Here is a 57,001-nt window from a genome sequence, read left to right as displayed (position 1 = left end):
CACGGTACGGGCCGCCAAGCGCACCGTACGGATGTGGGACCGGCTCCAGGTGCGCAAGGCCGAGGACACCCTGGCGGTGGTCAACCGGCACACCCGTACCACCGAGATCCAGCCGCCGCTGGTCGAGCGGATCGTCGGCACCCGGGTGGCCCGTACGGCCGTGCCCGCGGGCTTCAAGGAGCTGCAGCCCGCGGTCGACGCGGGCCGGCTGCACGACCTGGACGACCGGGGCCAGGTCAAGCAGGCGATGTGGGCGCTGGCCGGCGAACTGGGCCTGGGCCGGGGGCCGGAGGACGGCCCGGTGGGGCACGGCCGGAGCAGGCGCGGCAAGTACCGCAACGACCGGGGTTCGATCGGCTTCCGGCGCCGCCGCGGCGAGGGGCAGGGCCGTGGCGGCGCGGCCGCGGACAGACCAGGCGGGGAGGGCTGAGCGATGAGGCCCTGGCGGGTACGTGTCGCGCGGCGTGTGCGGGAGGACCGGGGGCAGGTCGCGGTGGAGTTCCTCGGCATGCTGCCGCTCATCGTGACCACCCTGGTGCTGCTGTGGCAGTGCGCGCTGGTCGGTTTCACGTACACGCTGGCCGGAAACGCCGCGGACCGGGCGGCCCGCGCGGGCAGCTCCGGCGGCCCGGGGGCCTGCGAGCGCGGCGGTACGGAGGACCTCGGCGCGAGCTGGCGCGCGGGCGCCGCGGTCTCCTGCACGCCCGCGCCGGGGCTCGTCAAGGCCGAGGTCGCCCTCAAGGTGCCCGTCCTCTTCCCCGGCTCGCTCGCCTTCCCCTTCCGGGTCACCGGCGAGGCCGCCGCCGTGAAGGAGGAGGACTGACCATGGTGCGGAGTGAACGGCGGGCCGACCGGGGGCAGACGGCCGTCGAGTTCGTGGGCATGCTGCCGGTGCTGATCCTGGTCGGGCTGGCGCTGGTCCAGTTCGGCATCGCCGCGTACGCGATCCAGCAGACCGGTACGGGAGCGCGCGCCGCGGCACGTACCGCGGGGCTGGACGAGCCGGAGATCAGCCCGGCCGCCGCCGGGCGGGCGGCGATGAGCGGCTGGCTCGCCAAGGGGGCCACCTTCTCGCCGGGCAGCGGCGGACCGGGCGCGGTGACGGTGACCGCCACGGTACGCATCCCCTCGATCATCCCGTTCGTCGACGACCTCGGTGCCACCGAGAAGACCGTCACCATGCCGCGTACGAAGGAGTCCGGACCATGAGCCTGAGGGCGCGCATCAACGCTCCCGAGGCCCCCAACGGGCAGCAGGAGGAGAACCACCTCGTCGCCGTCTACCGCGGCAAGCTGCTGGAGGAGATCGACCTCGCGGAGATGTCCTCGCTGGCCGCCGCCGAGCGGCGGGCGCGGCTGGAACGCGTGCTGGGCCACATCATCAGCCGCGAGGGCCCGGTCCTCTCCACGCACGAGCGCGCCATGCTCATCCGGCGTGTCGTCGACGAGGCGCTGGGCCTGGGCATCCTCGAACCGCTCCTGGAGGACGCCTCGGTCACCGAGATCATGGTGAACGGGCCCGACCAGATCTTCGTCGAGCGGGCCGGCAAGGTCGAGCTGCTGCCGCTGCGGTTCGCCTCCAACGAGCAGCTGATGCAGACCATCGAGCGCATCGTCTCCACGGTCAACCGCCGGGTGGACGAGACGAATCCGATGGTCGACGCCCGGCTGCCCTCCGGCGAGCGGGTCAACGTCATCATCCCGCCGCTGGCCCTGTCCGGCCCCGCGCTCACCATCCGCCGCTTCCCCCGCTCGTACACCCTCCAGGAGATGATCGGCCTCGGCTCGCTGGACGAGCACATGCTGATGCTGCTCTCGGGCCTGGTGCGGGCGAAGTTCAACATCGTCGTCTCCGGCGCGACCGGCTCCGGCAAGACCACGCTGCTCAACGCGCTGTCCGGGCTGATCCCCGAGGGCGAGCGCATCATCACCATCGAGGACTCCGCCGAGCTCCGGCTCCAGCAGGCGCACGTCATCACGCTGGAGGCGCGCCCCGCCAACGTCGAGGGCAAGGGCCGGATCACCATCCGCGACCTGGTGCGCAACTCCCTCCGGATGCGCCCGGACCGGATCATCGTCGGCGAGGTGCGCGGCGGCGAGACGCTGGACATGCTGCAGGCGATGTCCACGGGCCACGACGGCTCGCTGGCCACCGTGCACGCCAACAGCGCGGAGGACGCACTGATGCGGCTGCAGACCCTGGCGTCGATGTCCGAGGTCGAGATCCCGTTCGTGGCGATCAAGGACCAGATCAACAGCGCGCTGGACGTCCTCGTCCAGCTCACCCGGCACGCCGACGGCACCCGCAAGATCAGCGAGATCGCGATCGTGGACTCCTACGGCCGCGAGGACTACCGGCTCGTCTCGGTCGCCAAGTTCCTGCCCCGCCCGATGGCCGCGGACGGCACGGTGCACGGCACCTTCGAGTACTACCCGCTGCCGCGCCGCGTCGCCGACCGCCTCTACATGAAGAACGAACCGCTCCCTGCCGCCTTCGGCGTCGCCTCCGACGCCGGCCAGCTCGTCATGCGCAAGGGCGAATATTCCGCCTGAACCACCGTCCGCTCCCGCCCCCGCACGGAGGAAACCCCCGCCGCCATGGACAACCTCGCGCTCCTGACGATCGGCGCCACGCTGCTGTGCTGCGTGCTCGCGGTGCTCGGCGTGCACGCCGTCGCCTCGGGCCGGGCCCAGCACGCCGCGCTGGTCGACCGGCTCGACCGGACCGGGCAGTTCCGCGCGCCGGGCCGCCGCCGCGGCTTCGACGGCCTGGACCGCCGGCTGCGCGGGACCCGGTTCGGCAAGCGGCTGGAGCTCCGGCTCGCCGCCACCGGCCTGGACCTCACGCCCGGCGCGTTCTTCGCCGCCATGGTCGCGACGGTGCTCGGCCTGTGGCTCCTCGCCAGTGTGCTGCTCGCGCCGTTCTTCGGCCCGATCGCCGCCGCCGCGGGCCTGTGGGGGGCGTTCGCGTACCTCAACTGGCAGCGCCAGAAGCGCACCGAGCGGTTCATCAACCAGCTCCCCGAGCTCTCCCGGGTGCTCGCCAACGCCACCCAGGCGGGCCTGGCGCTCCGTACCGCGCTGGCCATGGCCGCCGAGGAGCTGGAGGCCCCGGCCGGCGAGGAGCTGGGCAAGGTCGCCGACCAGCTCGCCATCGGCCACTCCGTCGACGACGCGCTCGGCGCGCTCGCCGAACGGCTGCCCTCGCGCGAGCTGGTCGTCCTGGTCACCACGCTGGTACTCGCCAACCGTGCCGGCGGCACGGTCGTCAGCTCGCTGCGCAACCTCACCGAGACGCTGGAGGAGCGCAAGGAGACCCGCCGCGAGGTCCGTACGCAGCTGTCGCAGGTCACCGCCACCGGGTACGTCGTCCCGCTGCTGGGCCTGGGCGCGCTGCTGGTCATGAACGGCATCTGGCCCGGCGCGCTGGACAAGATCACCGGCAGCGTCCTGGGCCAGGGCACGATCCTCGTCTCGCTCTCCCTGTACGCGCTGGGCTTCTTCCTCGTCCGCCGGCTCGGCAAGATCGACGTCTGAGAGGCCGCACCATGGGACTCCTCTACGCCCTCCTCCTCGGCCTCGCCGTCCTCGGCGCGGTGTACGGCTGGCGGCTGTACCGCTCCGAGGCCAAGCTGCCCGGCGACCTCGTCGTGGCGCTGGAGGTCGGCTCCTCCCGCACCAGCGCGGCGGGCTCGGCGATCGACCGGCTCGGCATGCGGTACGCGCCGATGGTGCTGCGCATGATGGGCCCCCAGCGCGTCGACCGGCTGCGCAAGCGCATCGACATGGCGGGCAACCCCGGCGGCCTCACCGTCGACCGGTACGCGGCCCGCCGCTTCGTCTACGGCGCAACCGGCGCGGTCGGCGCCCTCGCGATGGCCGCGAACGGCCAGCCGGTACTGGCCCTCCTGATGGTCGCGTTCGGCCTCTTCTGGGTCGAGGTCGCCCTCTGGTCCGCCGTCCGGCAGCGCAAGGAGGCCATCGAGCGCACCCTCCCCGACTTCCTCGACGTGCTCGCCGTCGTGGTCTCCGCGGGCCTCGGCTTCCGGCAGGCCCTGGACCGTACCGCCGAGAAGTACCAGGGCCCCTGGTCCGACGAACTGCGCATCACGCTGCGCCAGATGGACATGGGCGTCAGCCGCCGCCAGGCGTTCGAGGAGCTGCGCCGGCGCAACGACTCCGAGCAGGTCGCGATGTTCGTCACCGCCCTCCAGCAGGGCGAGGAGCTGGGCGCGCCGATCGTGGACACGCTCATCGCGATCGCCAACGACATGCGGCGCACGGACGCCCAGAACGCCCGCCGCAAGGCGGCCAGGGCGGTGCCCAAGGCCACCACCACGATCACGATGGTCATGGTCCCGGCCACGATCCTGCTGATCGGCGCGGGGATGTTCCTGGGATCGGGGCTGCTGGGGTGAGGCGCGGCGCGGCGGACCGGCGGGACCGGCGGGGCGGGGTGCTCCGGCGGCGCGCCGCCGCGCCCATCACCGCGGGCGGTCCGCTGCCGCCGCACGGCCCCGAGGACCCGGCCGACCCCACCGCCGAGCCCACCCTCCGCCTCCAGCTCAGCGCCCTCCAGGCGCTGTGCCGGCAGGTCTTCGGCTTCCGGCTGGCGATGATCGCCCTCGCCACCCCGTTCGCCATCTACGGCACCAAGCGCGGCTGGCCCACCATCCTGGTCTGCTCCGCCGTGCTGTTCACCTTCATGGCCTCCTACCTGCTCTTCCGCGACTGGGAACGGTTCGGGCCGCTGCTGCTGCGCCACCACTGGCTGCTCGCCCTGGACGCCGCCTTCGGCGCCCTCCTCCTCTTCACGGCCTCGCCCGCCAGCCCGCTGAGCTACGTCACGATGTGCACGCCGCTGCTGGCGGGCCTGGCCTACGGCTGGCGCGGCGCGGGCGTCTTCGCCTCGCTGACCGTCTGCATCGTCCTGCTGGCGTACGTCGGCGACGCGGACCTCGACGTCACGCTCGCCGGCTCGACCCTGCTGCCCGGCGTCTGCGTCCTGGCCGGCGCGGTCGGCGTCACCCTGCGCAATCTGATGCTGCGGTTCGGCGCGGCCAGCCAGGCGCTCACCGAGACCCGCTCCCGGCTCGCCGTCAACGAGGCCGTCGAGTCCGAACGCGCCCGGCTCGCCCGCGAGATGCACGACTCGGTCGCCAAGACCCTGCACGGCCTGGCGCTGGCCGCCGACGGCCTGGCCGGCTCCGCCGACCGCACCGACCCCACGACGGTCAAGCGCCGGGCCGAACTGGTCTCCCGGGCAGCCCGCCGGGCCGCGGCCGAGTCCCGCGAACTCCTCTCCGACCTGCGGCGCGAGACCGGCCTGGACGGCGGCGTCGACGTGCTCGGCGAACTCTCCGCGCGCGTCACCGACTTCGCCCGCCGGACCGGATTCACGGCCTGCTACCGCCCGCTCGGCGACGCCCCCGCGCCCCCGGTCCCGCAGGCCATCGCCCGCCAGCTGCTCACCATCGTCACCGAGGCCATGGACAACGCCCGCCGGCACGCGGCACCCAGCCGCCTGGACGTCGCGGCGGGCGTGGTCGAGAGCAGCCTGCGCATCAGCGTGTGCGACGACGGCCGCGGCCTGCCGCCCGGCACCACCCTGGACGGCCTGCGCAGGGCCGGGCACTTCGGCCTGGTCGGCATGGTGGAACGGGCGGCCGGCATCGGCGCCCGCATCCGCATCGGCCGCGGCCGTGCCACCAAGGGGACGGAGGTCCGGGTGGAGCTCCCGCTGGCGGCCGTCCTGCCGAAGGCGCCGTTCGCGCCGCCGCCCGTACCGCCGTCCCGTCCGTCCGCCAGGCCGTGAGAGGAGGCCCCCACCATGCCGGAATTCCGTGATCCGGGCGGCGCGCCCGCCACCGACCCGTTCAGCCTCGACGACATGTTCCCCTTCGACGACGAGATGTTCGTCCTCGACGACGAGCCGTTCCCCTTCGAGGACGGGCCGTCGCGTTTCGGGGACGGCCCGTCGCCTTACGGGGAGGCCCCGGCCGTCTTCCCGGACGGCCCGCTGCCGGAGCCCTGCGCGCCCCTGCGGGTCCTCGTCGCGGACGACAACCCCGTCGTGCGCGCGGGGCTCACCGTCCTCCTCTCCGGGCGCCCGGACATCCAGGTCGTCGCGGAGGCCGCCGACGGCCGCCAGGCGTACGAAGCGGCGCGGCAGCACCGCCCCGACGTCGTCCTGCTCGACGTCCGGATGCCCGGCGTCGACGGCATCTCGGCGCTGCCCCACCTCGCCCGCCTCGCGCCCGTCATGATGCTCACGTACAGCCGGGAGAGCGAGCTCGTACGGGAGTCGCTGCGGCTGGGCGCGGGCGGCTACCTGGTGCACGGCGAGTTCACCGCGGACGAACTGGCCGACGCGGTACGCGACATCACGGCGGGCCGCGCCCGCTTCACCGCCACGGCCTGCAACGCCCTGCTGGACCACGTCCGTTCGGAGCAGCCGGCCCCGGGCGTCCCCCAACAGCCCCTCCCGGACGGGCTGGGGGAGGCGTACGGGGGCGAGCCGGCGGGCGGCGCGCCGTACGGAACCGGCCAAGGAGCCGGGGCTTCACCTTCCGGCCACCGCGACGGCGCACCGGACGAACGCGCTGCTGCTGCAAATGGCAATTCCGGTCAGAATGGCCCTGCTGCCGCTGCGAGTTCGCAGTATTGCGGGGTGTACTCGGTCTCGAATTCATCGCGTCCGGTGCAAACTACTTCGCAACCGCAAGTCGATATGGCACAGTCTGCGACTGGGCCGCACCGAGCGGCCGCTGCCGTCCCCGCACAGCGGGACGGTGCCCGGTGGGCGCAGCAGGGAAACGGCACGGACCGGTTCGGGCTGAGCCATCGCGAGGCGGAGGTGATGGAACTGATCGCGGCAGGCATGACCAACGCGCAGATCGCCGCCACCTGCTTCATCAGCGAGAAGACCGTCAAGAACCACATCAACCGGATCTTCACCAAGCTGCACGCCACCAGCCGGAGCCAGGCCATCGCGGTCTGGCTCGGTACCGCCCGAAGGGGAACGCAGAGCCATGGCTGAAGGGGGGACGGGCCGCCCGGCCCGCCGGGTGCCCGGCGCGGCCCGCACGGAAATTTGGGCCCGCGGGGAGGTTTGGGCCCGGGATTGGGCCCGGGGACCCATGTCCGGCGCGGGGGCCCGGGCGTACGTTTCCGGGGTCGCCGGCGGTACCGGCCGGGGGGAAGCAGGTGCCACGTACGGCGTGGAAGCCTGCGCGCCGGCCCGAATCCGGCCGGCCGGACCCGGAGGGGAACACCACCATCATGAACCAGCGGATGCTGAAGGCCACGACCGCCACCCAGGTGTACATCGGCTCCTGGCGGGACGCCTGCATCGAGCGGATGTACGGGCGGGAGCGCTCGAAGGGGCAGACCGCGGTGGAGTACATCGGCATGATCGTGGTGGTCGTGGCGATCATGGCGGCGATCGCGGGCTTCACGGACATCGGCGACACGATCAAGAACAAGATCAAGGCCGCGATCAACAGCGTGAAGACCGGCTGAACCTGCCCGCGCCGCGGCTTTCGCGCGCGGCGCTGCGGACGTGCCGCGATTCAGGGCAGGCCCTCCCCATCTACATCACGGTGGTGGCGGGCCTGCTCTTTCTCGCGTTCGCGTACTTTGCGGTCGGACAGGCGGCGGCCGCCCGCAACGGGGCCCAGTCCGCGGCCGACGCGGCGGCCCTGGCGGCCGCGCAGGACGCCCGCGACCAGCTGCGCGAGGCGCTGCTCGGCTCCCTCCACGAGCCCGCCGACTGGCCCGTACTGATCCAGGGTGAGCTCTACGACGCGGCCAGGGCCTGTCTGGCGGCCGGCGGCTTCGCGCAGCGCAACGGCGCCGCGGTGGCGGGCGGCGGCTGTCAGCAACTGAGCGATGACCGGCAGGGCTTCACCGTCCAGGTGCGGACCACCGGCGGCATGGGCGCCTCGGTCATCCCGGGCACCGAGAACGAGCAGGCCGAGGCGCGGGCCACCGCGGTCATCGAGCCGAAGTGCGCCCTGCGGCCGGACGAGGAGCCGGGCGGGGGCGGTACCGGCGAGGACACGCAACCGGAGCCGGGCGCGGGCGATCCGGAGCCGGAGCCCGGTGCGGACGGCCCGGAGCCCGGCGCGGGCGACAAGGACAAGGGCCGCGACCCCCGGCACCTGGACCTGATGTGCGACGGCCAGGAGTGGTCCATCGATCCCGAGGAACCGGATCCCGCGCACCCGGACTTCCCGCGCGCGGCCGATCTGTTCTCCGTAAAGCTTGCCGACTGAAGCCCTCTCACGGCTGACGGCGCGAAGACGAGTAGAGGACGAGTTCATGAGTATGTGGCAGATCACCCCGGCGCGACGGACGGTGGCCGCCGCTTCCCTCGCGGCGGCGCTCGCCTTAACGCTGTCCGCGTGCGGTGAGGACCGGCCGAAGACGGAGACGCAGATACCGTCGTCCAGCCAGCGGCACACCGGTGACCAGGGCAGCGGCGGCGAGCGGGCGAAGCAGCCCGAGCAGCCGGCCGACGACACGGTGATCGCCACGCTGCACGGCCCGCAGGGCATCACGCTGGACGTGACGTCCGCGACACGCGACTCCAGCGGATTCGTCACCGTCAACGGCAACCTGAAGAACTCCTCGGACGAGGACTTCACCGATACCTCCCAGTGGACCGGTCCCGAGCTGGCCATGAAGCGGGCCGCGGGCGACTCCCTGGGCGGCGCCACCCTCGTGGACAAGGCCGAGAAGAAGCGGTACTACACGCTGCGCGACACGGAGAACCGCCCGCTGGCCACCACCGGGCTCGGCATCGTCGCCGCCAACTCGGCGCAGAAGGTCTTCATGCAGTTCCCCGCGCCTCCCAAGAGCACGACCGACGTGGACCTGCAGATCCCGACCTTCCAGGCCGTCTCCCTCACGCTCACGGACGCGTGACCCGATGAGGACCCCTCACCGCTACCGCGTGCGCGGGCCCGTACTGCTGCTGTCCTCGGCGCTGGCGGCGGGCCTGACCCTGGCCGGCGGGCCGGCCGCGCTCGCCGACGAGGACGTACCGGCCGCGCCCTCCGTCTTCCGCGGCAAGGTCGACGTCAACGACCCCGACCTCAAACTCCCCGAGGGCAAGACCCTCGCCGCGCCCAAGGTGCTGGACATCAAGACCGTCGTCGGCGACGAGCGCGGCACGGAGCAGCGCGAGGACTCCAACTCCGACGTGAAGTTCCAGCTCCAGGCCGAGGTGCTGTTCGGCAAGGACAGCGCGGAGCTGTCGGACGTGGCGAACGACCGCATCGAGCAGATCGCCGACGAGATCGAGAAGCAGCACGCCACGACCGTGACCGTGGCCGGCTTCACCGACGACCTCGGCTCGTCCGAGCACGGCCTGAAGCTGTCCAAACGGCGCGCGGACGCCGTCCAGCGGCAGTTGAACGAGGACCTCGACGGCAGCGGGATCACCTTCGAGATCCGCGGTTACGGTGAGGACGCGCCCGTCGCGAGCAACGACACCGAGGACGGCCGCAAGAAGAACCGCCGCGTGGAGGTCTCCTTCCCGCGGGCCGAGTGAACGTCCGGCGGCCGTGAGCGTCCGGCGGCCGTGACGGGCGCCTCGATGTGAAGAGACACCACATATCCCCGTGAAGGTGGTGAAGAAGCCGCAGGCCGGACTCGACGCGGCCCGGGGGCGGATGACAGCGTGCATCCGGACCGGGCGGGCGCCGGCCTGATGGCTGCCGTACGCCTCGGCCGGCGTACCCGCGGCAGCGGCCCGCGGGTGCGGCAACGAAGGCAATGTACGGAACACCGGAGTGGGAGCTGACGTGACACTGGATCTGACGGTCGGCGGTGTCTGGGGCCCGCGGCAGGAGAGCCCGGACCAGCTCGCCGAGCGCTGGCTGCGACTCCTGCGGCGGCTGGCGAGGATCGCGCCGGAGGACTTCGCGGGCTGGCGGGCCGAGGCGGTCGGACAGGCGGAGCAGCTGCCCGAGAACGTGAACGCGGCCTGGTTCGCCTCTTACCTCTCGCGCGTCAACCCCCAGGACGACGCCGCCACGATCGGGTACTCCGCCGTCCTGGTCGCGGCCCGGCCCGGCCGGCCGATCATCACCCTGAGCGTCGGGGCCGGCGGGACCCCGGCGTTCGCGCCGCAGACCGCCGTCATCACGGTCCGCTCCGCCGACCTGAACGATTCCGCACCGCTGGTCACCCGGCTCCCCGAGGTCCTCACCGCGATCGCGGAGGAGTGGGACGCGGACTGGGGCGACATCGCCGACGACGACCTCCTCGGCGCGCTGGAGAAGGAGTACGAGCTCGACAACTCCACGCCGCGCTGCGGCCGGGCCGTGTACCTCTCCAGCGGCCGCCGGGCGCTGGTCCCGGAGGACGTACCGGGGCGCCGGTCGCACACCGAGCACGGCGGCCTGGTCATCGACCTCGGCAGGCCGGACGGCTCGGCGCCGGACGCCGACCACGTCCTCGCGGTCAACGGCCTGCTCCGCAAGGCCGGTGCGCTGGAGGAACTGCCGTACCCGATGGACCGCGCGAAGTGGTGACCGCGGTGACCGGCTAGCAGGTCTCGATCGTCAGGCGGGTGCCCGGCCGGAGCCCCCAGCCGGCCATCGTGCCCGCCTCGGCCTCCAGGACGTGGCGGGCGCGCAGCCGGGGGCGGCCGAGCCGGTTCGGCCGCATGGTGCGGACGGCCCGGACGGTCAGGTGCCGGTCCAGGTACGCGACGTCGATCGCGAAGCGCATACGGAAGGTGTGGATGCTGCTCGCGGGCGTCAGCAGCACGGCGCCCTCGACGCCGTCCCGGCCCAGCAGCCCGCGGGTCCTGGCGCGGTAGGACGCCGCGATCTCCACGGGGACGGACACGCCGCCGTCCCCGCCCCGTTCCCCGTCCGCGATCCGCAGCTGCCCCCGGCCGTCCTGCCACTTGCCCATGGTGACCCCTCGTCCCCTCCCGTGCGCCGGGCCGGGATGTTACCGCCGCGGCGGTCCGTACGAGGGCCGCGTGGCCGGTGGTTGGGCCCCAGGGCCCATGACCGGTGCGCTGCTCGCCCGTACCGTCGAGGGGTGCATCCGCTCCTGATCGCCCTCGCCGCCGTGTACGGGGCTGCCGCCGGGCTGCTCGTGCCGCGCGCCGCCTACCGGCTGGCCGTCGAGCCCGAGGAGGGCCGGCGCACGGCGTGTCCGCGGGGTCACCCGATCACCGGCGTGGCACGCGGCTGGCTGGGCCGCGCGCGCTGCCCGGCCAGGGAGCCGGCCGCACTCGTCACGGTCCCCGCGGCGGCGCCTCCGGCCTCCGTGCCGCCCGCGCCCTGTCCGGCCTACGGTCCCGCGCGCACCGCCGCGCCCCTCGTCACCGCCGCGGCCTGCGCGCTGCTGGCCGCGGGCGTCGGGGCCCGGCCCGAGCTGGCCGTCTGGCTGCTGCTCGCGCCGGTCGCGGTGCTGCTCGCGACGGTCGACGCGGCCGTGCACCGGCTGCCGGACGTGCTGACCCTGCCGGCGGCCGGTGCCGCCGCCGCGCTCCTCGGGGCCGCCGCGCTGCTGCCAGGCCACCGCGGATCGTGGACCGGCGCGCTCCTGGGCGGGCTCGCGCTGGCCGCCGCGTACTTCGTGCTCTTCCTGATCCGGCCCGACGGGCTGGGCTTCGGCGACGTCAAGCTGGCGCTGGCACTGGGGATCGCGCTGGGCTGGTACGGCTGGGCCGTGCTCTTCCTCGGCGCCTTCGCCGGCTTCGTCCTGGGGTCGGTGTACGGCATCGGGATGATGATCGTGCGGCGCGCGGACCGGAAGTCCGCGATGCCGTTCGGCCCGTTCATGGTCCTCGGCGCGCTGTTCGGCCTGCTCCTCGGGGGATACGGCGCCAGCTGACCGGTATGTGCTCTATGGTCGTTTTCGCACCGCCCGCGGCGATCAGCTGGAAGCGCATCACCCGGGCCGCCCGTCCCCGCCGCCGGGGGCGGCCCGGCCCGCGGCGACGAGCCACCAGCCGGCGCGCGGCGCGGCGGGCGCCACTGGGACCGAGGACCTGAGGATTGGGGGCCGCGGAGGACCGAGACGGAACGATCGCACGACGACCGGTGAAGTCCGCTACGAGGACCGGAAAAGTCCGGTCATTGCCTCGCGCTCCGGGTGCGCCGCGCCGCACTCGGGGCGCTTCCCCTTTTTTCCCGGGGCTTCCGCGGGTCCGTCAAGCCGGCGACCGTACGGGTGTCGCTCCTGCGGGGTATCCGTGACCGGCGGGACGAGAGGTCCGTCACGCTCGTGGCGTGACGGAGGGGGACAGGTCCGACACGGTACGGAACAAGATCATTAAGGCTACGGGCCCGCCATGAGGCGGGTGATGGCGCGCGAATACAAGATCATTAACGGAATTCGGGTACCGCCCGAACGGCCCCGCCGAGCCTTGATCGACTCCGTGACACGCGGGCTGACCGCCGCTGATGCGCGCAGCACACCCCGTCCGGGGTTATGGTGGAAACCCCCCCTCGGGCCGGTCCGTATCCCCCCCACGGACCGGCCCGCTTTTTCATTCCGGGGTCCGGGCGCCCGCTACCGCCGCGCCCAGATGTTCACGCCCTCCGTCGAGGTCGCGAATTCATCGATCTCGGCCAGCTCGGCGTCGGTCAGCTTGTCCCCGCCGAGCGCCGCCACATTCGCCTCCAGCTGCGCGACGCTGCTCGCGCCGATCAGCGCCGAGGTCATCCGCTCGTCCCGCAGCACCCACGACAGCGCGAGCTGCGCCAGCGACTGGCCGCGGCGCTGCGCGATCTCGTTCAGGCCGCGCAGCCGCCGCACGACGTCCTCGGAGAGCAGCCCCGGGTCCAGCGACTTGCCCTGGGAGGCGCGCGAGCCCTCGGGAATGCCGTGCAGGTACTTGTCGGTGAGCATCCCCTGCGCCAGCGGCGCGAAGGAGATGCAGCCCATGCCCGCCGCCTCCAGGGTGTCCAGCAGCCCGTCGTCCTCGGTCCAGCGGTTGATCATGCTGTACGAGGGCTGGTGGATCAGCGCGGGTACGCCCATTTCCCGCAGAATGCGGGCCGCTTCGCGGGTCTGCGCGGAGTTGTAGGAGGAAACGCCCACATACAGGGCCTTGCCCTGCTGTACCGCGGAAGCCAGTGCGCCCATCGTCTCCTCGAGCGGAGTCTCCGGGTCGAATCGGTGCGAGTAGAAGATGTCGACGTAATCGACGCCCATCCGGCGGAGCGACGCGTCCAGCGACGAGAGCAGGTATTTCCGGGAACCCCATTCTCCGTACGGACCGGGGTGCATCAGATATCCGGCCTTCGTGGAAAGGATCATTTCGTCCCGGTAGGACCGGAAGTCCTGCGCGAAGATCTTGCCGAAGTTCAGCTCCGCGGAGCCGGGCGGCGGGCCGTAGTTGTTCGCCAGGTCGAAGTGGGTGACGCCCAGGTCGAAGGCGCGTCGCAGGATCGCGCGCTGCGACTCCAGCGTGCGGTCGTCGCCGAAGTTGTGCCACAGTCCGAGAGAGATCGCCGGGAGTTTCAGGCCGCTGCGGCCGGTGCGGCGGTACTCCATGGAGTCGTAGCGCGAATCGGCTGCGCGGTAGTCAGAGGTGCCAGTCATGAGCATCTCCTTATCACGGAGTTGTGACAGACCTGATTGGGTCATTGCCACTCCCGAGAAGTAAAGTTGCGGACTTGAGGCGACGGGGGCGACCGCCAAATAGGCACGGAGGGGCTGGACCACACATGCTGCGATCTTCCGGGATGGGTATCCCGTATCCCCCTGTTGTGCGGGAGTTCGTGTACAAGCTGTACGAGCGCCGGGTGGAGCGCCGGCTGGACCACTCCCAGGTGCCCAAGCACATCGGCGTCATCCTGGACGGCAACCGCCGCTGGGCCCGCGCCGACGGTCTGACCACCGAGCAGGGGCACCAGGCGGGCGCGGCGAAGATCGAAGAGCTGCTGGGCTGGTGCGAGGAGACCGACGTCGAGGTCGTCACCCTGTGGATGCTCTCCACGGACAACCTCGACCGGCCGGAGAAGGAGCTGAAGCCGCTCCTCGGCATCATCGAGAACACCGTGCGGCGGCTGGCGGCCGACGGCCGCTGGCGGGTGCACCACGTCGGCAACCGCGACCTCCTCCCCGCGGGCACCCAGCGCGTGCTCAAGGAGGCCGAGGAGGCCACGGACCACATCGGCGGCGTCGTCGTCAACGTGGCGGTCGGCTACGGCGGCCGGCAGGAGATCGCGGACGCGGTCCGCTCGCTGCTGCTGGACGAGGCCGGGCGCGGCGCCTCCGTCGAGGAGATCGCCGACGGCGTCGACGTCGAGAAGATCTCCGAGCACCTGTACACCCGCGGCCAGCCCGACCCGGACCTGGTGATCCGCACGAGCGGCGAGCAGCGGCTGTCCGGCTTCATGCTGTGGCAGAGCGCCCACTCGGAGTACTACTTCTGCGAGGTCTTCTGGCCCGCCTTCCGCAAGGTCGACTTCCTGCGAGCACTCCGTGACTATGCCTACCGGCACCGGCGGTACGGAGTCTGACGCGCGGCACTGCCGGGGGTCCGGGGGTTGTCCCCCGGGAGAGCACAGCCTGCGCGCGCTGCGGGACTACGCCTACCGGCACCGGCGGTACGGGGTCTGATCCGCCTGCGCCACGGGGTGGCGACGGCCTGTCAGGGCCGGGGCGTGACACGTCACATGGGGCCTGCCGTTCACCGGTAACCACGAATTCACTGGTTGTGCGTCATATGCCGGGGCATGGCTGCAGGTGTTCGCGGGAATATCCCTTCCAGGACGGCACCCGAAAAGCCAGGTCCAGTGGGTGCCGCTCTGCAGCGGACGGCATGCCGCCGTCCGCCCGGGAGGCCCTTTGCGCATCACGGACGATCGTGCGGACCGCACGGCCGACGCGGAGGGCCGGCGCACGGCCCGCGCATCGCGGCCCGAGCCCGGCTCCATCCCCCGCGACGCCGTCGCACCCCGACCTCATCCGAGGGGGTTCGTCCACCCGTGGTGAACAGCAAGCAGCGCCGTGAGGCCGACCGGCGCACCTACGTCCTCGACACCAGCGTCCTGCTGGCGGATCCAGGCGCCATGGCCCGCTTCGAGGAGCACGAAGTCGTGCTGCCGGTAGTGGTGGTCACGGAGCTGGAAGCCAAGAGGCACCATCCCGAGCTCGGTTACTTCGCCCGGCAGGCGCTGCGCCTGCTGGACGAGTACCGCGTGCGGCACGGCCGCCTGGACGCCCCCATCCCGATCGGCGAGGTCGGGGGGACACTGCGGGTCGAGCTGAACCACTCCGATCCCGGCGTCCTCCCCGTCGGCTATCAGATGGGGGACAACGACTCGCGGATCCTCGCGGTGGCCCGCAACCTCCAGGCCGAGGGGTACGACGTCACGGTCGTCTCCAAGGACCTGCCGCTGCGGATCAAGGCGTCCTCGGTGGGCCTGCTGGCGGAGGAGTACCGCGCCGAGCTGGCGATCACCGACTCCGGCTGGACCGGCATGGCGGAGCTGACGGTCGACGCCGAGCAGGTCGACGACCTCTTCGCCGTGGAGAGCGCCTACGTCCCCGAGGCGGCGGAGCTGCCCGTGCACACGGGGCTCGTGCTCCAGTCCGAGCGCGGCAAGGCGCTCGGCCGGGTCACGGCCGACGGCCGGGTGCGGCTGGTGCGCGGCGACCGCGAGGCGTTCGGCATCCACGGCCGCAGCGCCGAGCAGCGGATCGCGCTGGACCTGCTGCTCGACCAGGAGGTCGGCATCGTCTCGATGGGCGGCCGGGCCGGCACGGGCAAGTCGGCGCTGGCGCTCTGCGCGGGCCTGGAGGCCGTGCTGGAGCGCCGGCAGCACAGAAAGGTGATGGTCTTCCGGCCGCTGTACGCCGTCGGCGGGCAGGACCTGGGATATCTCCCGGGCACCGAGGCCGAGAAGATGGGCCCGTGGGCGCAGGCCGTCTTCGACACCCTCACGTCGGTGACATCGTCCGATGTCATCGAGGAGGTGGTGGGGCGCGGGATGCTGGAAGTGCTGCCGCTCACCCACATCCGCGGCCGGTCACTGCACGACGCCTTCGTGATCGTCGACGAGGCCCAGTCCCTGGAGCGGAACGTCCTGCTGACCGTTCTGTCCCGAATCGGGGCAAATAGCCGCGTAGTGCTGACTCATGACGTCGCGCAGCGCGACAACCTGCGGGTCGGGCGGTACGACGGCGTGGTCGCGGTCGTGGAGAAGCTGAAGGGCCATCCGCTCTTCGCGCACATCACACTGAACCGCTCGGAGCGGTCGCCGATCGCGGCCCTGGTGACCGAAATGCTGGAGGACGGACGTATCTGATCCTGTATAGGGGACGCGCCCCGAATGAGGGGTTCGCACGGCCCCTACCCCTTGTGTGACCTGCGCCGTCCGGCGAAGCCAGAGAGCCTAGCCGGGCGGCGTCGTCGCGCGCGGAGATATCCGGAAACTCAGAGGCGTAAACGAGGTGTGAGCTTTCACACCCGGCTCAGAATTGATTCCGCGCGTCCGCTTCGGGCAGAGTCTGGGACCTGTCAGGCCCCGCATACGGCACATTGGCACCCCCAGCGGTGTAGAACCACAGAACTGAAAAGCGTTCGCCGTATGCCGCCCGAGCACCACGCGGACCCCTGAGGGGTACGTACCGGGCCAGTGCCTCCTGTGACCAGCCGGCCCCACCCGCACTTCGGGGACGGAGCAATACGGAGGACAGCGCCAGGGGCACGATTGCGTCCGCGATGGTCACCTACGCGGACGACGCTGGAAGGAAAACGTGTGAGCCGGATTTCGGTCCGGGGATTCGCCGTGGCCTCCGCCACCGCGGTCACCACAGTCGGCGCCGTTGTCGGCGTCGCGTCGGGCGCTCAGCCGGGCTCGGTCGCCAACACCGAGGCAACGGCTGCCGACGCGTCGATCGCGGACATCCCCGCGGGTCAGCAGGCCCAGGTGGAGACGGCGTCCCTCGTGCAGCAGGCGGATGACCAGTCCACCCAGGCGGACGCCGCCGCCCTGAAGACCGCCCAGGAGGCGGCCCGCAAGGCGGCAGCGGAGAGCGCACAGGCCAAGAAGGACGCGGCCGAGAAGCAGCTCGCGGCAGAGAAGCAGGCTGCCAAGGACCGTGCCGAGGCCAAGGAGCAGGCAGCCAGCCGCTCCGCCGAGCGCGGCGCCCTGGGTGACATCGCCGTCAAGTCGTCGTACACGATCGCAGAGACCCAGGCGATGGCCCGGCAGATGATGCCGGCCGACCAGTTCCAGTGCTTCAGCAACATCGTGGACCACGAGTCCGGCTGGAACTACCGTGCCACCAACGCCTCCTCGGGCGCCTACGGCCTCGTCCAGGCGCTGCCGGGCTCCAAGATGGCCTCGGCGGGCTCCGACTGGCAGACCAACCCGGCCACCCAGATCAAGTGGGGCCTGGGCTACATGAACGACCGCTACGGCAGCCCCTGCGGCGCCTGGTCGTTCTGGCAGGCCAACAGCTGGTACTAGACCGGCTCGCCGTACAGCGACGCGAAACCCCCGACCGTACAAGGGTCGGGGGTTTCGCGCTTTCCACACAGGTAACGTCGTCCCGACAGTGAGAGCCAGGGTGTCGGCACCGGTTCTGAAGGGGACCGAGGGGGGAAGAGGAAGCGAGATGTCCAGACTGCCTCAGTGGGTCGGCGGCGCGGGGGCCGGCCTGACGCGGCTCGCCGCGCGCCTGGAGGAACGGCGCCGGCGTACGGAGGCCGCGGCAGCCGACGGCGACGGCCGGCTGGGGCACGGCACGGTGCACGGCCACGCGGTGCCGCCCAAGCCGCTGGAACCGCCCGTCGTGCCCGGTGGCGCTCCCCCGGAGGACGCGGGGCCCGCCGGTACCGCTTCGGAGGACGGGGGCGCCACGCGCACCACGGACGCCTCTGCCGCCTCTGACGCCACAGAAGCCGCTGCCGCCGCTCCGGTGCCCCCGAAGCCGTCGACGCCCCCTCAGGAGGCCGCCACGGCCGCTGTACCGGCGTCCGTGCCCGCGCCGCCCGCGTACGCGCCCGCCGTGCCGCACCGGCCCGAGCCCGTGGACGCGGTGCCGTGGGGGATACGGGTCGCCGCCGAGGCGGCCTGGCGGCTCCTCGTCCTGGCCGCGACCGTGTACGTCCTCGCGCGGGCCATCACCAGCATCCAGCTGGTGGTGCTGGCGTTCGTCGCGGCACTGCTGATCACCGCGCTGCTGCAGCCGACCGTGGCCTGGCTCAAGCACCGCGGCCTGCCCAGGGGCCCGGCGACGGCCATCACGTTCATCACCGGCTTCGTCATCATGGGCCTGGTCGGCTGGTTCGTGGTCTGGCAGGTCATGGACAACATCGACTCGGTCTCCAGCCGGGTCCAGGACGGCATCAGCGAGCTGAAGGACTGGCTGCTGAAGAGCCCGTTCCATGTGACCGAGGGCCAGATCAACGACATCGCGAAGAACCTCCAGGACGCGATCGGCTCGAACACCGAGGAGATCACCAGCGCGGGCCTGGAAGGCGTCACGGTCGTCATCGAGATGCTCACCGGCATCCTGCTGGCGATGTTCACCACGCTCTTCCTGCTCTACGACGGGCGGCGCATCTGGGAGTGGCTGCTCAAGCTCGTGCCGAGCGCGGCGCGCGAGGGCGTGGCGGGGGCCGGGCCGCGGGCCTGGCGGACGCTGACCGCCTATGTGCGCGGCACGGTGATCGTGGCGCTGATCGACGCGATCTTCATCGGCATCGGGCTGTACTTCCTGAACGTGCCGCTCGCCGTGCCGCTCGCGGTGTTCATCTTCCTCTTCGCGTTCATCCCGCTGGTGGGCGCGGTGGTCTCGGGCGCGCTGGCGTGCGTGGTCGCGCTGGTGACCCAGGGCGTGTTCACGGCGCTGATGGTGCTGGTGGTCGTGCTGGCCGTGCAGCAGATCGAGGGCCACATCCTGCAGCCCTTCATCCTGGGCCGCGCGGTGCGGGTGCACCCGCTCGCCGTGATCCTCTCGGTGGCCGCGGGCGGCCTGGTCGCGGACATCGGCGGAGCGGTGGTGGCGGTGCCACTGGTAGCCGTCACCAACACCGTGGTGTCGTACCTGCGCGCGTACGCGCACGAACAGGCCCTCCGGAGAGCGCCGGTGCCGGCTCGGGGCGCGGACGGCTAGCCCGCTGGCTGAAACGCGCAGGTCCCCGCGCCCCTTCAGGGGCGCGGGGACCTGCGCGATCAGCCACGACGTGGCAGCACCCGGCCGACGGCCGGCACTCCCGCGGCGCGAAGCCGGTGTTACTCGGCCAGCGACGCCTCGGCGTCCAGCGTGGCGCCAACGGCCTGCAGGACGGCCGCGATCTTGACGGCCTCCTGGATCGTGTCGCGCTCGACACCCGCCTTGCGCAGCACCTGCTCGTGCGAGTCCAGGCACATGCCGCAGCCGTTGATGGCCGAGACGGCCAGCGACCACAGCTCGAAGTCGACCTTGTCGACACCGGGGTTGCCGATGACGTTCATCCGCAGGCCGGCGCGCATCGTGCCGTACTCCGGGTCCGACAGCAGGTGCCGGGTCCGGTAGAACACGTTGTTCATCGCCATGATGGCGGCGGCCGACTTGGCGGCGGTGTACGCCTCGGGGGAGAGGTTGGCCTTGGCCTCCGGCTCCAGCTCGCGCAGCACCTTCGGCGAGCGCGACGCGATGGCGCAGGCCAGCACGGTGCCCCACAGCTGCTGCTGCGGCAGGTCGCTGTTGCCGATCACCGAACCGAGGTTCAGCTTCAGGTCCTTGGCGTAGTCCGGAACGGCGGACTTCAGATCATCGAGAGCCATGATTCAGCCTCCCGTTCACTCGCCCGAGAGGAGCGCGACCGGGTCCAGGGTCTCGTCGCCCTTGGACCAGTTGCAGGGGCAGAGCTCGTCGGTCTGCAGGGCGTCCAGGACCCGCAGGACCTCCTTGGGGTTACGGCCGACGGAGCCGGCGGTCACCATGGTGAACTGGATCTCGTTGTTCTGGTCCACGATGAACACGGCGCGCTGCGCGAAGCCGTCCTCGCCCTCGATGCCCAGGTCCCGCATGAGCTCGTGCTTGGAGTCGGCCAGCATCGGGAAGGGCAGGTCGGTCAGGTCCGGGTGGTCCTTGCGCCAGGCGTGGTGCACGAACTCGGAGTCGCCGGAGAAGCCGAGGATCTGGGCGTCACGGTCGGCGAACTCCTCGTTCAGCTTGCCGAAGGCCGCGATCTCGGTCGGGCACACGAAGGTGAAGTCCTTGGGCCACGCGAAGACGATCTTCCACTTGCCCTCGTAGGTCTTGTGGTTGATCTGCTCGAACTCCTTGCCCTTCTCCAGCGAGACACAGGCAGTCAGGTCGAACTCGGGGAACTTGTCACCAACGGTGAGCACACGCACTCCTTGCAGGGTAGGAATTCCCTTTTGGGGCTTTCCTGGGGGTTGGACGGTCTCCACGTTGCCACAAGGTGCATTGATCAGTGAAATAGCTAGACTCGGTGGCGTTGATCGGAGGTGGTTATCAGTGGCCCAGCCCACTACCGCAGGGGCCGGACGCCCCCGGCAGCCCTCGTTTTCGCAGCTCCGGGCGTTTGCCGCGGTGGCCGAGCATCTGCATTTCCGCGAGGCGGCCGCCGAGATCGGCATGAGCCAGCCCGCGCTCTCCGGTGCGGTCTCGGCTCTGGAGGACGCCCTCGGAGTCCAGCTCCTCGAGCGTACGACCCGAAAAGTACTGCTGTCGCCCGCGGGGGAGCGGGTCGCGGCCCGGGCACGCACAGTAATGGAGGCGGTCGGCGACCTCATGGAGGAGGCCGAGGCCGCCCGCGCGCCCTTCACCGGCGTACTGCGGCTCGGCGTCATCCCGACCGTCGCGCCCTACCTGCTCCCGACCGTGCTGAAGCTCGTGCACGACACGTACCCGGACCTCGACCTCCAGGTCCACGAGGAGCAGACCGCCTCGCTGCTGGACGGCCTGGCGCACGGGCGGCTGGACCTGCTGCTGCTCGCGGTACCGCTCGGTGTCGCCGGCGTCACCGAACTGCCGCTCTTCGACGAGGACTTCGTGCTCGTCGCGCCCAAGGAGCACTGGCTCGGCGGCCGCGGCGACATACCGCGCGAGGCGCTGCGCGAGCTGGACCTGCTGCTCCTGGACGAGGGGCACTGCCTGCGCGACCAGGCGCTGGACATCTGCCGGGAGGCCGGGCGCGAGGAAGGGGCCGCGGTGACCACCAGCGCGGCCGGGCTCTCCACGCTCGTCCAGCTGGTGGCCGGCGGGATGGGCGTCACGCTGCTGCCGCGCACCGCGCTGCGCGTGGAGACCGGCCGCAACGAGGAGCTGACCACCGGGTACTTCGACGACCCGGCGCCCTCCCGGCGGATCGCCCTGGCCATGCGCACGGGCGCGGCCCGGCAGCGCGAGTTCGAGGAGTTCGCCCGGGCGCTACGGACGGCCCTGCGGCCGCTGCCGGTACGGGTCGTGGACTGACCGGGATCGGTGTCACTCGTCTTCCGAGGGCGGCGGCGCGTCGGTCTTCGGCGGGCGCCCCCGGCGCCGCATCGCCCCGGCGTCCTTGGGCAGCCGCCCCGCCTCCGCCAGCGCGCGGCGGAGCAGGAACTCGATCTGCGCATTGGCGCTGCGCAGTTCGTCACCGGCCCAGCGCACCAGCGCGTCGTGCACCGACGGGTCGAGCCGCAGCAGCATCTGCTTGCGCTGCTGCGGCCGCCGCCCCGGCGTCCCGGGCTCCTCGCTGCGCGGGCTCACTGGTAGAGCGAGCCCGTGTTCAGGACGGGCTGCGCGGCGCGGTCACCGCACAGCACCACCATGAGGTTGGAGACCATGGCCGCCTTGCGCTCCTCGTCCAGTTCGACGATGCCCTGCTCGCTGATCCGGTCCAGGGCCGACTCGACCATGCCGACCGCGCCCTCGACGATCTGCTGGCGGGCCGCGACGACCGCGCCGGCCTGCTGCCGCTGGAGCATCGCGGAGGCGATCTCGGGCGCGTACGCGAGGTGGCTGAAGCGCGCCTCGATGATCCGCACGCCGGCCGCCTCGACCCGCGCGGTCAGCTCGGCGGCGAGCTTCTCGGTGATCTCCTCGGCGTTGCCGCGCAGCGAGAGCGCGTCCTCGTCGTGCGCGTCGTAGGGGTACTCGATCGCGATGTGCCGGACGGCCGCCTCGGTCTGGGTGGCGACGAACTCCAGGAAGTCGTCCACCTCGAAGAGCGCCTGCGCGGTGTCCTCGACCTTCCAGACCACGATCGAGGCCAGCTCGATGGGGTTGCCGTAGGCGTCGTTGACCTTCAGGACCGCGGTCTCGTGGTTGCGGACCCGGGTGGAGATCTTGGTGGCGCTGGTGAGCGGGTTGATCCAGCGCAGGCCGTCGGTGCGGATCGTGCCGACGTACCGGCCGAAGAGCTGGATGACCCGGGCCTCACCGGGCGCGACCATCTTCACGCCGCCCATGCAGAAGAGGGAGACGAGCAGCAGCGCGATGCCGACGGCGATCATCGTGCCGCCCAGCGCCTTGTTGCCGTCCGAGGCGGACGCGGCTCCGAGGATCGCCAGCGCGATGCCGCCGATCACGCCGATGACGGTCAGCAGCAGGCCGAGGCCGCCCGGGATGCTGTGCGCCGTCACCTCTCTGACCTGCGGTGCGGGCAGGGCCGGGGTGTCGGGCTCGGTGGCCGCGGGCGGCGTGGGCGTCTGGTCGGACATGGGGTTCCCCCGTTCCGTACGGCGGTCGGGCCGTACTCGCATGCTTTCGCTGGTCTAGCAAAGTGATAGCTATTTAAGCCCGGCGGGCGGGGCGGCGCAAGGGCGGACGCGGAAACTCCCGAACGGTTGCACAGGAACGGGGTGCTCATTGTCACGTCCGGAAAAGGCTTGATCGATGCCTATGTGATGACACCGGGGGGTTAGCTTCGGAGGCTGGGTTATTGGGGGCGGAACGACTGGAGTGACACGAGCGATGGGACGAGCCGAGGCGAGACGGGCGCGGAAGCGGGGCAGCCGCCGGGCGAAACGCAAAAGAGGCGGCGGCATAGGGCGCTTCTTCACCTTCAGGAAGCTGCTCGGCGCGTTCTTCACCGTCTGCCTGCTGGGCATCCTCGGCTTCATCGGCCTGTACCTCGTCGTCGACGTGCCGGCCAACGCCAACGGCCAGGCCACCGCGCAGGCCAACGTCTACAAGTACGCCGACGGCTCCGTGCTGGCCCGCACCGGCTTCAACCGCGAGAGCGTGCCGATCAGCGACATCCCCAAGGACGTCCAGCACACCTTCGTCGCCGCCGAGAACAAGTCGTTCTACCAGGACTCCGGCGTCGACCTGAAGGGCACCACCCGCGGCATCCTCAACACCCTGCGCGGCCGGGGCAAGCAGGGCGGCTCGACCATCACCCAGCAGTTCGTGAAGAACTACTACCTGACCCAGGACCAGACGGTCAGCCGCAAGCTCAAGGAGATCGTGATCTCCCTGAAGGTCGATCAGAAGCTCGGCAAGAACGAGATCCTGGCCGGCTACATCAACACCAGTTACTACGGCCGCGGCGCATACGGCATCGAGGCCGCGGCGCAGGCGTACTACGGCGTGCACACCCGGGACCTGACGGTCGCGCAGGGCGCCTACCTCGCCTCGCTGCTCCAGGCGCCCAGCCAGTACGACTGGGCCGTCGCCACCGACGCCGGCAAGAAGCGGGTCCAGGAGCGCTGGAACTACACCCTCGACAACATGGTCGAGATGAAGTGGCTGGACCCGGGGAAGCGGCAGGGCCTGAAGTTCCCGGTGCCGGAGAAGCCCAAGCCCAGCCCCGGTCTGAAGGGCCAGAAGGGCTACCTGATCGAGCTGGCCAAGGCCGAGCTGAAGAAGCAGGGCGTCACCGAGGACGACCTCGCGGCCGGCGGCTGGACGATCAGCCTCGGCGTCGAGAAGAAGCGGCAGAGCGCCCTGGAGTCGGCCGTCCAGGAGAAGCTGACCAGCAAGCTCGACCCCAAGGCCCGCGACGTGGACGCCGACGCCCAGGCCGGCGCGGTCTCCGTCGACCCCAAGAGCGGGCACATCGTGGCGCTGTACGGCGGCAAGGGCTACCTGGAGCACTTCGTCAACAACGCCACCCGCGACGACTACCAGCCGGCCTCCACCTTCAAGCCGCTGATCCTCGCCACCGCCCTGGAGAAGAACTCCACCACCCAGGACGGCACTCCGATCACCCCGGACACGGTCTACGACGGCACCAGCCGCCGTCCCGTCAAGGGCAGCGCCATCGGCTTCGCGCCGCCCAACGAGGACGAGAAGGACTACGGTCCGATCAGCGTCCAGACGGCCATGAACAACTCCGTCAACTCCGTCTTCGCGCAGATGGGCGTGGACGTGGGGCTGGAGAAGGTACGGCAGACCGCCGGACAGCTCGGCATGGACGCGGAGAAGATGTCGGCCCGCCCGGCTATGACGCTCGGCTCGATGGGCGCCAGCCCGCTCCAGATGGCCGGCGTCTACGCCACCCTCGACAACCACGGCAAGAAGGTCACCCCGCAGCTGGTGACCTCCGCGCAGCGTGGCGAGGAGGCCCCCGTCGATCTGCCGGAGCCGATCGGCGGGCAGGTCATCAGCCGCACCACCGCGGACACCGTGACCTCCGTGCTGACCGGCGTGGTCCAGGACGGCACGGGCACCGCCGTCCGCAACGCCGACTACGACATCGCCGGCAAGACCGGCACCTCCGACGACAACAAGTCCGCCTGGTTCGTGGGCTACACGCCCCGACTGGTCACCGCCGTCGGCATGTTCGGCGAGGACGCCGACGCGCCGCACGGCCATGTCACCCTGCGCGGCGCGGGCGGCGGCGGCCGGGTCAACGGCGGCGGCTACCCCGCGGAGATCTGGGCCGCCTACACCCAGAACGCCCTGGGCGGCGAGCTGTCGGCCCGCTTCGACCTGGACACCGACCTCGGTGCCGGGGTCGCGCCGACGCCCACCCCGACGCCGACCGAGACCGAGGAGTCGGAGTCCCCGTCGCCGAGCCCGTCGGAGAGCTCCTCCGAGTCCGCCTCGCCCTCGCCGTCCCCGTCGCCCAGCGAGTCGGAGACCAGCGAGCCGCCGGAGGAGTCGGCCTCCCCGTCGCCGAGCGAGTCCTCGGACCTCCCGCTGCCGGACGGCGGGGACACGGAGGAGAAGCCCGGAAACGGCAGACGACCGGTGACCGGCGAGTGAGCGCGCGCGAGTGAACGACGGCGGGCCCGGGGCGCATTGCCCCGGGCCCGCCGCGTGTCTCCGTACCGTCTACTCCCGGCCCGGCAGCCGCCGTGCGACGGGCGGCATCGAGATCTCGAACCAGACCACCTTGCCGGTGCTCAGCCGGGTCGCGCCCCAGCGCCGCGCGAGGCGGTTGACCAGGTACAGGCCGCGGCCGCCCTCGTCCGACGGGCGGGCCTGCCGCAGCCGCGGCAGCTGCGGCACGTCGTCGCCCACCTCGCAGCGCAGTACGTCCGTGCGCAGCAGCCGCAGCGTGATCGGCCGCTCCGCGTACCGCACGGCGTTGGTGACCACCTCGCTGACCAGCAGTTCGACCTGGTCCGTCAGCTCTTCCAGGTCCCAGCGCTGCAGCGCCCGGCGGGCGAGGCGGCGGGCCTGCCCGGCGGTCTGCGCCTTCGGGTCGAGGTACCAGTACGCCACGTCGCTCGGCGCGATCCCGTCGAAGCGGGCCGCGAGCAGCGCGATGTCGTCGTCCCGGTCGCCCGGGCCGAGCATGTCCAGCACCTCGTCGCAGAGCGGCTCCAGCGGCGGCGGGTTCGGTCCGGTCAGCCGGGCCGTCTCCGTCAGCCGCTCGCGGAGCTGCTCTATGCCGGTCCACACGTCCCGTATCCGGGACTCCACCAGGCCGTCGGTGTACAGGACCAGCGTCGCGCCGGCGGGCGCGTCCAGCTCGACCGCCTCGAAGTCCACGCCGCCGACGCCGATCGGGGCGCCGGGCGGCACGCGCAGGACCTCGGCGCGGCCGCCGCGGTGCAGCATGACCGGCGGCGGATGCCCGGCGTTGGCGACGATGATGCGGTGCGCGACCGGGTCGTAGACCGCGTACAGGCAGGTCGCCATCCGGTCCGTGCCGAGCCGCTGGGCCTGCTCGTCGAGGTGGTGCAGGACTTCCTGCGGCGGCAGGTCGAGCCCGGCGAGGGTCTGCGCGGTCGTGCGCAGCTGCCCCATGATCGCCGCCGAGGTCATCGAATGCCCCATCACATCGCCGACGACCAGGGCGACCCGGGACCCCGGCAGCGGGATCGCGTCGTACCAGTCGCCGCCGACCCGGGCCGTCTCGGCGGCCGGGAGGTAACGGCTGGCCAGGCGCACGCCGGTGGGCTGCGGGAGGGAGTCGGGCAGCATCGTGCGCTGCAGCGCGTCGGCGATGTACGCCTCGCGCCCGTACAGCACCGCCTTGTCCACGCCGAGCGCCGTGTGCGTCGCCAGCTGCGCCGCCACCAGCAGGTCGTCCGGCTCGAACGCCGGGCGGTCCGGGCGGCGCAGGAAGACCGCGGCGCCGATCACCCGGCGGCGGCCGCGCAGCGGCGCCAGGATGACGCGCTGGCCCTGCGGCATCCGCGTGCCGGGGCCGAGCAGTTCGGGCAGCGCCGCCTGGGCGGCCTGCGCCTCGCCGAAGAGCGGGCGCACCCCGCGCAGCACCTCGGCCAGCGGCCCGCCGGGCACGACCTCGGCCAGCTCGGCCGCCATCCCGCCCATCGCCGGGCCCAGATCGGGCTGCGCGGGCAGGGTGGGCAGCCGGCCGCCGTTGGTGTCGGCCTCCTCCGGGATCCGGTCGGTGCGCCGCAGCCGCAGCACGACGGGGCCGGCCGGCCGCTCGTCGCCCACCGGCAGCGGGTCGCGCAGGTACACCAGGATCGCGTCGGCGAACGTCGGGACCGTCGCCCGGCACAGGCCCAGCACGATCTCGTCCAGGTCGATGCCGCGGGCGATCCGCCGGGTGGCCGCGCCGACGAAGCGCAGCCGGTCGCCGCCTGGCTGCCGGGCCGGCATCGGCTCACCTCCCTCGGACGGATGTGCCGACCGGGCCGGCGGCGCCTCCGGGCGCGCCGGCTCCGTGGCCTGGCGCCGGCTGCCGCCGCCATCCTGGTCGCGGGCCCGGCGGGGCCCCGGAGGCGGTACCACGGGCTCCTGGGGCCGCTGCCGGGCACGGCCTTCGCCGTCCCGCGGCCGTCCGACGCCGGCCGCGCCGCCGCCGTCGTGCGGGCCGGGCCCGTCGTCCGGCTCCTCGGCGCGGGACCGGGCCCGGCCCGCCGCGCCGTTGCCGGAGACGCCGGCGGGGCCGCCGGGGGCGTCGCCGCCCGGGCCGCCGGCCTGGGTGTGGCCGCCGGCGCCCTGCGCGGCATTGCGGTCGGCCGCGTCGGCGGTCCGCCGGTCCCGGGGCCGCCGGCGCTTCTTCCCGCTGCGCCCCGGGGGCGCGGGCACCTCACCGGGACCACCGGTGCTGCGCCCCGGCGGCCCCGCGGCCCCGGAGCCGGGCAGGCCGGAACCGGGCAGGGCGGAGCCGGGGAGATCGGCTGGGGCGGGGCCGGCGGGCCGCCGCAGGGCGTCGCGCGGATCGGCGGCGCCGTGCGCCGTCGTCTCCGGCAACCCCCGCGGCGGCATGGCCGGGGGCGCGGCCGGCAAGGGTGCCGGTCGCGGCTCGTGGGAGGTGGGGTGCTCCGTCACGCGTGGGATTCCATCCGTCCGGGGCTGCGCGCCTGGCGCGCTGCGTCTCATGCGCGTCGCAGGTGCAGGAAGAGCTGGATTTCGGGTGGCACGTCCGTACTGGCCGGGGCATACGCATACGAGTCCTCCCCGGTGACTTCGAAACCCGCGTCGCGCACGACATGGCGCAAGTCGTCCCGCAGGTAACCCGATACCCGGATCGTGTGACCCAGGAACGGAATCGGGTAGTCGTCCACGTCGGACTCGACCATCGACAGGGCGAGCAGCCCATCCGGCCGCAGCAGGCAGTGCAGCATCCGCAGCGCGTACGGGATTTCCGCGCGCGGCAGCATCAGCAGGGAGAAGAAGGCGGCGGCACCGTCGAAGGAGCCGGGACCGCCGAGCCGGCCGTCCCGCAGGTCCGCGAGGTCGAGGTGGTGGAACTCGGCGGACGGAACGTTCTCCCGCGCCTTCTTGACCATGGTGGCGGAGAGGTCGACGCCCACGACCCGGTGGCCGGCGCCGGACAGCTGAGCGGCGGTGGGCAGGCCCGTACCGCAGCCGACGTCCAGCACGCGGGAGCCGTCCGGCAGCGACGCGGCGAGCCAGGCACCGGCGGCGCGCTGTCCCTCCTTGTGGGGGAACGCGCTGTCGTAGGCCCCGGCGATCGCGTTGAACGCCTCGGCCTGCCCGGCCCGGTCCAGTGCTAACCGGTTCAGGCCCTCGTACCCGTCGTAGCTGTCGCTCACGACCCCGCCCCTCCTGCGACCGCGGTCAAGTTCGGTTTCCAGTTCTGGAGTTGCGTCTGTGCCTTCTTGCGCCCTCTTGCGGAGGACGATCCTACGTTTGAACCAGTGGTGTGCAGCAAGGGGGCTCGCCCCTGAGCATGGTTTCAAAGGGAACGCATGTTCCCCGAAGTCGCTGCATTTCGGGCGCTTCCGTCGCCTCTGAGGCTCGACCCGCCACTCTTACGGGTGCGGATTTCGCACAAGCGGCCGCTTTTTGGCGGCCGGTCACGCGGCGGCGTCACGCGGGCGTCACGAAGGGGAGGGGTCCCGCGCCCGGTCCCAGTCGTCCGGCAGCACCGGCAGGCCCCACTGCGGATCGGGCCGCCAGTGCTCCCAGCCGTCCGTGAACGGCGCGTCCCACGCGGTGATCCGCTCGACCGCGGCCCGGCCCGCGGCCCGTACCTCCTCGGCCTGCGCGGCCGGCATCAGCCCGTCGGCCTGCGCCTGCGCGAACTCGTCCTCGTCCCGCCACTCCCAGTGCCGGTCCGGGTAGACCGCGATGTCCAGGAAGTGGTCCTCGGAGTCCACGCCGCCGGACCAGCGGCGGCGCGGCTCCTCCAAGTTGACGTACCAGTTCTTGAACCGCCAGCCGCGCTCCCAGAAGAGCCATACCGACCACGGCTCCCCGGGCCGGGCGAGCTTGAGCACGCCGGTGCCGAACCAGCGGTCCCGCACCACGCGCCGCGGCTTGGTGTACCGGCTCGCCAGCGGCTCACGGTGGACGAGCGTGCCGTCGGCGAGCACCGGCTTCACGCAGTCGGTGCCCGGCGCCAGCCAGACGGCGAGCAGCTCGTCGGTGTCCTGGACGACGGTGACGGGCCGGCAGATGTGGAAGCGGTCGGTGGCATTGCCGCGATAGCGCCACAGGATGTGTTCGCCCGGCGCCCAGCGCGCGGTACCGGACGTATGGCCGTCCCTGGTCTCCACCGTATCCGCTGTCATGCGCAGATCTTAGGGGCGGAATCGCCGCACCGCCGTGACGTGGGCCGCAGCGAACGTCACGGATGCGTCATGCGCAGCACGTCCAGCGCCTCGTCCAGTTGGGCCTCGGTGAGCGCGCCGCGTTCGACGTATCCGGACTCGATCACCACCTCGCGGATGGTCTTCCGCTCGGCCAGCGACTTCTTGGCCACCTTCGCCGCTTCCTCGTAGCCGATGTACTTGTTGAGCGGCGTGACCACGGAAGGGGAGGACTCGGCGTATTCCCGGGCCCGTTCGGCGTTGGCGGTGATTCCGTCGACCGTACGGTCCGCCAGCAGCCGCGCGACATTGGCCAGAAGTCGTACCGACTCCAGGACGTTTTTGGCGATCACCGGCAGCATCACGTTCAGTTCGAAGTTGCCTGCCGCGCCCGCCGCGGCGACCGTCGCGTCGTTCCCCGTCACCTGTGCGGCCACCATCAGCACCGCCTCGGGAATGACCGGATTGACCTTCCCCGGCATGATCGACGAGCCGGGCTGGAGGTCCGGCAGCGTGATCTCCGCGAGGCCGGTACGCGGCCCGGAGGCCATCCAGCGCAGGTCGTTGGCGATCTTCGTGAGGCCGGCCGCGATGGTCCGCAGCTGGCCGCTGGTCTCCACGATGCCGTCCCGCGCGCCCTGCGCCTCGAAGTGGTTGCGGGCCTCCGTCAGCGGCAGCCCGGTGGCCCGCGCCACCTCCGCGATCACCGCGGCGGCGAAGCCGGGCGGGGTGTTGATGCCGGTCCCCACCGCCGTGCCGCCCAGCGGCAGTTCGGCGAGCCGGGGCAGCGAGGCGGTCAGCCGCTCCACGCCGTACCGGACCTGTGCCGCGTACCCGCCGAACTCCTGGCCCAGGGTCACGGGCGTGGCGTCCATCAGGTGCGTCCGCCCCGACTTCACGACCTCCTTGAACTCCTCGGCCTTGCGCTCCAGCGCGGCCGCCAGGTGTTCCAGGGCGGGCATCAGGTCGGCGGTGACGGCGGCGGTGGCCGCGATGTGGATCGAGGAGGGGAAGACGTCGTTGGAGGACTGGCTGGCGTTGACGTGGTCGTTGGGGTGCACGTCCCGGCCCAGCCGCTCGGTCGCGAGGGTGGCCAGCACCTCGTTGGTGTTCATGTTGGAGGACGTGCCGGAGCCGGTCTGGAAGACGTCGACGGGGAAGTGGTCGTCCCAGCGGCCCTCGGCGACCTCCGCCGCGGCCTCCTGGATCGCCCGCGCGACGTCCGCGTCCACCACGCCCAGCTCGGCGTTGACCTTCGCCGCCGCGGCCTTGATCCGGGCCAGCGCCTCGATGTGCGCCCGCTCCAGCCGCTGTCCGGAAATGGGGAAGTTCTCCACCGCGCGCTGGGTCTGCGCCCGCCACTTCGCGTCGGCGGGGACCCGTACCTCGCCCATGGAGTCGTGCTCGATCCGGAAGTCGCCCGACGCGCTCAAGGATGTGCCGTTGTCGCTCATGCCTATGTCAGTACCCGGGGACGGACATCTGTTCCCGGGTACTGATCCAATTCGGCGAATGCGGCGCGCTTCACCTTCCGGCGGCGCCGCTCCGGCGCCTCACCACTCGCGGCGGGCGCGGCGGGCCTCGTCGCGCGAGTCGTCCAGCGCCGCCCACCGCAGCGGGTGCGTCGGATGCCCCACGACCTCGTCGATCTCCGCGTGCGCCTTGTCCATCAGCTGACCGGCGATGTCCATGAGCGCCCGGGCGCCCGCGATCTCCTCACCGACCCGGAGCTGTTCCGGGTCGGTGGGGTGGCGGTCGGCGCGGCCGTGGCCGCGGCATTCCGTGCCGTCACTGAGGCGCAGCAGGGCGGCGGCCTTGGTGCGGTTGCCGTCCTCCGTGAATTCCATGTCGACGTGCCAGCCGACCAGCGTGTGTGTCTGCATGGTGGCTCACCTCCAGCGGTCCCTCTTCTCAGAGTGCGCCGCCGGAGCGCTGATCACCACATCTGGAACCGCGGAGAACGGACCAGGGCGTTACGCGCCCTGGCGCACCGGGATGCTCGTGAAGGTCGGCGCCGGGGCCGGGTCCTGGAAGAAGTCGTTGCCCTTGTCGTCCACCACGATGAACGCCGGGAAGTCCTCGACCTCGATCTTCCAGACCGCCTCCATGCCGAGCTCCTCGTACTCCAGGACCTCGACCTTCTTGATGCAGTCCTGCGCGAGCCGGGCCGCCGGGCCGCCGATGGAGCCCAGGTAGAAGCCGCCGTGCTTGTGGCATGCCTCGGTGACCTGCTGCGAGCGGTTGCCCTTGGCCAGCATGATCTTCGAGCCGCCGGCCGCCTGGAACTGCTCGACGTACGCGTCCATCCGGCCGGCCGTCGTCGGGCCGAACGAGCCGGAGGCGTAGCCCTCGGGCGTCTTGGCCGGGCCCGCGTAGTACACCGGGTGGTTCTTGAGGTACTCCGGCATCTCCTCGCCGGCGTCGAGGCGCTCCTTGATCTTCGCGTGCGCGATGTCACGGGCGACGACGAGGGTGCCGGTCAGCGACAGCCGGGTCTTGACCGGGTGCTTGGTCAGCTCGGCCAGCATCTCGTCCATCGGTCGGTTCAGGTCGATCTTGACCGCGTCCAGGTCCGGGCCCGCGCCCTCGGTCAGCTGCTCCTCCGTGGTCTCCGGCAGGAAGCGCGCCGGGTCGGTCTCCAGCTGCTCCAGGAAGACGCCCTCGGCGGTGATCTTCGCGACGGCCTGGCGGTCGGCGGAGCAGGACACCGCGATGGCGACCGGGCAGGACGCGCCGTGCCGGGGGAGACGCACCACGCGCACGTCGTGGCAGAAGTACTTGCCGCCGAACTGCGCGCCGATGCCGATCTTCTGCGTCAGCTCGAAGACCTTCTCCTCCAGCTCCTTGTCGCGGAAGCCGTGGCCGAGCTCGGAGCCCTCGGCGGGCAGCTCGTCGAGGTAGTGCGCGGAGGCGTACTTCGCGGTCTTCAGCGCGTACTCGGCCGACGTGCCGCCGACCACGATCGCCAGGTGGTACGGCGGGCAGGCGGCCGTGCCGAGCGAGCGGATCTTCTGCTCCAGGAACTTCATCATGGAGCCCTCGTTGAGGACCGCCTTGGTCTCCTGGAAGAGGAAGGACTTGTTGGCCGAGCCGCCGCCCTTGGCCATGAAGAGGAACTTGTACGCGTCACCGTCGTTCGCGTACAGCTCGATCTGCGCCGGCAGGTTCGAGCCGGTGTTCTTCTCGTCCCACATGGTCAGCGGGGCCATCTGCGAGTACCGCAGGTTGAGCTTGGTGTACGCGTCGTAGATGCCGCGGCTCAGGGCCTCCTCGTCGCGGCCCTGGGTGAGCACGTTCTGGCCGCGCTTGCCCATGACGATGGCGGTGCCGGTGTCCTGGCACATCGGGAGCACGCCCGCCGCCGCGATGTTGGCGTTCTTCAGCAGGTCCAGGGCGACGAACTTGTCGTTGCCGGACGCCTCGGGGTCGTCGATGATCTTGCGGAGCTGGCCGAGGTGCTCGGGCCGCAGGTAGTGCTGGATGTCGTGGATCGCCGCTTCCGCCAGCTTGCGCAGCGCCTCCGGCTCGACCTTGAGGAACGTCCGGCCGTCCGCCTCGAAGGTGCTGACACCCTCCTTGGTGATCAGGCGGTACGGGGTCTTGTCCTCGCCCGTGGGCAGAAGGTCGGTATAGGCGAATTCCGGCATTGCGGCCAATCCTCACTCGACGGTGACTTCGCTGTCATCAACGGCAGCCTCAACAGCGTAGAACGCCGCGCGCGCCCCGCCGCTGTGAGGTAAGGCTCAGTAGCCGTTCTCACAACTCGCTTAGAAATGATCTGCAGGGTGCCGTCGCATGACACGTTTCCTGAAAGCCGCGACCGCTTCCCGCAAGCGGCGGGCCGCGCTCGCCGCGCTGGCCGGGACCGCGCTGACCGCGAGCACCTTCACCGCGCTGCAGGCGTACGCGGGGCCCACGGACTCCGGTGACGGCGGGGGCACGGTCGCGCTGCGGATCAAGGGCGGCGAGGCGCACATCGACCCCCGCACGCTGCGGATCACCGCCCGTACGGCGAGCGGTACGGAGTCCGTGCTCTCCGCGGCGGCAGCGCAGTCGCTGGGTACTCCTTCGCGGGTCTCCCGGCACGGCGCCGCCTCGGCGAGCTGGTCCTACCCCGGCCGCGGGCTCACCGTCTCGGCGGCCGCCCGCGACGGGCGGCTCGTCGTCGACCTGCACGCGGCGAAGGACGGCAGCCTGGGCTGGCCGTCGGCGGGCGCGGCCGTCACCGGGGACGCGAAGGGCGCCGCGATCGAACTGCCGCGCGGCGAGGGCCTGCGCATCCCCGTCGCCGACCCGTTCTGGAACTCCGCGCAGGGCGGGCTTACGGGCGAGGAGGGCACCGACCTCAAGGACCTGACGATGCCCTTCTGGGGCACCACGGCGGGCGGCCACGGCGTGAGCACCCTGGTACCCACCGACCTCGGCACCCACCTGCGGTTCCGCTCCACGGGCGGGCGGCTGCGGACCGCCGCGAGTCACGACTTCAGCCGCGCGGACGGTACGGACGACTACACGGTCGCCTTCTCGCTGACCGACGGCTCGCCGGTCGCGGCGGCCAAGGACTACCGCCGGTACCTCGCCTCGAAGGGACAGCTCGGCAGCCTGAAGCAGAAGATCCGCGAGAACCCCGAGGTCGCCAAGTTGACCGGCGCCCCGCACGCGTACGTGTGGGGCGACGGCCGCAGCGCGAAGACCGTCGAGCGCCTGAAGAAGCTCGGCATCTCCCGCATGTGGCTCGGTTACGACGCCGACGGCGACCCCATGCCGAAGGAGGCCGTCGCCGCCGCGAAGAAGGCGGGCTACCTGGTCGGCCCGTACGACAGCTGGGACAACGCGCAGGACCCGAAGAGCGCCGACACCAGCGTGGCGAAGTGGCCGGACCGGCTGTGGCCCGACGGCTGCGTGCACGACGCGGACGGCAAGCCGGCGGGCGGCTTCGGCGGCCGCGGCTGTTACCTCAGCTCGCAGGCGCTCGCGGACGCCGAGCCGCGCCACCACTACCTCGCCGACCGCGCCAAGGCCATGACCGCGGGCGGCGTGAACAGCTACTTCCTCGACGTCGACGCCACCGGCGAGCTCTTCCGGGACCACACGCCGGGCCACCCGATGACGCAGGGGCAGGACCGCAAGAACCGCCTGGAGCGGATGCGCGGGGTGTCCGGGGGCGCCCTCACCCGCGGCCGCCCGTACGTCCTCGGCTCGGAGTCGGCCGGCTCCTGGGCGAACCAGGTGATCGACTTCAGCCACGGCTCCAGCACGCCGGTCCACGACGGCCTGTGGAAGGCCGAGCGCGACAAGAAGACCTGGGGCGGCTACTGGCCCAAGGGGCGGCCCGGCATGTTCTTCAAGCCGGCGACGCTCGACAAGCCCGTCGCGAAGGCCATGTTCGACCCCGCGTACCGGGTGCCGCTGTACGAGACGGTGCTGCACGACTCGGTGGTCAGCACCGACCGCTGGGAGCTCCCCCTCTACAAGCTGCCGGCGCAGAAGAAGGACCGCGCGCTGCTCGCCATGCTCTACAACACCCCGGTCAACCTCGCGCTCGACGGCAAGGCGCTGGACGAGCACGGCAAGGAGATCGCCGCCATGCAGCGCTTCTTCGCCGGGATCCAGCAGGCCGCGGGGACGGAGGCCATGACGGACTTCCGTACGCTCACCGCCGATCACCGGGTCCAGCGGACCACGTTCGGTGGCCGCGGTGGCCTGCAGATCACCGCCAACTTCGGCAGCCGGGCGTACCACGGTCTGCCGGGCGGCTGCGTCCGGGCGACCGGCCGCGGATTGGACGGACCCCAGCGGTTCTGCCCGGCGGGCTGAGGTCCGTGGCGCTGAGGTCCGTGGCGCCGTCCTCTGGTCGCGATCTATCGCGTTTCGCTACGCTGCGGGTGTGGACGCATCTGACAACGGGGGACAGCGCCCCGCACCCGTGGACCTCACCAAGCCCGCGCAGGCCCCGCCCGCCGAGGCCGCGATCCGGGCGTCCGACGCCGACCGGGACCGGATCGCGGCGATCCTGCGCGAGGCGCTGGCCGAGGGCCGGCTGGACGCCGAGGAGCACGCCGAGCGCATCGACGGCGTCTACCGCGCCAAGACCATGGGCGAGCTGGAGCCGCTGATCGGCGACCTGCCCGCCGGCCGGGAGGGGGCGGGCACGGACCGGGCGGCGGCCGCGTACGCCCCGGAGCCGTCCGGCGGCGCCGTGGCCGCCACCCTCGTCGGCATCTTCAGTTCGGCGGTCCGCAAGGGCCGCTGGCGGGCGCCGGACCGGATCTCCGCGGTGGCCGTCCTCGGCTCCGTGGAGATCGATCTGACCGAGGCGCTCTTCACGCGGCAGCACCTCCACATCAACGCCACGTCGGTCCTCGGCAGCGTCGAGATCCGGGTCCCGGAGAACGTGACGCTGCGCGGCGGCGGCGCGGGCGTGCTCGGCGCCTTCGAGGCCGAGACGTACGAGTCGGACGACCCGGCCGCTCCCGTGATCACGGTGCACGGTTTCGCCGTGCTCGGCAGCGTCGAGGCCAAGCCGAAGCGCGGGAAGTGGGTGCGCGATCTGCACGGCCGGATGCAGGACCGGATGCACGGCCGGAGGCGGGACCGCGGCGAACGCCGGCGCGGGCACATGTAATGCACACCTGTAAGGGGCGCCGCATCCGACGCTGCTTTCAACGTATACGCACACGGTGTGCATAGAGCCGCGTACAGCGGGTAGGGCTGGTGCATCGTCTCTCGTACGGCTGCGGGGTGTGCGAAACGTCGTGCGCAGCGAGACGGGCAAGTGGTGACTGAAATCGCCGAGCCGTCGTCAGGAGTAGACCGTGCTGCTACCGCATCAGTCCCTGCAGGACGCCGCCGTCGTGCCCGCCCAGCGAGTGCCCGCCAGGGACGAGGCGGGACCCTGGCACTCCGAGGCGGTGTGCCGACGGGACGAGGCGGGACTCTTCTTCGCGCCGTCGAAGGAACCGACGGCCGCCAGGCTGGCCAGGGAGGAAGCCGCGAAGCGGGTCTGCGCCCGCTGCCCAGTGATGATCGAGTGCCGCGAGCACGCCCTGCTCCAGCCCGAGCCGTACGGCGTCTGGGGCGGCCTGACCGCCGCCGAGCGCCGCGTCGTCCTGGCCCGCCGCCGGCGCCGGGATGCCGAGCTGCAGCGTCCGGCCCGGATGCCGGCCGCGGGCTGACGTCCGTACGACGCATAGCAACGGCCCGGTGCCCCACCGCGAGAGCGGCGGGGCACCGGGCCGTCGGGCGTCCGGAGCGTGCCTCAGCTGGGCCGCTCGAAGTCGATCGAACTGTAGGCGCGCAGCTTGGAGAGCCGGTGCTCGGAGTCGATCTGCCGGATCGTGCCGGACTTGGAGCGCATCACCAGCGACTGGGTGGTGGCGGTCTCCGCGCGGTAGCGGACGCCGCGCAGCAGCTCGCCGTCGGTGATGCCGGTCGCGACGAAGAACACGTTCTCGCCGCTGACCAGGTCGTCGGTGTGCAGCACGCGGTCCAGGTCGTGGCCGGCGTCGATCGCGCGCTGCCGCTCTTCGTCGTCCTTGGGCCACAGCTTGGCCTGAATCGTGCCGCCCAGGCACTTGATCGCGCAGGCCGTGATGATGCCCTCGGGCGTACCGCCGATGCCCAGCAGCAGGTCCACGCCGGTGCCTTCGCGTACGGCCATGATCGCGCCGGCCACGTCGCCGTCGGCGATGAACCGGATACGGGCGCCCGCCTCGCGGATCTCCTTGACGATGCCCTCGTGCCGGGGGCGGTCCAGGACGACGACGGTGACGTCCTCGGGGCTGGACTTCTTCGCCTTGGCGATGCGGCGGATGTTCACGCCGACCGGGGCGTTGATGTCGACGTAGTCCGCCGCCTCCGGCCCGGTGACCAGCTTGTCCATGTAGAACACCGCGGACGGGTCGAACATGGAGCCGCGGTCGGCGACGGCCATGACGGAGACGGCGTTGGCCATGCCCTTGGCCGTCAGCGTCGTACCGTCCACGGGGTCCACGGCCACGTCGCACTCGGGGCCGGTCCCGTCGCCCACGCGCTCGCCGTTGTACAGCATCGGCGCCTGGTCCTTCTCGCCTTCGCCGATGACGACCACGCCGTTCATGGAGACGGTGTGAATCAGGGCACGCATGGCCTTGACCGCGGCGCCGTCCGCGCCGTTCTTGTCGCCACGGCCGACCCAGCGGCCCGAGGCCATGGCACCGGCCTCGGTGACCCGGACCAGTTCGAGTGCGAGGTTGCGATCGGGGGCCTCTGGGCTGACCTCGAGCTGGGACGGCAGATGATGCTCGGTCATCGGAGCGCACCTTTCTGTACGGCGACGGCCGGGTAGGTGAGGGTTCGCTCGACCTTATCGCTATGTCGAGAAAATGAGCAGAGGGGTCCACGGATGAGCACCGGAACCCGGCCGCGGCGTGGTGGCGGTGGTGGCCGAGGTGCGCTGGGTGGGGGCCTTGTCCGGCTCGTCCCCGGCATGGGGGACCATAGAGGGCGTGGCTGGTATGCGAGGCAAGCAGACGGTGCGGGACATGGTCCTGTCGATGGCGGTGATCGGCGTGGTCGTCGCGGCGATTTACTTCTTCATCCCGCACGACGACAGCAAGGGCGCCGAGAACAGCGCGGTGAAGACGGTCGGCTACCGCGTCGAGCTCTCGACCGCCCGGCGCGCGGCGCCGTATCCGGTCGCCGCGCCCGAGGGGCTGTCCAAGGGCTGGCGCGCCACCTCCGTCTCGTACGAGGCGAGCGACGACGGCAGGGGCGGCGCCTGGCACCTGGGCTTCCTCAACCCGAAGGACCAGTACGCGGCGGTCGAGCAGAGCGACGCGCCGGCCCGTGAGTTCATCAAGAAGGTCACGCTGAACGCCACCCCGGCCGGCGGCCACCAGCAGGTCGGCGGCGTCCGCTGGGACGAGTACAAGGGCGACACGTACAAGGCCCTCGTGCGCAAGGAGTCCGGCCACACCACGGTCGTCACCGGCACCGCCTCCTACGACGGGCTCGCGGAGCTGGCGGGCGCGCTGAAGGCGAAGAACGAGAAGTAACGGCAGCACCGCACAGGGCGGCCGTACGGCATACGGCAGAGGCCCCCGCACCCGGAGCGGGTGCGGGGGCCTCTTGTCGTACGCGATGCCGTACGCGGTGAGCCGTGCGGCCGTGGCTCAGACCGTGGTGGCGGCGTCCTCGAAGGACAGGCGCGGGGAGCGCGGGAAGAAGGCGTCCTCGCCCGGCTTGCCGATGTTGATCACCATGAAGGACTTCTGCTTGCCGTCGCCGAAGAACTCCTTGTCGATGGCGGTGAAGTCGAAGCCGGTCATCGGGCCGGCGGCCAGGCCCGCGGCGCGGACGCCGAGGATGAAGTAACCGGCCTGCAGGGTGGCGTTCTGGGTGCCGGCGACCTCGCGCGCCTCGGCCTCGGCGAAGAAGGTGTCCTTGATGCCGGGGGCGTGCGGGAACAGGGTCGGCAGCTTCTCGTGGAAGTCCAGGTCCACGGAGAGGATCACGGTCAGCGGGGCCGACAGCGTCTTCGGGCCGTTGGCGCCCATGGCGTGCTCGACGAGGCGCTTGCGGGCGTCCTCGGAGCGGACCAGCGTCAGGCGCAGCGGCGACTGGTTGAAGGCGGTCGGGGCGAACTTCACCAGGTCGTAGATGGCCTGAACCTGCTCGTCGGTGACCGGCTCGTCCGTGAACGTGTTGGCGGTCTGGGCCTCGCGGAAGAGGAGGTCAGCAGCGGCGGCGTCAAGGGCGAGAGTCATGGAGGGCACCTCGGTGATTCGTGGTGGTTCCGGGCCGGGCCGGTCCGGTCGTACACCCTCTACTTTAACGAAGATAGATTAAGTTTCAACTAAAACTCGGGCGTTGTGAGCCGTTTCACATGGGTCGCGTGGATCGCGTGGGTCGCCCTGAGGGCGCGCGCCGCGCTTTGGCGCCGCCCGCTCCCTGGGCGGGCCCGGCGGGGAGTCAGTCCTCCGCCGGCTCCTCGGCCTCTTCCTCCGCCAGGGCCGCGTCCAGCCGGGCCCGGGCACCGTCCAGCCAGCGCCGGCACACCTTCGCCAGCTCCTCGCCGCGCTCCCACAGCGCGAGCGACTCCTCCAGCGTCGTGCCGCCCGCCTCCAGGCTGCGGACCACCTCGATCAGCTCGTCCCGCGCCTGCTCGTACCCGAGCGTGGACGTCACGTCCGGCGCGCCCGCCGCCTCGCTGCCGGCTTCGCCGTCCGTGTCCATGCCCGTGTCCGTCTTCGCCTTGGCCATGCGCCCCAGCCTAAGCGGGGGGTGTGACAGCGCCGTCCACCCGGCGGACCGTGAAATCGCCCTCGGCCACCCGGGCGCGCAGCTCCTCCTCCGCGCCGACCTCCTCCGGCGAGCGGACCGCGCTGCCGTCGGAGCGCTGCAGCACCGCGTAGCCGCGCTCCAGCGTCGCCTTGGGGGAGAGCGCCACCACCCGCGCGAGGGTGTGCGACAGCTCGGAGTCGGCCCGGTCCAGCAGATGGCCCAGCGTGCGCCGGCCGCGCTCCAGCAGGGCGGTGACCTGCTCCTCGCGGGCCTCCACCATGCGGTGCGGCTCCCGTATGCACGGGCGGTTCAGCGCGCCCGCGAGGCCGCGCTCCTCGCGGTCCAGGAAGCCGGTGACCGAGCGCAGCGCGCGCTCCCGCAGGTGCTGGATGCGGACCAGCTCCTCGCCCACGTCCGGTACGACCTTCTTCGCCGCGTCCGTCGGCGTCGAGGCGCGCAGGTCGGCGACCAGATCCAGCAGCGGGCTGTCCGGCTCGTGCCCGATCGCCGACACGACGGGCGTACGCGCCTGGCCCACGGTCCGTACGAGCTGCTCGTCGGAGAACGGCAGCAGGTCCTCCACGCTGCCGCCGCCCCGCGCCACGATGATCACGTCCACGTCCGGCCGGGCGTCCAGCTCCCGCACCGCCTCGATCACCTGCGGTACGGCATGCACCCCCTGCACCGCGACGTTCCGCACCTCGAAGCGGACGGCCGGCCAGCGGTGCCGGGCGTTCTCCAGCACGTCCCGCTCGGCCGCGCTGGCCCGGCCGCAGACCAGCCCGATGAGCTGCGGCAGGAACGGCAGCGGGCGCTTGCGCTCCGCCGCGAACAGCCCCTCGGCGGCCAGCGCCTTCTTCAGCATCTCCAGCCGCGCCAGCAGCTCGCCGACGCCCACCGGCTTGATCTCGGCGGCCCGCAGCGAGAGCTGGCCGCGCGGCGCGTACCACTCCGGTTTCGCGTGCACCACGACCCGGGCGCCCTCGCTGACGATGTCCGCGACCTTGTCGAAGACCTGGCGGTAGCACGTCACGCTCACCGAGATGTCGTGCGACGGGTCGCGCAGCGTCATGAAGACGACGCCCGCGCCGGGCCGCCGGGAGAGCTGGGTGATCTGCCCCTCGACCCACACCGCGCCGAGCCGGTCGATCCACCCGCCGATGAGGCGGGATACCTCGCCCACCGGGATGGGGGTCTCTGCGGACGTCTGTAGAGCCATTCCCCGAGGGTATCGGCGGCCACTGACAGCGGGGGCGTGTGCCGGGTGCGGCGCCGTCGCACGGGGGCGCTGCCCCCCCCGGACCCCCGGTCCTCAAGCGCCGGACGGGCTCGATTTCCCGGACGGGTCGGCTTTCCGGCCCCGCCCGTACTGCGCAGCCAGCACCACCAGCCCCACCACCAGCCACGCCCCGCCGACCACCTGGGCCGTCGGGGACGCCTCGACGATCACCGCGACCACCACCGCCAGGCCCAGCAGCGGGACGATCACATGGGCCAGTACGCCCCGTGCGGCGCCCCGCTTGCGCAGCCAGAAGTAGCCGATCACCGAGGCGTGCAGCAGCCCGAAGGCGGTCAGCGCGCCGACGTTCACGATCGAGGACAGGTGGTCCAGGCCGTCGTCCCGGCGGGCCGCCCACACGGCCGCGACCAGCGTGACCACCGCCGCGCCCAGCAGCGCCCGGCGCGGTACCCCGCTCCCCGCGTCCACCTTCGCCATCGCCCCCGGCAGCCGCCGGTCCCGGGCCATCGCGAAGAGCAGCCGCCCGGCCGCCGCCTGCCCGGCCAGCGCCGCGAACGCCGCGCCGATCGCCTTGCTCGCCGCGACCAGCTTCTGCAGCCACTCGCCGGCCGCCGCGTTCGCCGTCGCGTAGAAGGCGTCGCCCTGCTCGGCCGGCTTCGCCGCCAGCTCGGCCGCGGACATCGGCGCGAGCAGCGCGGCCAGGTACGTCTGCACGGCGAACAGCACGCCCGCCACCACCAGGCAGGTCAGCACCGCCCGCGCCACCCGGTGCCCGCCCCCGGACGCCTCCTCGGCGAACGCGGCGATCGCGTCGAAGCCCAGGTACGAGAGCACCGCCACCGACACCGCCGACAGCACCGCGCTCGCCGAGAACGCGCCCTCGCCCGTGAGCGGCGCCGTCCAGCCGCGCTGCGCGCCGTCCGTCGCCAGCACCCACACCGCCGCCACGACGAAGACCACCAGCACCGCGATCTCCATCGCCAGCACCAGGAAGCCCACCACGGCCGCGGTCCGTACGCCCCACAGGTTCAGCAGCGTGGTGACGACGACCGCGACCGCCGTCCAGATCCACTGGTGCACCGACGGCACCAGGGAGTGCAGCGCGATCCCGGAGAAGAGGTACGCCACCGCCGGGATCAGCAGGTAGTCCAGCATCGCCATCCAGCCCGCGACGAAGCCCGCGCCCTCGCCCAGGCCGACGCGGGCGTAGGTGAAGACCGAGCCGGCCTGCGGCGCGACCCGCACCATCTGCGCGTACGAGTACGCCGTGAAGGCCATCGCGATCGTGGCGACGACGTACACGATGGTGATCGCGCCGTGCGACTTGGCCTGCAGCGTCCCGAAGATGCCGACCGGCGCCATCGGGGCGATGAAGAGCAGGCCGTAGACGATCAGGTCCCGGAAGGACAGGGACCGCTTCAGCCGGGCCCCGGCGGCCAGGGTGGCGCCGGAGCCCGTGGCGCCGCCGGCGTCGGGGGTGCCGCCGGACGGGGGCTGCGGCTCGGCCGTTGGGGACATGGCGGACACCTCTGCAGTACGAACGGGCCGCCGGCGATCGACGGCCTCACATGATCGTCGGCCGTCCCGCCCTTTCGGGCAAGCCGCCCTGCCGTACGGGCATCCGCCCTGCAGCCGTACCGGCGTCCGCCCAGCCGCCGTACCGGCATCCGCCCTGACAGCACTGCGTTCCGCCCCATGGCCACGCGTCGGCCATGCCTTGGCCATGCCTTCCGTTCGGCGCCACCACGACCCGTACGATGGGGACCATGACCACCCCGACTTCCCGCCGCGTCCTCCTCGCAGCCCCCCGCGGATACTGCGCCGGCGTGGACCGAGCCGTCATCGCCGTCGAGCAGGCCCTGCAGCAGTACGGCGCGCCCGTTTACGTACGTCACGAGATCGTCCACAACAAATACGTGGTCAAGACGCTGGAGAAGAAGGGTGCGATCTTCGTCGACGAGACGGAGGAAGTGCCTCCGGGCAACATCGTCATCTTCTCCGCGCACGGCGTCGCGCCGGTCGTCCACGACGAGGCCAAGCGCGGCAAGCTCGCCACCATCGACGCCACCTGCCCGCTGGTCACCAAGGTCCACAAGGAAGCCGTCCGCTACGCCAAGGAGGACTACGACATCCTCCTGATCGGCCACGAGGGCCACGAAGAGGTCATCGGCACGAGCGGCGAGGCCCCCGACCACATCACCCTGGTCGACGGCCCCGACGACGTGCAGAACGTCGAGGTCCGCGACCCGGACAAGGTCGTCTGGCTCTCCCAGACCACCCTGTCGGTCGACGAGACCATGGAGACGGTCGACGCCCTGAAGGGCCGCTACCCGAACCTCCTCTCCCCGCCCAGCGACGACATCTGCTACGCCACGCAGAACCGCCAGACGGCCGTGAAGCAGATGGGCGCCGACTCCGACCTGGTGATCGTCGTCGGCTCCAAGAACTCCTCCAACTCGGTCCGCCTGGTCGAGGTCGCGCTGGGCGCCGGCGCCAAGGACGCGCACCTGGTCGACAGCGCCGACGAGATCGACGAGGCGTGGCTGGAAGGCGTCGGCACGGTCGGCGTCACCTCCGGCGCCTCCGTCCCCGAGGTCCTCGTCGAGGGCGTACTGGAGTGGCTGGCGCAGCGCGGCTACGAAGACGTGGAGACGGTCACCTCCGCCACCGAGTCCATCCACTTCTCGCTGCCCAAGGAGCTCCGCCGCGACCTGCGCGCGGAGGCGAAGGCGGCCACGGGCGGCGAGTCGGCCGCGGAGTGACCCGACGGCACACCGGCCGGTTCGCCCAGCGACCGGCCGGTTCGCCTTGTGCGGGTGAATTCGACGGGCGGATTTGCGGGGTGAAGCGGCCCCTTCCCGCCTAGCCTTTCCCCATGAACGTATTCGGCGTGGACATCGGCGGTTCGGGCATCAAGGGCGCCCCCGTGGACCTGGAACGCGGCGAGCTCGCGGAGGAGCGCTTCAAGGTGCTCACCCCGCACCCGGCCACCCCGGAAGCGGTCGCCGACGGCGTCCAGCAGGTCGTCGAGCACTTCGGCTGGTCGGGACCGGTGGGGGCGACGTTCCCGGGGGTGGTCACGGGCGGGGTGACCCGTACGGCCGCCAATGTCCACAAGTCCTGGATCGGCACCGACGCCGTCGCCCTGCTGACCTCCCGGCTCGGCGGCGAGGCCGGCGGCTGCGAGGTGACGGTACTGAACGACGCGGACGCTGCCGGGCTCGCCGAGATGCACTTCGGGGCGGCCCGCGGCCGGATGGGCACGGTCATCATGCTGACCCTGGGCACCGGCATCGGCAGCGCCGTCTTCACCGACGGGCAGCTGGTCGCCAACACCGAGCTCGGCCACCTCGAACTGGACGGTCACGACGCCGAGACCCGCGCCTCGACCCGGGTCAAGGACGAGGAGGACCTGAGCTGGCACGAGTGGGCGCCCCGGCTGCAGAAGTACCTCCGGCACGTCGAGATGCTCTTCACGCCCCAGCTGTTCGTGATCGGCGGTGGGGTGAGCCGCAAGGCCCACAAGTTCCTGCCGCTGATCGAGGGCGTCAGGGCCGAGATCGTGCCTGCGCAGCTTCAGAACAACGCGGGGATCGTGGGGGCCGCAATGGCCGCCCGGCGGGCTTCCCACCCGGCTGCTGCCGCTCCCGCGCCCGGTCAGGACGCCGGTCTCGGGGGCGCCGCCCCCCGCCCCGGTGGACCTCGTGACGCTGCGCCCGCCGCCGGAGGATGAGCAGGCCCTTCCGTACGCCGACGATCAGCACGCTGAGCGCCGTTCCGAGGTAGAGCCAGCCCGCGTTGACCGCGAGCAGGGTGAAGACGCCCATCAGCAGGCTGCCCGCGCCGTCCCCGCCGCGCGCGACGGGCAGGCTGCCGACGGTGTACGCGATCGGCAGCGTCACGGGCGCGACGACCAGGTCGTACGGGCGTACCCACAGCGCTCCGGCGGCCCCCGCCAGCACGAAGCCGACGCCGTACACGGCCGGTGAGCCGCCCGCCAGCAGCCGGTCCAGGCAGGCCAGGACCAGCAGCGCGAGCGTGGTCAGCAGCGCGCAGCCCAGCCCCGTCAGCTTCGGTGCCGGCACCCTGCGGGCCAGCGCGGCGACCGGACCCGGCAGCACGCGGCGGGCGCCCGCCCGGTAGACGGTCGAGGTCTCGGCGATGGCGGGACCGGCGGCCTGCGCCGCGGGCTGCGCTCCGGCCGGCGCGGAGCCGCGCGCGGCGGGCCTGCCGCCGCGGTCCGTGGGCGGCGCCGCGTCGGGGCGGAACCCGGCGGCCCGCCCGGCGGGCGGCCGCCCGGTCCGGGACGGGGTGTGCTGAGATGCGCGCGCTTCGTGTTGCTCCACTCGCCAACGGTAGGCCGCTAAGTGGGATTAATAGCCCGTAGGACACGCGCTTTCCCCGACGATGACCTCGGATTCCACGACGATGGCGTCGCGTGGCGGTACGGAAGCGGTACGGACACGGGTACGTACGGGGCCGCCGGTACGGCGCACGGCCCGCTCGTCCCTCCCCGTAGACTGGTGGATCGGCCCACCCGGGCCACCGCCCGTCCGGGCCCGTGCCCACCGAGGCCACTGGCCGTCCGGGCGCTGGCCTCCCCGGGCCGATGCCCGCCCACCCCACCTCCCGTCGGAAGTCGAGTCGCCAACGTGTCGCTCACGATCGGAATCGTCGGTCTGCCGAATGTCGGCAAGTCGACCATGTTCAACGCCCTGACCAAGAACGACGTACTGGCGGCCAACTACCCGTTCGCCACCATCGAGCCGAACGTCGGCGTCGTGGGCGTCCCCGACCCCCGCCTGGCCAAGCTCGCCGAGATCTTCTCGTCCGAGAAGATCCTCCCGGCCACCGTCGACTTCGTCGACATCGCCGGCATCGTGCGCGGCGCCTCCGAGGGCGAGGGCCTGGGCAACAAGTTCCTCGCGAACATCCGTGAGTCCGACGCGATCTGCCAGGTCATCCGCGCCTTCAAGGACGAGAACGTCGTCCACGTCGACGGCAAGGTCTCGCCCAAGGACGACATCGAGACGATCAACACCGAGCTGATCCTCGCCGACCTCCAGACCATCGAGAAGGTCCTCCCGCGCCTCCAGAAGGAATCGCGCATCAAGAAGGACATCGCTCCCAAGGTCAAGGCCGTCGAGGAGGCCAAGGCCATCCTGGAGAAGGGCGACACGCTCTTCTCCGCCGGCATCGTCCAGGGCTCCGGCAACGAGGAGCTCCTCCACGACCTGCACCTCCTCACGACCAAGCCCTTCCTCTACGTCTTCAACGTCGACGAGGACGAGCTGACCGACGAGGACTTCAAGAACGAGCAGCGCGCGCTCGTCGCCCCCGCCGAGGCGATCTTCCTCAACGCCAAGCTGGAGGCGGACCTCGCCGAGCTCGACGAGGACGAGGCCCTGGAGCTCCTCCAGTCCGTAGGCCAGGAGGAGCCCGGCCTCGCGACCCTCGCCCACGTCGGCTTCCGCACCCTCGGCCTGCAGACCTACCTCACGGCCGGCCCCAAGGAATCCCGCGCCTGGACGATCAAGAAGGGCGCCACCGCCCCCGAGGCCGCCGGCGTCATCCACACCGACTTCCAGAAGGGCTTCATCAAGGCCGAGGTCATCTCCTTCGACGACCTGGTCGAGTGCGGCTCGGTAGCCGACGCCCGCTCGGCCGGCAAGGCCCGCATGGAAGGCAAGGACTACGTCATGCAGGACGGCGACGTGGTGGAGTTCCGCTTCAACGTCTGATCCGCTTGCTGAAAGGCCGTCCGACCCGCGGTGGAGCGGGTTGGGCGGCCTTGGGGCGAGGAGGAGACCGGCTGGCGGGTCGACTCGGTGAAGCCCCTCGTGTACGCCCAGCCCGCCAACGGCATCACCGACTCCGAGCACCACGTCTTCCGCGCCGATGGCGCGACGTACATAGGGCGTGTCTGATCATGGGCCGCACCCGGCCCGGCCCGGGCGGGCGTTCGTCTGCGGGGTCAGGTCTGGTGCAGGGCGTAGGCGATGCCGTCGTCGAGGCTGTCCTCCATGCCTTTGCGGAAGGCGGTCTCGTACGCGGTGTCCCCGGCGGTCTCGCGTGCTTGGCGTTCGCAGGCTTCGCGGGCGGCGACGAGATCGGGGAAGCCGATCTGGGAGCGGCCGATGGTGTTCCAGATCTGCTGGCCGATGCCGAGCAGCCGGGCCGCCCGCTCGCCCCGTCCGGAGCCGGCGGCCAGCGAGGCCAGCAGGTCGATGACCAGGGCGATGCCGAGGCTGTCGTGGAGCAGGACCTTGCCCTCCAGGGCCGTGCGGGCGTGCGTGGCGGCCTGGTCCAGTCGGCCGAGGCCGTACGCCGCCAGCCCCTGTACGTAGTCGGCGTAGGCCCGGATCCACCGTTCGCCGCGCGTGTCGCACTCCGCGCGCAGGACATCGGTTGCCGCGGCGGCGTCCGCGTATTTCCCCAGGCTCGTGTGGGTGAACGTGTGGCTCAGCCACGTCAGAAGGCGCGCCCCGAGGTACGCACCGCCGTGATCCTGGGTGTACGGCGCCGCCTCGAACACCGCGGCTGCCTGCGCGGGGTTTTCACCCATCATGAAGTACGCGCCGTCGAGGAAGGCGGCGGCGACCAGCATGGCCTGGCTGCCCGCCGCCTCCGCCTCGGCCCGGAACTCCTTTCCCAGCCGTAAGCCCGCGTCGCGGTCGCCCTGCTGCAGCACGATCGCGCCGCAGGCCCACAGTGCCTTGCTGCGGGACGGACCCGGCTTCGGGCAGCGCTGGAGGGCGCGGTCGAGGTAGTGGCGGCCTTCGCGCTGGAAGCCGCAGGCGTGCCAGAAGAACCACAGCGCACCGGCGATCTCCAGCGCGGTGTGTTCGTCCTCGCCCTCGCCCAGGCAGAAGTCCAGCACGGCACGGAAATTGGCGTGGTCGGCGGACGTCCGCTCGTACCAGGCGATCTGGTCAGGGCCCATCCAGGCAGCCTCCGCCCGCAGGGCCAGTGCCCGGTAGCAGTCTCGGTGCCGGCGGCGGAGCGCGCCTTCCTCGCCGAGCCGGCGCAGCCAGCCGGCGCCGTATTCGCGGAGGGTGTCGAGCATCCCGTACCGCTCCCCGCCGCCGGTGGGCCGCCAGGTCAGGATCGACTTGTCGACCAGCGCGGCCAGCAGGCCGGTGATGCGCTCGGCGGCCAGATGCGCATCCGCGCACACCATGCGGGCCGCCTCGGCGTCGAAGGTCCCGGCGAACACCGACAGCCGGGCCCACAGCAGCCGTTCGGCCGGGCTGCACAGCTGGTGGCTCCAGCCGATCGCGGTCCGCAGGGCCTGATGCCAGGGGGGCTCGGTCCCGTACACAACCTGCTCGGTCTCGCCCAGGACGGCGAACCGGTCGTCCAGGCGGTCGGTCAGCTCCCGTACGGACAGCTCGCCCAGCCGCGCCGCTGCCAGTTCGATGGCGAGCGGGAGGCCGTCCAGGCGTCGGCTGAGGCCGATCAGCTCCGCCCGGCCGGCGTCGGTGGCCTCGAAGCCGGGGATGCTCTGGGCGGCGCGCTCGGCCAGCAGTACCACCGCATCCGCCTGCGCTGCCACGGGGTCGTCGGTCGCCGGGACCGGCAGCGGCTCGACCGTGCACACCTCTTCACCCGGGGCGTTCAGGGTGCGGCGGCTGGTGGCCAGGATTCGCAGGCCCGGCGCGGCCCGTGTCAGCGACTGGACGGTCAGCGCGCACTCGTCGGTCAGATGCTCGCAGGTGTCCAGGACGAGCAGCAGCTCACGGTCGGCGAGGTAGTCGGCCAGTACGTCGATCATCGGACGGGTGGTCTGGTCGGCCAGCGGCAGCGCGTCGGCGATGGTGTGCGCCAGCAGCCCGCCCTGGCGCAGTGGCGACAGTTCCACCAGCCACGCCCCGTCCCGGAATCGGGGTTGCAGCCCGGCCGCGGCCTCCAGAGCGAGCCGGGTCTTGCCCACCCCGCCGACCCCTGTGAGCGTCACCAGCCGCGCGGCTCCCGCGAACAGCCGCCCGATGTCCGCCAGCTCGGTACGGCGGCCCACCATCTTCGTCCTCGCCGCCGGAAGGTTGCCCACCCGGCGCTGCTCAACGACCACGAACGTCCTTCCCCCGCCCCGCACTTCGCCCGCACATCGCCCGCGCAGGGATAAGCGCACAGTCTGCCGCCCCCTGCCATGCCTCATGCAGGCCGGAAGGAAAGTGCCCCATAACGCCGGAGTCGGATTGCGGCAGTACAGGAAATGGAAGGATCCGTGCGCGTCGTGCACAACGACCGACCGGTGAAGCAGGCCCTATCGGGTCGCCACCGGAATCGGTCCAGGGCGATCGACCCGATCCGCGACCGTCCACGAACAGTGCGTGCGCCGCCCAGATCTCCTCCTGGCACAGGGCTTACTCCTGCGGCACTCGCGGCATTCGCCGAGGCCGGCGTCAACATGTGGGCGGAGATCGCGGGCGGATCACCCGATGCCTGGATCATGGATCTGCTCACTGCGGCGTGTCGATGGCAATACCATCGGAGCGCCTGAGGCGAACGCCCACGATTGCCCTGTGCATCGGCGCCACCAGGCATGCCGTAGAGTGAGGCCCACCGACGCGGGGTGGAGCAGCTCGGTAGCTCGCTGGGCTCATAACCCAGAGGTCGCAGGTTCAAATCCTGTCCCCGCTACTTGAAAGAGGCCCCCGACCACAGGTCGGGGGCCTCTTGTCTCTCGCCGGCCATGCGCGGGGCGGACGGCCTTTTTGTGTGTGATGCAGGTCACTCGGCGTGCCCGTCACAGGGATGAGGTGGGGTGCATCCCGTGTGTGGACTGGATCCGCAACAGGAGGTGCGCACATGAAGGTCGTGGTGGTGGGGGCCGGGTACGCGGGGGTGATCGCGGCCAATCGGGTGGCCGGGAAGGTGAAGGCCGCGGAGATTACGGTGGTCAATCCCCGGTCGGAGTTCGTGGAGCGGGTGCGGCTGCACGAGCAGGTTGCTGGGACCGGGGAAGCGGCGACTCCGCTGGCGTCGATGTTGCGGGACGGGATCGACACACGAGTGGGCGCCGTGGAGAAGATCGGCGACGGGCAGGTCGCCCTCGATGACGGCGGGGCGCGGGTCGACTTCGACTATCTGGTGCTTGCGGTGGGGAGTACCGTCGCGCCGTTGGCGGGGGCCGTTCCCGTGGGTACTTGGGAGGGGGCTGAGGAGGCGCGGGGCGCGTTGGCCGGGTTGGGCGGTGGGAGGGTCGTCACCGTTGTCGGAGGTGGGCTGACGGGGGTTGAGACGGCAGCCGAGATCGCCTTCGGTCGGCCCGACCTTCGCGTGCGGCTTGTGGGGACGGCGATCGCCGGGAGTCTGTCGGCGGGGGCGCGGAAGCGGGTGCGCGCTGGTCTGGATCGCTTGGGTGTGGAGGTCGTTGAGGACTCCGTCGAGCGGATTGACCCGGGGGAGGTGCTTCTGCGGTCGGGGGCGTCGGTTGGCTCGGACCTCACGTTGTGGGCCGTTATCGGGAGCGTGCCGGAGCTGGCGGCCCGTAGTGGGCTTGCGGTGGAGAGCGACGGGCGGGCGGTGGTCGATGAGTATTTGCGGAGTGTGAGCGATCCGCGGATCTTTGTTGTCGGGGACTGCGCGGCGGTCCCCGGGGCTCGGGCGGCCTGTGCGACGGCCCTGCCGCAGGGGGCGCACGCGGCGGATACGCTGGCGCGGATGATCCAAGGTCGGCAGCCCGAGCCGTACTCCATGGGGTACACCGGACAGGCGTTGAGTCTGGGGCGGCGGGATGCAGTGCTGCAGGTCAGCCGCAGGGACGACACCGTACGGCGGGTCTACTTCGCGGGGCGTGGCGCGGCCGTGGTCAAGGAGCGGATCTGTCGGTTCGCGAAGTTCGGTGCTCGCACCGCCACTTACGCCTGGCTGCGGGGCCAGAAGTGACCCATGCGGGGCCAGAAGTGACCGAACAGCCGGATCCGGTACATGAGTTCACGGAGCACCGGCCCCTGCTGTTCTCGATCGCCTACGAGATCCTCGGGTCGGTGGCCGACGCCGAAGACGTGCTGCAGGACAGCTACCTGCGGTGGCGTTCGGTGGATCACGCCTCGGTGGAGAACACGCGGGCCTATCTGGCGCGGATCGTCACCCGGCAGGCGCTCGGCGTGCTGCGGTCGGCAGTCCGCCGCCGGGAGCAGTACGTGGGGCCGTGGCTGCCCGAGCCGCTGGTGACCGCCGCCGGCGGCGACGCACCCGACGGTATCGACCATGTACTCACCGGCGAGGCCGTGACCACCGCGATGCTGCTGGTGCTGGAGGCCCTGACGCCCAGTCAGCGCGCGGTGTTCGTGCTGCGCGAGGTGTTCGGGTTCGAGTACGCGGAGATCGCGGCCGCGGTGGGCAAGTCCGAGGCGGCGGTGCGGCAGTTGAATCAGCGGGCGCGGAACAGCGTGCGGGCGAGGCGGCAGAGCGCGGTCGCCTCGCCTGCCGAGGCACAGCCGGTCGTCGAGCGGTTCCTGGCGGCGGCCGCTACCGGGGACGTCCAGGGCCTCATGGACCTGCTCGCACCGGACGTGGTGTTCCTGGCCGACGGCGGCGGGGTCGTGAACGCGGGGCGGCGCCCGGTGGTCGGTCCCGACAAGGTCTCCAGGCTGCTGCTCGGGCTGTTGGACAAGGGCGCCCGTATGGGCGAACTCGACGTCCGTGTCGGTGCCTACAACGGGATGCACGCTGTTGTCGTACGCATCGACGGCAAGCTCGATCAGGTGACCTCGGTCGAGGTGCGCGGGGGTGTCGTGACGGCGATCTACTGCGTCCGCAACCCGGAGAAGCTTGCGGCGGTCAAGGTGTGACCCGCACAGCTGCAAGCTTGCCAACAAGCCGCAGGGCCGCCGGGCCCGTACCCGGCGCCCCTCACGCCCCCTTCAAATGCCGCATCAAGCGTTCGAAGTCCTGCCAGCCCGAGAGGTCGGACGGGTCGCCGGGGAGGGGGTAGTAAAGGGCCGGGCGGGTCTTCGGGCCGAGTTGGACGGGGGGCTCGGCGAGGGGGGTGCGGCGGGCGCGGTCGCCGGGCATCGCGCGGACCTCCTCCGCGCCCAGTACGAAGGCCAGCGGGACGCCGGGGCCCTCGAAGCGGGGCGGGACGGCCAGGTCGCGGCGGGCCTTGCGGAGCTGGACCAGCATGGACTGGAGGTGGTGGCGGGTGGCCAGTACCTCCGCGGCCCGGGGGAGGGCGTCCAGCGGGGGTTCCTCGTCGGGGCCGTAGCCGAAGGCGAGGGTGATGTCCTCCTCGATGCCGGCCGTCGTGCGGTTGATGCGGACCGTGGCCAGGCCGGGGCGGTCCGGGGTGCCGACGACCACGAGCCAGGTCGGTTCGGGGGCGCGGTCGTGGGCCAGGTCGGTGAGCCCGCGCAGTGACCAGGGGAGGTTGGCGGGTTCGGCGGTGCCCCAGCCGGCCGGGGGCTCGCCGGTCAGCTCGCGCCATACCGCTTCCAGGGCGCCGCCGAGTACCAGGCGGTCGTCGGCGGGGTGGACGGTGCGGAAGGAGACGGCCAGCTGGCGTTCGCCGGTGTCGGCGACCTCCTGGAAGGTGGCGGCCAGCGGGGTACGGGCGTCCTCGGGGGTGGCGCCCGGCCCCTCGACCGGGGAGAACAGGCCGTTCTGGAAGCGGAGTACGGCGCCGGACAGGCCGTCGTAGTAGCCGTCCCGTTCGTCCTGCACGACCCAGCGGGACGGCCAGCCGGGGAGGCTGTTGCGTACCGCGGGGGAGAGGGTGGCGCCCGGGCCGGTGACGATCTGGAGGCCCAGTTCGGCGTTGGCGGCGGCCCGGAACGCGTCCGAGAGCCAGGCCGTCATGGCGATCACCGGGCGGTCCTGGATGATGACGGCGGCCTTGTCGGTGAGCACGTCGACGGCGGGCTGGGCGGCCGCCGGCGTGGGCGCGACGCTCACCCCGTCGGTCTCCACGACGGCGAGCGAGCGCGCGGCCTCCGGCGGCCAGGCGGAGCCGCCGGACAGGGAGGCGAGCCGCGCGGAGAAGGTGCCCGCGAGCCGCTCGGCCTCCCCGACGCCGGTCGTGGCGCGGGCCTCCGTCCACCAGAAGGGGACGGGCGGCGGGGTGGTGCCGAGCAGGCGTTCGGCCTCGCCCTCGACCTGGACCAGGATCGGGGCCTCGATGGAGACGAGGGGGCGGCCCTCGGCGTCGCAGAGCTGCACGACGGCGTCCTCGCCCGTCGTCCCGACCAGCTTGTCGGGGCCGCCGGAGAGCAGGCCCGCGAGCACGGTCAGCGGGTCCGGCATCTTGTGGGTGAGGGCGATGACGTCCTTGGTCATGGGGCCGTCCGGTTCCTGGTCGTAGTCGTAGTAGTGATCGCGGGGAGGGCGTGCGGGCGGCCCGTCACCCCTCCGTGTACACCGTCTGAATCAGCCGGTTCGGCCGGCCCCGCTGCATGAACACGCCACGCCCCGGCGGCTGCAGGGACGCGTACGTACCGGGGAACAGCTGGCCCTCGCTGCGGTCGCCCGACATCAGGAGCGCCGAGGCGCCCGACTCGCGCAGGCTCAGCATCAGCGGCTCGTACATGCCGCGCGAGGCGCCCGCGACGCGGCGCGTCAGGACGAAGTGCAGGCCGATGTCGGCCGCGGAGGGGATGTAGGGCAGGAAGGGTTCGAGGGGGGCCTGGCCGGCCGTCGTCAGCACGTCGTAGTCGTCGACGAGGACGACGATCCGCGGGCCGCCGCCCCAGCTGCCCGGCTCCAGGTCCTCGACGTCCGTGCCGTCGCCCGGCAGCCGCTTCTCCAGCTGCGAGGCGACGCCGTGGGCGAGGCCCGCGCACATCTTGGGGTTGTACGCGTAGCCGCCGCGGAACTCCTCGGGGATCGCACCGCGCAGCCCGCGCCGCGGGTCCATGACCGCGAAGACCAGCTCCTCCTCGCCGTAGCGCTCGATGAGGCCCTGCGCGACGGTCTTGAGGAGGTTGGTCTTGCCGCACTCGCTGTCGCCCAGGATCAGCAGGTGCTGGTCGTGCTGGAAGAGGTCGAGCAGGACGGGCGCCAGGGCCGTCTGGTCCAGGCCGATCGGGACCCGCTGGGGCTCGGCGGCCGGGCCGGGCAGCAGGTGCGGCTCCAGGACGCGCGGCAGGACCCGTACCGGCTGGGCCACTTCACCGCTCCACGTGGCGCGGACCGTACGGGCCGTACGCTCCAGGACCGCGCCCAGCTCCGCGGTGTCGGCCAGCCCGTCCGTGCGCGGCAGCGCGATCTGCGCGAAGAGCTTGCCGTCGGTCAGGACGCGGCCGGGCTCGTCGGGGGAGAGGGTCTCGGCGAGCTTGCGGTCGATGCTGGACTCGCTGGGGTCGTTGAGCCGGAGCTCGACGCGGGCGCCGAAGTGCGACTGCGTGGCGATGCGGACGTCGTTCCAGCGGGTCATGCCCGCGACGACGTGGATGCCGTAACCGCTGCCCCGCTTGAGGATGTCGGCGACGGCCTCGTCCAGCTGCTCGAAGTCGTCGCGCAGCGCGCCGAATCCGTCGATGACGAGGACGATCTCCGCGGAGGCGAGCTGCGGGAGGCGGCCCGCGGCGTGCAGCGTGCGGAGCTGGTCGACGGAGTCGATGCCGTGCTCGCGGAAGAGGTCCTCGCGCAGGGCCAGCATGTTGCGTACTTCTTCGACCGTGCGGCCCGCGCGCTCGCGGTCGGCGCGGCCCGCGACGCCGCCCACGTGCGGCAGGCCCGACAGCGCCTGGAGGCCGCCGCCGACCAGGTCCAGGCCGTAGATGCCGACTTCCTGGGGGGTGTGGGTCAGCGCGACCGAGAGCGCGAGGGTGCGCAGCAGGGTCGTCTTGCCGGAGGCCGGGCCGCCGATGACCGCGGCGTGCCCGCCGGCGACCGTGAGGTCCAGGACGTACTGGCCCTGCCACTGCTTGGTCGGGTCGTCGAGGAGGCCGAGCGGGACCTGGAGGGGACCGCGCCGGGCAGCGAGCTGCATGCCGCGCGCGCCGACCTCCACCGGGCCCGCGGCCTTGTCCAGGGCGATGGCGGCGGGCAGCGGCGGCAGCCAGATGCGGCGTACCGGGTCGGCGGCGCCCTCCAGCTGGCCGACCATGACGCCCATCTCGGTCGGGCCGGTCTCGCGGCGGCGCATCTGCGGCTGCTGCTCGGCGGAGCTGTCCGGCTCGGCGAGGGTGTTGTACGCCGCGTACTCCAGGGCCAGCGGTCCGGTGTCCTCGTCCTCGGCGCGCTGCACGGGCCCGCGGTAGGCGCCGGAGACGTAGCTCGCCTTGAAGCGCTCGTAGTGGCTGGTGTCGACCTTCAGGTAACCGAAGCCGGGCAGCGGCGGGAGGTGGAAGGCGTCCGTGGTGTCCAGGACCGTACGGGACTCGTCGGCGGAGAAGGTGCGCAGGCCGAGCCGGTACGAGAGGTAGGTGTCCAGGCCCTTGAGCTTGCCGCCCTCGATGCGCTGGCTGGAGAGCAGCAGGTGGACGCCGATGGAGCGGCCGATGCGGCCGATGGAGAGGAACAGGTCGATGAAGTCCGGCTTGGCGGTGAGCAGTTCGCCGAACTCGTCGATGACGACGAAGAGGTGCGGCAGCGGGTCCAGGTCGGGGCGCTTCTCGGCGCGCAGCGTGGCGTAGTGCCCGATGTCGGCGACGTTGCCCGCGTCCTTGAGCACCTGCTGGCGGCGCTTGACCTCACCGGCGAGCGAGGCGTGCACGCGCTCGACCAGGCCGGCCTGGTTCTCCAGGTTGGTGATGACACCGGCGACGTGCGGCAGGTCCGCGAACGGCGCGAAGGTCGCGCCGCCCTTGTAGTCGACCAGGACCAGCGCCAGGTCCTCCGGCGGGTGGGTGGCGACCAGCGCCAGTACGAGCGTGCGCAGCAGCTCCGACTTGCCGGAACCGGTCGCGCCGACGCACAGGCCGTGCGGGCCCATGCCCAGCTCGGAGGACTCCTTGAGGTCCAGCAGCACCGGCTCGTGGGAGTCGCTGATGCCGATCGGTACGCGGAGGAAGGCCCGCTCGCCGCGCGGCGCCCACAGCCGCGACAGGTCCAGCTGCGCCACGTCGTCGATGCCGAGCAGCTCGGCGAAGTCGACGGGACCGGACAGCGGGGCGTCCACGAGCGACTCGGCGGACAGCCGCAGCGGCGCGAGCATCCGCGCCAGGCCCTCGGCGAACGGGACGCTGACCTCGTCCACCGTGCCGTGCGCGCTGATCGGCTCCTGCTCGCGCAGGTCCTCGATCACGACCTGGTCGCCGTTCACCGTGATCCGCACGCTGACCTGGCCGGGCTCCTGGACCCGCTGCTCCAGCAGGTGCAGGACGGTGACGCCCATGTCGCGCAGGCCGACCGCGTCGTCCGGGCGCGGCAGGTCGACGGCGTCCTCGCCGTGCCCGTCGGACACCACGAGCAGCCGGGAGGTCATGGCCAGCGCGTCCCTGTTGGACAGGCCGCGGCGCACCTCGGCCGCGTACGAGGCGCGGCGGCGCAGCTCGGGGCCGATCTGCCGGGCGAGCTGGGGTGCCGAGGGGGCGATCCGGCGGGCCGCCACCGGGCCGTCGAACTGCTCGGTGTCCAGCAGATGCGGCAGCCACTTGGCCCACTCCCACTCGGGGAGCCGGTCGCCCGGTACCGCCAGCGCCATCGCCACGTCGTCCGGCGCGTGCGTCGCGGCGGCCTGCACGAGCAGCGCGCGGGCGACGCGCAGGCAGTCCTCGCGCGGGCCGACGACGCTGATGTTGCCGACCCGGTCGAGCGGGACGGTGAGCGGGAGTTCGGTGCCGGTACGGAAGCGGTCCATCAGCGCCGACGCCTCGTTGAGCATGAAGCGGTCGGGCGGCGTGAGGACGGACGATCCCTGCTGGGCGACCGTCAGATCGCGGACCGGCATCTCGCCCGTGCCGACGCGCACCCGCAGGAAGTCCCCGTCCAGCCGGCGGCGCTCCCACAGCCGCGCCGGGTCGCGCACGATGTCGTACAGCGCGTCCGGCGGCGGATTCAGCACGTCGGCCTGCTCGCGCCGCTCGCGCTCCTCGCGGGACAGCTCCTCGCGCAGGTCCTCCAGGTAGGCGAGGTACGCCTCGCGCTGGGTGCGGCGGGTGCGCTGGGCCTTGCCGCGCTGCGAGAAGGCGAGGCCGAGCGTGCCGATGAGGGTGACGACGACGATGATCGCGCCGAGCCCGGCGAACTGGCTG

General features: G+C 72.0%; 49 protein-coding genes, 1 tRNA gene and 2 pseudogenes (2 of these 52 cut by a window edge). 31 read left to right on the top strand and 21 right to left on the bottom strand.

Going from position 1 to position 57,001, the window contains the following annotated elements:
• The 13 genes from ACIGXO_RS11330 to ACIGXO_RS11270 form a co-directional block, all read left to right on the top strand.
• Nucleotides 1-430: the end of a CpaE family protein gene (locus ACIGXO_RS11330; RefSeq protein ID WP_399783601.1), read on the top strand. 884 nt of this gene lie to the left of the window's left edge; 430 of the gene's 1,314 nt are visible here — the last part of the coding sequence; its start codon lies off the left edge, out of view; the stop codon is at nt 428-430.
• Nucleotides 431-433: 3 nt separating this feature from the next.
• Entirely contained in the window at nt 434-823 is a 390-nt protein-coding gene (locus ACIGXO_RS11325) for a TadE/TadG family type IV pilus assembly protein (protein WP_399783598.1), read from the top strand.
• Nucleotides 824-825: 2 nt separating this feature from the next.
• Nucleotides 826-1,209, top strand: coding sequence for a TadE family protein (locus tag ACIGXO_RS11320; protein WP_399783595.1), 384 nt, complete (start codon nt 826-828; stop codon nt 1,207-1,209).
• Nucleotides 1,206-2,552, top strand: coding sequence for a CpaF family protein (locus ACIGXO_RS11315; protein ID WP_399783592.1), 1,347 nt, complete (start codon nt 1,206-1,208; stop codon nt 2,550-2,552). Before ACIGXO_RS11320 ends, ACIGXO_RS11315 begins: the two co-directional genes overlap by 4 nt.
• 45 nt (nt 2,553-2,597) lie before the next feature.
• Nucleotides 2,598-3,536: a type II secretion system F family protein gene (locus tag ACIGXO_RS11310; RefSeq protein ID WP_399783590.1), complete on the top strand. Its 939-nt coding sequence runs from the start codon at nt 2,598-2,600 to the stop codon at nt 3,534-3,536.
• A gap of 11 nt (nt 3,537-3,547) precedes the next feature.
• On the top strand, nt 3,548-4,417 hold the full coding sequence (locus ACIGXO_RS11305) for a DUF5936 domain-containing protein (RefSeq protein ID WP_399783587.1): 870 nt from the start codon (nt 3,548-3,550) through the stop codon (nt 4,415-4,417).
• A gap of 65 nt (nt 4,418-4,482) precedes the next feature.
• Nucleotides 4,483-5,814 (top strand): sensor histidine kinase, encoded by a 1,332-nt coding sequence (locus ACIGXO_RS11300; RefSeq protein ID WP_399783891.1) that lies wholly within the window; start codon nt 4,483-4,485, stop codon nt 5,812-5,814.
• Nucleotides 5,815-5,829: 15 nt separating this feature from the next.
• Complete coding sequence (locus ACIGXO_RS11295) at nt 5,830-7,038, top strand: response regulator (protein ID WP_399783584.1); 1,209 nt, start codon at nt 5,830-5,832, stop codon at nt 7,036-7,038.
• Between the two features lie 242 nt (nt 7,039-7,280).
• Nucleotides 7,281-7,520 (top strand): Flp family type IVb pilin, encoded by a 240-nt coding sequence (locus ACIGXO_RS11290; RefSeq protein ID WP_399783888.1) that lies wholly within the window; start codon nt 7,281-7,283, stop codon nt 7,518-7,520.
• Nucleotides 7,517-8,275 carry a pilus assembly protein TadG-related protein gene (locus ACIGXO_RS11285; protein WP_399783885.1) on the top strand — a complete coding sequence of 253 codons (759 nt, stop codon included), beginning with the start codon at nt 7,517-7,519 and terminating at the stop codon, nt 8,273-8,275. The genes ACIGXO_RS11290 and ACIGXO_RS11285 overlap by 4 nt, the downstream gene beginning before the upstream one ends.
• 46 nt (nt 8,276-8,321) lie before the next feature.
• The gene (locus ACIGXO_RS11280) at nt 8,322-8,927 is read left to right on the top strand and encodes a hypothetical protein (RefSeq protein WP_399783581.1); all 606 of its coding nucleotides are present in this window, start codon (nt 8,322-8,324) and stop codon (nt 8,925-8,927) included.
• Between the two features lie 4 nt (nt 8,928-8,931).
• Nucleotides 8,932-9,555, top strand: coding sequence for an OmpA family protein (locus tag ACIGXO_RS11275; RefSeq protein WP_399783578.1), 624 nt, complete (start codon nt 8,932-8,934; stop codon nt 9,553-9,555).
• Between the two features lie 253 nt (nt 9,556-9,808).
• A complete protein-coding gene (locus tag ACIGXO_RS11270) occupies nt 9,809-10,540 on the top strand; it encodes an Imm52 family immunity protein (protein ID WP_399783575.1) in 732 nt (243 codons plus the stop codon).
• Between the two features lie 13 nt (nt 10,541-10,553).
• On the opposite strand, the gene ACIGXO_RS11265 is transcribed toward ACIGXO_RS11270, so the two are convergent.
• Nucleotides 10,554-10,928 (bottom strand): DUF192 domain-containing protein, encoded by a 375-nt coding sequence (locus ACIGXO_RS11265; protein WP_399783572.1) that lies wholly within the window; start codon nt 10,926-10,928, stop codon nt 10,554-10,556.
• 132 nt (nt 10,929-11,060) lie between these two features.
• Here ACIGXO_RS11265 and ACIGXO_RS11260 point away from each other — a divergent pair, with 132 nt between their 5' ends.
• A complete protein-coding gene (locus ACIGXO_RS11260) occupies nt 11,061-11,861 on the top strand; it encodes a prepilin peptidase (protein WP_399783569.1) in 801 nt (266 codons plus the stop codon).
• A gap of 681 nt (nt 11,862-12,542) precedes the next feature.
• On the opposite strand, the gene mgrA is transcribed toward ACIGXO_RS11260, so the two are convergent.
• Entirely contained in the window at nt 12,543-13,577 is a 1,035-nt protein-coding gene (gene mgrA / locus ACIGXO_RS11255) for an L-glyceraldehyde 3-phosphate reductase (RefSeq protein WP_399783566.1), read from the bottom strand.
• Between the two features lie 143 nt (nt 13,578-13,720).
• Between mgrA and ACIGXO_RS11250 the strand changes: the two genes are divergently transcribed.
• From ACIGXO_RS11250 to ACIGXO_RS11235, 4 genes are all read left to right on the top strand, one after another.
• Entirely contained in the window at nt 13,721-14,500 is a 780-nt protein-coding gene (locus ACIGXO_RS11250) for an isoprenyl transferase (RefSeq protein WP_399783882.1), read from the top strand.
• A gap of 468 nt (nt 14,501-14,968) precedes the next feature.
• On the top strand, nt 14,969-16,291 hold the full coding sequence (locus ACIGXO_RS11245) for a PhoH family protein (RefSeq protein WP_399783564.1): 1,323 nt from the start codon (nt 14,969-14,971) through the stop codon (nt 16,289-16,291).
• Nucleotides 16,292-16,744: 453 nt separating this feature from the next.
• Nucleotides 16,745-17,458 carry a lytic transglycosylase domain-containing protein gene (locus ACIGXO_RS11240; protein ID WP_399783562.1) on the top strand — a complete coding sequence of 238 codons (714 nt, stop codon included), beginning with the start codon at nt 16,745-16,747 and terminating at the stop codon, nt 17,456-17,458.
• A 148-nt stretch (nt 17,459-17,606) separates the two neighbouring features.
• Nucleotides 17,607-19,109 (top strand): AI-2E family transporter, encoded by a 1,503-nt coding sequence (locus ACIGXO_RS11235; protein WP_399783559.1) that lies wholly within the window; start codon nt 17,607-17,609, stop codon nt 19,107-19,109.
• Nucleotides 19,110-19,228: 119 nt separating this feature from the next.
• Here ACIGXO_RS11235 and ACIGXO_RS11230 read toward each other — a convergent pair whose 3' ends face one another.
• Nucleotides 19,229-19,762: an alkyl hydroperoxide reductase gene (locus ACIGXO_RS11230; protein ID WP_399783556.1), complete on the bottom strand. Its 534-nt coding sequence runs from the start codon at nt 19,760-19,762 to the stop codon at nt 19,229-19,231.
• A 15-nt stretch (nt 19,763-19,777) separates the two neighbouring features.
• Nucleotides 19,778-20,332 (bottom strand): peroxiredoxin, encoded by a 555-nt coding sequence (locus ACIGXO_RS11225; RefSeq protein WP_030265371.1) that lies wholly within the window; start codon nt 20,330-20,332, stop codon nt 19,778-19,780.
• A 130-nt stretch (nt 20,333-20,462) separates the two neighbouring features.
• On the opposite strand from ACIGXO_RS11225, the gene ACIGXO_RS11220 reads away from it, so the two are divergent.
• Nucleotides 20,463-21,422 carry a hydrogen peroxide-inducible genes activator gene (locus ACIGXO_RS11220; RefSeq protein ID WP_399783553.1) on the top strand — a complete coding sequence of 320 codons (960 nt, stop codon included), beginning with the start codon at nt 20,463-20,465 and terminating at the stop codon, nt 21,420-21,422.
• Between the two features lie 12 nt (nt 21,423-21,434).
• Here the strand turns inward: ACIGXO_RS11220 and ACIGXO_RS11215 are convergent, their stop codons facing one another.
• Entirely contained in the window at nt 21,435-21,698 is a 264-nt protein-coding gene (locus ACIGXO_RS11215; RefSeq protein WP_399783551.1) for a hypothetical protein, read from the bottom strand.
• Nucleotides 21,695-22,651 carry an SPFH domain-containing protein gene (locus tag ACIGXO_RS11210; protein ID WP_399783548.1) on the bottom strand — a complete coding sequence of 319 codons (957 nt, stop codon included), beginning with the start codon at nt 22,649-22,651 and terminating at the stop codon, nt 21,695-21,697. Before ACIGXO_RS11210 ends, ACIGXO_RS11215 begins: the two co-directional genes overlap by 4 nt.
• A gap of 253 nt (nt 22,652-22,904) precedes the next feature.
• Between ACIGXO_RS11210 and ACIGXO_RS11205 the strand changes: the two genes are divergently transcribed.
• Nucleotides 22,905-25,142: a transglycosylase domain-containing protein gene (locus tag ACIGXO_RS11205; protein ID WP_399783545.1), complete on the top strand. Its 2,238-nt coding sequence runs from the start codon at nt 22,905-22,907 to the stop codon at nt 25,140-25,142.
• A 69-nt stretch (nt 25,143-25,211) separates the two neighbouring features.
• On the opposite strand, the gene ACIGXO_RS11200 is transcribed toward ACIGXO_RS11205, so the two are convergent.
• From ACIGXO_RS11200 to ACIGXO_RS11175, 6 genes are all read right to left on the bottom strand, one after another.
• Nucleotides 25,212-27,632, bottom strand: a complete 2,421-nt coding sequence (locus ACIGXO_RS11200; RefSeq protein ID WP_399783542.1) for a SpoIIE family protein phosphatase — start codon at nt 27,630-27,632, stop codon at nt 25,212-25,214.
• Nucleotides 27,633-27,679: 47 nt separating this feature from the next.
• A complete protein-coding gene (locus ACIGXO_RS11195) occupies nt 27,680-28,360 on the bottom strand; it encodes a class I SAM-dependent DNA methyltransferase (RefSeq protein WP_399783539.1) in 681 nt (226 codons plus the stop codon).
• Between the two features lie 288 nt (nt 28,361-28,648).
• The gene (locus ACIGXO_RS11190; protein ID WP_399783536.1) at nt 28,649-29,341 is read right to left on the bottom strand and encodes a DUF402 domain-containing protein; all 693 of its coding nucleotides are present in this window, start codon (nt 29,339-29,341) and stop codon (nt 28,649-28,651) included.
• A gap of 56 nt (nt 29,342-29,397) precedes the next feature.
• Nucleotides 29,398-30,813: a class II fumarate hydratase gene (locus ACIGXO_RS11185; RefSeq protein WP_399783533.1), complete on the bottom strand. Its 1,416-nt coding sequence runs from the start codon at nt 30,811-30,813 to the stop codon at nt 29,398-29,400.
• A 99-nt stretch (nt 30,814-30,912) separates the two neighbouring features.
• A complete protein-coding gene (locus tag ACIGXO_RS11180) occupies nt 30,913-31,242 on the bottom strand; it encodes a DUF1876 domain-containing protein (RefSeq protein ID WP_399783531.1) in 330 nt (109 codons plus the stop codon).
• Between the two features lie 90 nt (nt 31,243-31,332).
• Complete coding sequence (locus ACIGXO_RS11175; RefSeq protein ID WP_399783528.1) at nt 31,333-33,015, bottom strand: fumarate hydratase; 1,683 nt, start codon at nt 33,013-33,015, stop codon at nt 31,333-31,335.
• A 139-nt stretch (nt 33,016-33,154) separates the two neighbouring features.
• Here ACIGXO_RS11175 and ACIGXO_RS11170 point away from each other — a divergent pair, with 139 nt between their 5' ends.
• The 3 genes from ACIGXO_RS11170 (at nt 33,155) to ACIGXO_RS11160 (ending at nt 36,534) form a co-directional block, all read left to right on the top strand.
• Nucleotides 33,155-35,176 (top strand): glycoside hydrolase, encoded by a 2,022-nt coding sequence (locus ACIGXO_RS11170; RefSeq protein ID WP_399783525.1) that lies wholly within the window; start codon nt 33,155-33,157, stop codon nt 35,174-35,176.
• 70 nt (nt 35,177-35,246) lie between these two features.
• Entirely contained in the window at nt 35,247-35,984 is a 738-nt protein-coding gene (locus ACIGXO_RS11165) for a DUF1707 domain-containing protein (protein WP_399783522.1), read from the top strand.
• A gap of 190 nt (nt 35,985-36,174) precedes the next feature.
• Nucleotides 36,175-36,534: a WhiB family transcriptional regulator gene (locus ACIGXO_RS11160; protein WP_399783519.1), complete on the top strand. Its 360-nt coding sequence runs from the start codon at nt 36,175-36,177 to the stop codon at nt 36,532-36,534.
• Nucleotides 36,535-36,617: 83 nt separating this feature from the next.
• Here the strand turns inward: ACIGXO_RS11160 and glpX are convergent, their stop codons facing one another.
• Nucleotides 36,618-37,649 (bottom strand): class II fructose-bisphosphatase, encoded by a 1,032-nt coding sequence (glpX, locus tag ACIGXO_RS11155; RefSeq protein WP_399783516.1) that lies wholly within the window; start codon nt 37,647-37,649, stop codon nt 36,618-36,620.
• A gap of 205 nt (nt 37,650-37,854) precedes the next feature.
• On the opposite strand from glpX, the gene ACIGXO_RS11150 reads away from it, so the two are divergent.
• Entirely contained in the window at nt 37,855-38,394 is a 540-nt protein-coding gene (locus ACIGXO_RS11150) for a DUF4245 domain-containing protein (protein ID WP_399783879.1), read from the top strand.
• A gap of 117 nt (nt 38,395-38,511) precedes the next feature.
• Here the strand turns inward: ACIGXO_RS11150 and ACIGXO_RS11145 are convergent, their stop codons facing one another.
• The 4 genes from ACIGXO_RS11145 to ACIGXO_RS11130 all read right to left on the bottom strand — a co-directional run bounded on the left by ACIGXO_RS11145 (nt 38,512) and on the right by ACIGXO_RS11130 (nt 42,380).
• A complete protein-coding gene (locus tag ACIGXO_RS11145; protein WP_399783513.1) occupies nt 38,512-39,105 on the bottom strand; it encodes a malonic semialdehyde reductase in 594 nt (197 codons plus the stop codon).
• A 205-nt stretch (nt 39,106-39,310) separates the two neighbouring features.
• Nucleotides 39,311-39,601: an exodeoxyribonuclease VII small subunit gene (locus ACIGXO_RS11140; protein WP_399783510.1), complete on the bottom strand. Its 291-nt coding sequence runs from the start codon at nt 39,599-39,601 to the stop codon at nt 39,311-39,313.
• Between the two features lie 10 nt (nt 39,602-39,611).
• On the bottom strand, nt 39,612-40,841 hold the full coding sequence (gene xseA / locus ACIGXO_RS11135) for an exodeoxyribonuclease VII large subunit (protein ID WP_399783507.1): 1,230 nt from the start codon (nt 40,839-40,841) through the stop codon (nt 39,612-39,614).
• Nucleotides 40,842-40,934: 93 nt separating this feature from the next.
• Nucleotides 40,935-42,380 (bottom strand): APC family permease, encoded by a 1,446-nt coding sequence (locus ACIGXO_RS11130; protein ID WP_399783504.1) that lies wholly within the window; start codon nt 42,378-42,380, stop codon nt 40,935-40,937.
• A gap of 239 nt (nt 42,381-42,619) precedes the next feature.
• Here ACIGXO_RS11130 and ACIGXO_RS11125 point away from each other — a divergent pair, with 239 nt between their 5' ends.
• Nucleotides 42,620-43,624, top strand: a complete 1,005-nt coding sequence (locus ACIGXO_RS11125) for a 4-hydroxy-3-methylbut-2-enyl diphosphate reductase (RefSeq protein WP_399783501.1) — start codon at nt 42,620-42,622, stop codon at nt 43,622-43,624.
• Nucleotides 43,625-43,737: 113 nt separating this feature from the next.
• A complete protein-coding gene (ppgK, locus tag ACIGXO_RS11120; RefSeq protein ID WP_399783499.1) occupies nt 43,738-44,595 on the top strand; it encodes a polyphosphate--glucose phosphotransferase in 858 nt (285 codons plus the stop codon).
• Between the two features lie 19 nt (nt 44,596-44,614).
• Here the strand turns inward: ppgK and ACIGXO_RS11115 are convergent.
• A pseudogene (locus ACIGXO_RS11115) lies at nt 44,615-44,947 on the bottom strand (DUF6542 domain-containing protein); the annotation flags it as partial.
• 567 nt (nt 44,948-45,514) lie between these two features.
• Between ACIGXO_RS11115 and ychF the strand changes: the two are divergent.
• Nucleotides 45,515-46,603, top strand: coding sequence for a redox-regulated ATPase YchF (gene ychF / locus ACIGXO_RS11110; protein WP_399783496.1), 1,089 nt, complete (start codon nt 45,515-45,517; stop codon nt 46,601-46,603).
• Between the two features lie 57 nt (nt 46,604-46,660).
• Nucleotides 46,661-46,780, top strand: a pseudogene (locus ACIGXO_RS11105) (NUDIX hydrolase); the annotation flags it as partial.
• 56 nt (nt 46,781-46,836) lie between these two features.
• Here the strand turns inward: ACIGXO_RS11105 and ACIGXO_RS11100 are convergent.
• The gene (locus ACIGXO_RS11100) at nt 46,837-48,933 is read right to left on the bottom strand and encodes an ATP-binding protein (RefSeq protein WP_399783493.1); all 2,097 of its coding nucleotides are present in this window, start codon (nt 48,931-48,933) and stop codon (nt 46,837-46,839) included.
• 498 nt (nt 48,934-49,431) lie between these two features.
• Here ACIGXO_RS11100 and ACIGXO_RS11095 point away from each other — a divergent pair.
• The 3 genes from ACIGXO_RS11095 (at nt 49,432) to ACIGXO_RS11085 (ending at nt 51,661) form a co-directional block, all read left to right on the top strand.
• Nucleotides 49,432-49,505 (top strand) — tRNA-Met (locus tag ACIGXO_RS11095).
• Between the two features lie 168 nt (nt 49,506-49,673).
• Complete coding sequence (locus tag ACIGXO_RS11090; protein ID WP_399783490.1) at nt 49,674-50,753, top strand: NAD(P)/FAD-dependent oxidoreductase; 1,080 nt, start codon at nt 49,674-49,676, stop codon at nt 50,751-50,753.
• A 17-nt stretch (nt 50,754-50,770) separates the two neighbouring features.
• Nucleotides 50,771-51,661, top strand: a complete 891-nt coding sequence (locus ACIGXO_RS11085; RefSeq protein WP_399783487.1) for an RNA polymerase sigma-70 factor — start codon at nt 50,771-50,773, stop codon at nt 51,659-51,661.
• 61 nt (nt 51,662-51,722) lie between these two features.
• Here the strand turns inward: ACIGXO_RS11085 and ACIGXO_RS11080 are convergent, their stop codons facing one another.
• Nucleotides 51,723-53,141, bottom strand: coding sequence for a DUF6177 family protein (locus tag ACIGXO_RS11080; RefSeq protein ID WP_399783485.1), 1,419 nt, complete (start codon nt 53,139-53,141; stop codon nt 51,723-51,725).
• A gap of 64 nt (nt 53,142-53,205) precedes the next feature.
• Nucleotides 53,206-57,001: the 3' portion of a type VII secretion protein EccCa gene (eccCa, locus tag ACIGXO_RS11075; protein ID WP_399783482.1), read on the bottom strand. The gene runs 179 nt beyond the window's last position; only the last 3,796 of its 3,975 coding nucleotides appear in the window; its start codon lies beyond the right edge, outside the window; it ends in the stop codon at nt 53,206-53,208.

This window comes from Streptomyces sp. NPDC053542 (assembly GCF_044544685.1).
In the GTDB taxonomy this organism is placed as follows: domain Bacteria; phylum Actinomycetota; class Actinomycetes; order Streptomycetales; family Streptomycetaceae; genus Streptomyces.
Note: the sequence above shows the minus strand (reverse complement) of the source record. Positions and strands in the feature narration are given on the sequence as shown.

Bases quoted from the DNA above. Each gene is read 5' to 3' on its own strand.
- ACIGXO_RS11150 (WP_399783879.1), top strand. From the start codon at position 37,855: ATGCGAGGCAAGCAGACGGTGCGGGACATGGTCCTGTCGATGGCGGTG.
- ACIGXO_RS11145 (WP_399783513.1), bottom strand. From the start codon at position 39,105: ATGACTCTCGCCCTTGACGCCGCCGCTGCTGACCTCCTCTTCCGCGAG.
- ACIGXO_RS11090 (WP_399783490.1), top strand. From the start codon at position 49,674: ATGAAGGTCGTGGTGGTGGGGGCCGGGTACGCGGGGGTGATCGCGGCC.
- xseA (WP_399783507.1), bottom strand. From the start codon at position 40,841: ATGGCTCTACAGACGTCCGCAGAGACCCCCATCCCGGTGGGCGAGGTA.
- ACIGXO_RS11295 (WP_399783584.1), top strand. From the start codon at position 5,830: ATGCCGGAATTCCGTGATCCGGGCGGCGCGCCCGCCACCGACCCGTTC.
- ACIGXO_RS11235 (WP_399783559.1), top strand. From the start codon at position 17,607: ATGTCCAGACTGCCTCAGTGGGTCGGCGGCGCGGGGGCCGGCCTGACG.
- ACIGXO_RS11185 (WP_399783533.1), bottom strand. From the start codon at position 30,813: ATGAGCGACAACGGCACATCCTTGAGCGCGTCGGGCGACTTCCGGATC.
- ppgK (WP_399783499.1), top strand. From the start codon at position 43,738: ATGAACGTATTCGGCGTGGACATCGGCGGTTCGGGCATCAAGGGCGCC.
- ACIGXO_RS11080 (WP_399783485.1), bottom strand. From the start codon at position 53,141: ATGACCAAGGACGTCATCGCCCTCACCCACAAGATGCCGGACCCGCTG.
- ACIGXO_RS11280 (WP_399783581.1), top strand. From the start codon at position 8,322: ATGAGTATGTGGCAGATCACCCCGGCGCGACGGACGGTGGCCGCCGCT.
- glpX (WP_399783516.1), bottom strand. From the start codon at position 37,649: ATGACCGAGCATCATCTGCCGTCCCAGCTCGAGGTCAGCCCAGAGGCC.
- ACIGXO_RS11290 (WP_399783888.1), top strand. From the start codon at position 7,281: ATGAACCAGCGGATGCTGAAGGCCACGACCGCCACCCAGGTGTACATC.
- mgrA (WP_399783566.1), bottom strand. From the start codon at position 13,577: ATGACTGGCACCTCTGACTACCGCGCAGCCGATTCGCGCTACGACTCC.
- ACIGXO_RS11305 (WP_399783587.1), top strand. From the start codon at position 3,548: ATGGGACTCCTCTACGCCCTCCTCCTCGGCCTCGCCGTCCTCGGCGCG.
- ACIGXO_RS11210 (WP_399783548.1), bottom strand. From the start codon at position 22,651: ATGTCCGACCAGACGCCCACGCCGCCCGCGGCCACCGAGCCCGACACC.
- ACIGXO_RS11130 (WP_399783504.1), bottom strand. From the start codon at position 42,380: ATGTCCCCAACGGCCGAGCCGCAGCCCCCGTCCGGCGGCACCCCCGAC.
- ACIGXO_RS11180 (WP_399783531.1), bottom strand. From the start codon at position 31,242: ATGCAGACACACACGCTGGTCGGCTGGCACGTCGACATGGAATTCACG.
- ACIGXO_RS11265 (WP_399783572.1), bottom strand. From the start codon at position 10,928: ATGGGCAAGTGGCAGGACGGCCGGGGGCAGCTGCGGATCGCGGACGGG.
- ACIGXO_RS11310 (WP_399783590.1), top strand. From the start codon at position 2,598: ATGGACAACCTCGCGCTCCTGACGATCGGCGCCACGCTGCTGTGCTGC.
- ACIGXO_RS11325 (WP_399783598.1), top strand. From the start codon at position 434: ATGAGGCCCTGGCGGGTACGTGTCGCGCGGCGTGTGCGGGAGGACCGG.
- ACIGXO_RS11320 (WP_399783595.1), top strand. From the start codon at position 826: ATGGTGCGGAGTGAACGGCGGGCCGACCGGGGGCAGACGGCCGTCGAG.
- ACIGXO_RS11190 (WP_399783536.1), bottom strand. From the start codon at position 29,341: ATGACAGCGGATACGGTGGAGACCAGGGACGGCCATACGTCCGGTACC.
- ACIGXO_RS11315 (WP_399783592.1), top strand. From the start codon at position 1,206: ATGAGCCTGAGGGCGCGCATCAACGCTCCCGAGGCCCCCAACGGGCAG.
- ACIGXO_RS11230 (WP_399783556.1), bottom strand. From the start codon at position 19,762: ATGGCTCTCGATGATCTGAAGTCCGCCGTTCCGGACTACGCCAAGGAC.
- ACIGXO_RS11170 (WP_399783525.1), top strand. From the start codon at position 33,155: ATGACACGTTTCCTGAAAGCCGCGACCGCTTCCCGCAAGCGGCGGGCC.
- ACIGXO_RS11275 (WP_399783578.1), top strand. From the start codon at position 8,932: ATGAGGACCCCTCACCGCTACCGCGTGCGCGGGCCCGTACTGCTGCTG.
- ACIGXO_RS11250 (WP_399783882.1), top strand. From the start codon at position 13,721: ATGGGTATCCCGTATCCCCCTGTTGTGCGGGAGTTCGTGTACAAGCTG.
- ACIGXO_RS11205 (WP_399783545.1), top strand. From the start codon at position 22,905: ATGGGACGAGCCGAGGCGAGACGGGCGCGGAAGCGGGGCAGCCGCCGG.
- ACIGXO_RS11140 (WP_399783510.1), bottom strand. From the start codon at position 39,601: ATGGCCAAGGCGAAGACGGACACGGGCATGGACACGGACGGCGAAGCC.
- ACIGXO_RS11125 (WP_399783501.1), top strand. From the start codon at position 42,620: ATGGGGACCATGACCACCCCGACTTCCCGCCGCGTCCTCCTCGCAGCC.